The organism is Achromobacter aegrifaciens (genome assembly GCF_902859735.1).
GTDB classification, from domain to species: domain Bacteria; phylum Pseudomonadota; class Gammaproteobacteria; order Burkholderiales; family Burkholderiaceae_B; genus Achromobacter; species Achromobacter aegrifaciens.
Map to the genome: position 1 here is coordinate 1 of NZ_CADIJY010000017.1, position 56,489 is coordinate 56,489.

Annotated in this window: 52 protein-coding genes and 2 tRNA genes (1 of these 54 running past the window's edge); 23 read left to right on the forward strand and 31 right to left on the reverse strand. The window is 65.5% G+C overall.

The window, feature by feature from the left end; translation table 11 throughout:
- Both HV766_RS26925 and HV766_RS26930 read right to left on the reverse strand, forming a co-directional pair.
- Nucleotides 1–1,064, reverse strand: a 1,064-nt coding sequence (locus HV766_RS26925; protein WP_175182151.1) for a peptidylprolyl isomerase, incomplete at its 3' end; no start/stop codon positions are given.
- Complete coding sequence (locus tag HV766_RS26930; RefSeq protein WP_175182152.1) at nt 1,061–3,421, reverse strand: LPS-assembly protein LptD; 2,361 nt, start codon at nt 3,419–3,421, stop codon at nt 1,061–1,063. The genes HV766_RS26925 and HV766_RS26930, both read right to left, overlap by 4 nt.
- A 169-nt stretch (nt 3,422–3,590) precedes the next feature.
- Here HV766_RS26930 and HV766_RS26935 point away from each other — a divergent pair, with 169 nt between their 5' ends.
- The 6 genes from HV766_RS26935 (at nt 3,591) to HV766_RS26960 (ending at nt 8,620) form a co-directional block, all read left to right on the forward strand.
- Nucleotides 3,591–4,631 (forward strand): aminoglycoside phosphotransferase family protein, encoded by a 1,041-nt coding sequence (locus HV766_RS26935; RefSeq protein WP_175182153.1) that lies wholly within the window; start codon nt 3,591–3,593, stop codon nt 4,629–4,631.
- Entirely contained in the window at nt 4,631–5,317 is a 687-nt protein-coding gene (gene murU, locus HV766_RS26940) for an N-acetylmuramate alpha-1-phosphate uridylyltransferase MurU (protein WP_119451436.1), read from the forward strand. Before HV766_RS26935 ends, murU begins: the two co-directional genes overlap by 1 nt.
- Nucleotides 5,318–5,464: 147 nt before the next feature.
- Nucleotides 5,465–6,163: a DUF6776 family protein gene (locus tag HV766_RS26945; RefSeq protein WP_054457540.1), complete on the forward strand. Its 699-nt coding sequence runs from the start codon at nt 5,465–5,467 to the stop codon at nt 6,161–6,163.
- 122 nt (nt 6,164–6,285) lie between these two features.
- Entirely contained in the window at nt 6,286–7,911 is a 1,626-nt protein-coding gene (locus tag HV766_RS26950) for an FAD-dependent oxidoreductase (protein WP_175182154.1), read from the forward strand.
- A complete protein-coding gene (locus tag HV766_RS26955) occupies nt 7,908–8,135 on the forward strand; it encodes a hypothetical protein (RefSeq protein WP_054457542.1) in 228 nt (75 codons plus the stop codon). Before HV766_RS26950 ends, HV766_RS26955 begins: the two co-directional genes overlap by 4 nt.
- Nucleotides 8,132–8,620, forward strand: coding sequence for a MarR family winged helix-turn-helix transcriptional regulator (locus tag HV766_RS26960; protein WP_175182155.1), 489 nt, complete (start codon nt 8,132–8,134; stop codon nt 8,618–8,620). Before HV766_RS26955 ends, HV766_RS26960 begins: the two co-directional genes overlap by 4 nt.
- Here HV766_RS26960 and HV766_RS26965 read toward each other — a convergent pair.
- From HV766_RS26965 to HV766_RS26990, 6 genes are all read right to left on the reverse strand, one after another.
- On the reverse strand, nt 8,617–8,937 hold the full coding sequence (locus HV766_RS26965; protein WP_119451434.1) for a 4a-hydroxytetrahydrobiopterin dehydratase: 321 nt from the start codon (nt 8,935–8,937) through the stop codon (nt 8,617–8,619). The genes HV766_RS26960 and HV766_RS26965 overlap by 4 nt on opposite strands.
- Before the next feature lie 68 nt (nt 8,938–9,005).
- A complete protein-coding gene (locus HV766_RS26970) occupies nt 9,006–9,653 on the reverse strand; it encodes a YiaD family glycine zipper/OmpA-like lipoprotein (protein ID WP_054457545.1) in 648 nt (215 codons plus the stop codon).
- Between the two features lie 233 nt (nt 9,654–9,886).
- On the reverse strand, nt 9,887–11,203 hold the full coding sequence (locus HV766_RS26975; protein ID WP_254593367.1) for an MFS transporter: 1,317 nt from the start codon (nt 11,201–11,203) through the stop codon (nt 9,887–9,889).
- 41 nt (nt 11,204–11,244) lie between these two features.
- Nucleotides 11,245–12,429: an acetylornithine deacetylase gene (gene argE, locus HV766_RS26980; protein ID WP_175182156.1), complete on the reverse strand. Its 1,185-nt coding sequence runs from the start codon at nt 12,427–12,429 to the stop codon at nt 11,245–11,247.
- Nucleotides 12,430–12,459: 30 nt separating this feature from the next.
- Nucleotides 12,460–13,662, reverse strand: coding sequence for a pyridoxal phosphate-dependent aminotransferase (locus HV766_RS26985; protein WP_175182157.1), 1,203 nt, complete (start codon nt 13,660–13,662; stop codon nt 12,460–12,462).
- A 43-nt stretch (nt 13,663–13,705) separates the two neighbouring features.
- Nucleotides 13,706–14,500, reverse strand: coding sequence for an HpcH/HpaI aldolase family protein (locus tag HV766_RS26990; protein WP_175182158.1), 795 nt, complete (start codon nt 14,498–14,500; stop codon nt 13,706–13,708).
- Nucleotides 14,501–14,665: 165 nt separating this feature from the next.
- Between HV766_RS26990 and HV766_RS26995 the strand changes: the two genes are divergently transcribed.
- The gene (locus HV766_RS26995; protein WP_054457549.1) at nt 14,666–15,145 is read left to right on the forward strand and encodes an Lrp/AsnC family transcriptional regulator; all 480 of its coding nucleotides are present in this window, start codon (nt 14,666–14,668) and stop codon (nt 15,143–15,145) included.
- A gap of 26 nt (nt 15,146–15,171) precedes the next feature.
- Here the strand turns inward: HV766_RS26995 and HV766_RS27000 are convergent, their stop codons facing one another.
- The 4 genes from HV766_RS27000 to HV766_RS27015 all read right to left on the reverse strand — a co-directional run bounded on the left by HV766_RS27000 (nt 15,172) and on the right by HV766_RS27015 (nt 19,929).
- Nucleotides 15,172–15,828, reverse strand: a complete 657-nt coding sequence (locus HV766_RS27000; RefSeq protein WP_175163521.1) for an HAD family hydrolase — start codon at nt 15,826–15,828, stop codon at nt 15,172–15,174.
- A 100-nt stretch (nt 15,829–15,928) separates the two neighbouring features.
- Nucleotides 15,929–18,361 (reverse strand): TonB-dependent siderophore receptor, encoded by a 2,433-nt coding sequence (locus tag HV766_RS27005; RefSeq protein WP_175182159.1) that lies wholly within the window; start codon nt 18,359–18,361, stop codon nt 15,929–15,931.
- An 87-nt stretch (nt 18,362–18,448) separates the two neighbouring features.
- Nucleotides 18,449–19,417, reverse strand: coding sequence for a FecR family protein (locus tag HV766_RS27010; protein WP_175182160.1), 969 nt, complete (start codon nt 19,415–19,417; stop codon nt 18,449–18,451).
- Entirely contained in the window at nt 19,414–19,929 is a 516-nt protein-coding gene (locus HV766_RS27015; protein WP_054457552.1) for a sigma-70 family RNA polymerase sigma factor, read from the reverse strand. Before HV766_RS27015 ends, HV766_RS27010 begins: the two co-directional genes overlap by 4 nt.
- 29 nt (nt 19,930–19,958) lie before the next feature.
- Here HV766_RS27015 and HV766_RS27020 point away from each other — a divergent pair, with 29 nt between their 5' ends.
- Nucleotides 19,959–20,138 (forward strand): hypothetical protein, encoded by a 180-nt coding sequence (locus tag HV766_RS27020; protein WP_175182161.1) that lies wholly within the window; start codon nt 19,959–19,961, stop codon nt 20,136–20,138.
- On the opposite strand, the gene HV766_RS27025 is transcribed toward HV766_RS27020, so the two are convergent.
- Both HV766_RS27025 and HV766_RS27030 read right to left on the reverse strand, forming a co-directional pair.
- Nucleotides 20,126–20,201: transfer RNA gene (locus HV766_RS27025), tRNA-Lys, on the reverse strand. The genes HV766_RS27020 and HV766_RS27025 overlap by 13 nt on opposite strands.
- 151 nt (nt 20,202–20,352) lie before the next feature.
- Nucleotides 20,353–21,099 (reverse strand): SDR family oxidoreductase, encoded by a 747-nt coding sequence (locus HV766_RS27030; protein WP_175182162.1) that lies wholly within the window; start codon nt 21,097–21,099, stop codon nt 20,353–20,355.
- Between the two features lie 115 nt (nt 21,100–21,214).
- Here HV766_RS27030 and HV766_RS27035 point away from each other — a divergent pair, with 115 nt between their 5' ends.
- Together HV766_RS27035 and HV766_RS27040 are read left to right on the forward strand one after the other, a co-directional pair.
- Entirely contained in the window at nt 21,215–21,832 is a 618-nt protein-coding gene (locus HV766_RS27035) for a TetR/AcrR family transcriptional regulator (RefSeq protein WP_054457553.1), read from the forward strand.
- A gap of 4 nt (nt 21,833–21,836) precedes the next feature.
- A complete protein-coding gene (locus HV766_RS27040) occupies nt 21,837–23,426 on the forward strand; it encodes a sensor domain-containing diguanylate cyclase (RefSeq protein WP_175182163.1) in 1,590 nt (529 codons plus the stop codon).
- A gap of 3 nt (nt 23,427–23,429) precedes the next feature.
- Here HV766_RS27040 and HV766_RS27045 read toward each other — a convergent pair whose 3' ends face one another.
- Complete coding sequence (locus HV766_RS27045; protein WP_175182164.1) at nt 23,430–25,517, reverse strand: AsmA family protein; 2,088 nt, start codon at nt 25,515–25,517, stop codon at nt 23,430–23,432.
- A 346-nt stretch (nt 25,518–25,863) separates the two neighbouring features.
- Here HV766_RS27045 and HV766_RS27050 point away from each other — a divergent pair, with 346 nt between their 5' ends.
- Nucleotides 25,864–27,786: an LTA synthase family protein gene (locus tag HV766_RS27050; RefSeq protein WP_175182165.1), complete on the forward strand. Its 1,923-nt coding sequence runs from the start codon at nt 25,864–25,866 to the stop codon at nt 27,784–27,786.
- A gap of 19 nt (nt 27,787–27,805) precedes the next feature.
- Here the strand turns inward: HV766_RS27050 and HV766_RS27055 are convergent, their stop codons facing one another.
- Nucleotides 27,806–28,411, reverse strand: coding sequence for a DNA-3-methyladenine glycosylase I (locus tag HV766_RS27055; protein ID WP_119451423.1), 606 nt, complete (start codon nt 28,409–28,411; stop codon nt 27,806–27,808).
- A 239-nt stretch (nt 28,412–28,650) separates the two neighbouring features.
- Between HV766_RS27055 and HV766_RS27060 the strand changes: the two genes are divergently transcribed.
- Nucleotides 28,651–29,112 (forward strand): YkgJ family cysteine cluster protein, encoded by a 462-nt coding sequence (locus tag HV766_RS27060; RefSeq protein WP_059373686.1) that lies wholly within the window; start codon nt 28,651–28,653, stop codon nt 29,110–29,112.
- 8 nt (nt 29,113–29,120) lie between these two features.
- Here the strand turns inward: HV766_RS27060 and HV766_RS27065 are convergent, their stop codons facing one another.
- Both HV766_RS27065 and HV766_RS27070 read right to left on the reverse strand, forming a co-directional pair.
- A complete protein-coding gene (locus tag HV766_RS27065; protein ID WP_119451422.1) occupies nt 29,121–29,984 on the reverse strand; it encodes an alpha/beta hydrolase in 864 nt (287 codons plus the stop codon).
- Nucleotides 29,985–30,172: 188 nt separating this feature from the next.
- Nucleotides 30,173–30,955, reverse strand: coding sequence for a helix-turn-helix transcriptional regulator (locus HV766_RS27070; RefSeq protein ID WP_119451421.1), 783 nt, complete (start codon nt 30,953–30,955; stop codon nt 30,173–30,175).
- A gap of 104 nt (nt 30,956–31,059) precedes the next feature.
- On the opposite strand from HV766_RS27070, the gene HV766_RS27075 reads away from it, so the two are divergent.
- The 3 genes from HV766_RS27075 to HV766_RS27085 all read left to right on the forward strand — a co-directional run bounded on the left by HV766_RS27075 (nt 31,060) and on the right by HV766_RS27085 (nt 32,314).
- Nucleotides 31,060–31,500, forward strand: a complete 441-nt coding sequence (locus HV766_RS27075) for a Fur family transcriptional regulator (RefSeq protein ID WP_054457561.1) — start codon at nt 31,060–31,062, stop codon at nt 31,498–31,500.
- Nucleotides 31,497–31,916: a hypothetical protein gene (locus tag HV766_RS27080; RefSeq protein WP_054457562.1), complete on the forward strand. Its 420-nt coding sequence runs from the start codon at nt 31,497–31,499 to the stop codon at nt 31,914–31,916. The genes HV766_RS27075 and HV766_RS27080 overlap by 4 nt, the downstream gene beginning before the upstream one ends.
- Before the next feature lie 110 nt (nt 31,917–32,026).
- Nucleotides 32,027–32,314, forward strand: coding sequence for a hypothetical protein (locus HV766_RS27085; RefSeq protein WP_054457563.1), 288 nt, complete (start codon nt 32,027–32,029; stop codon nt 32,312–32,314).
- Nucleotides 32,315–32,325: 11 nt separating this feature from the next.
- On the opposite strand, the gene HV766_RS27090 is transcribed toward HV766_RS27085, so the two are convergent.
- Genes HV766_RS27090 through HV766_RS27110 form a run of 5 tightly spaced genes read right to left on the reverse strand, consistent with a single transcriptional unit; the run spans nt 32,326 to nt 36,744 of the window.
- On the reverse strand, nt 32,326–33,345 hold the full coding sequence (locus tag HV766_RS27090) for a fumarylacetoacetate hydrolase family protein (protein ID WP_175182166.1): 1,020 nt from the start codon (nt 33,343–33,345) through the stop codon (nt 32,326–32,328).
- The gene (locus HV766_RS27095; protein ID WP_054457565.1) at nt 33,342–33,884 is read right to left on the reverse strand and encodes a VOC family protein; all 543 of its coding nucleotides are present in this window, start codon (nt 33,882–33,884) and stop codon (nt 33,342–33,344) included. Before HV766_RS27095 ends, HV766_RS27090 begins: the two co-directional genes overlap by 4 nt.
- A gap of 8 nt (nt 33,885–33,892) precedes the next feature.
- Nucleotides 33,893–34,870 carry a Bug family tripartite tricarboxylate transporter substrate binding protein gene (locus HV766_RS27100; RefSeq protein ID WP_054457566.1) on the reverse strand — a complete coding sequence of 326 codons (978 nt, stop codon included), beginning with the start codon at nt 34,868–34,870 and terminating at the stop codon, nt 33,893–33,895.
- Between the two features lie 30 nt (nt 34,871–34,900).
- Complete coding sequence (locus HV766_RS27105) at nt 34,901–35,104, reverse strand: hypothetical protein (protein WP_054457567.1); 204 nt, start codon at nt 35,102–35,104, stop codon at nt 34,901–34,903.
- The gene (locus HV766_RS27110) at nt 35,101–36,744 is read right to left on the reverse strand and encodes an FAD-dependent monooxygenase (protein WP_175182167.1); all 1,644 of its coding nucleotides are present in this window, start codon (nt 36,742–36,744) and stop codon (nt 35,101–35,103) included. The genes HV766_RS27105 and HV766_RS27110 overlap by 4 nt, the downstream gene beginning before the upstream one ends.
- A 172-nt stretch (nt 36,745–36,916) precedes the next feature.
- On the opposite strand from HV766_RS27110, the gene HV766_RS27115 reads away from it, so the two are divergent.
- Nucleotides 36,917–37,657, forward strand: a complete 741-nt coding sequence (locus HV766_RS27115) for a helix-turn-helix transcriptional regulator (RefSeq protein WP_254593368.1) — start codon at nt 36,917–36,919, stop codon at nt 37,655–37,657.
- A 25-nt stretch (nt 37,658–37,682) separates the two neighbouring features.
- Here HV766_RS27115 and HV766_RS27120 read toward each other — a convergent pair whose 3' ends face one another.
- Complete coding sequence (locus tag HV766_RS27120; RefSeq protein ID WP_175182169.1) at nt 37,683–38,648, reverse strand: LysR substrate-binding domain-containing protein; 966 nt, start codon at nt 38,646–38,648, stop codon at nt 37,683–37,685.
- Between the two features lie 629 nt (nt 38,649–39,277).
- Here HV766_RS27120 and HV766_RS27125 point away from each other — a divergent pair.
- The 6 genes from HV766_RS27125 (at nt 39,278) to HV766_RS27150 (ending at nt 46,792) form a co-directional block, all read left to right on the forward strand.
- A complete protein-coding gene (locus HV766_RS27125) occupies nt 39,278–40,624 on the forward strand; it encodes an MFS transporter (protein ID WP_125472049.1) in 1,347 nt (448 codons plus the stop codon).
- Nucleotides 40,624–41,715, forward strand: coding sequence for a M14 family metallopeptidase (locus tag HV766_RS27130; protein ID WP_175182170.1), 1,092 nt, complete (start codon nt 40,624–40,626; stop codon nt 41,713–41,715). The genes HV766_RS27125 and HV766_RS27130 overlap by 1 nt, the downstream gene beginning before the upstream one ends.
- A complete protein-coding gene (locus HV766_RS27135; protein WP_125472047.1) occupies nt 41,715–42,806 on the forward strand; it encodes a M14 family metallopeptidase in 1,092 nt (363 codons plus the stop codon). Before HV766_RS27130 ends, HV766_RS27135 begins: the two co-directional genes overlap by 1 nt.
- Nucleotides 42,807–42,894: 88 nt before the next feature.
- A complete protein-coding gene (locus HV766_RS27140; RefSeq protein WP_175182171.1) occupies nt 42,895–43,161 on the forward strand; it encodes a transposase in 267 nt (88 codons plus the stop codon).
- A 71-nt stretch (nt 43,162–43,232) separates the two neighbouring features.
- Nucleotides 43,233–44,975 carry a GGDEF domain-containing protein gene (locus HV766_RS27145; protein WP_175182172.1) on the forward strand — a complete coding sequence of 581 codons (1,743 nt, stop codon included), beginning with the start codon at nt 43,233–43,235 and terminating at the stop codon, nt 44,973–44,975.
- Between the two features lie 182 nt (nt 44,976–45,157).
- Nucleotides 45,158–46,792: a methyl-accepting chemotaxis protein gene (locus HV766_RS27150; protein ID WP_175182173.1), complete on the forward strand. Its 1,635-nt coding sequence runs from the start codon at nt 45,158–45,160 to the stop codon at nt 46,790–46,792.
- Between the two features lie 192 nt (nt 46,793–46,984).
- Here the strand turns inward: HV766_RS27150 and HV766_RS27155 are convergent.
- From HV766_RS27155 to mnmC, 6 genes are all read right to left on the reverse strand, one after another.
- Nucleotides 46,985–47,060: transfer RNA gene (locus HV766_RS27155), tRNA-Lys, on the reverse strand.
- A 133-nt stretch (nt 47,061–47,193) separates the two neighbouring features.
- A complete protein-coding gene (locus HV766_RS27160; protein WP_175182174.1) occupies nt 47,194–47,991 on the reverse strand; it encodes a MetQ/NlpA family ABC transporter substrate-binding protein in 798 nt (265 codons plus the stop codon).
- 55 nt (nt 47,992–48,046) lie between these two features.
- Nucleotides 48,047–48,700: a methionine ABC transporter permease gene (locus HV766_RS27165; RefSeq protein ID WP_175182175.1), complete on the reverse strand. Its 654-nt coding sequence runs from the start codon at nt 48,698–48,700 to the stop codon at nt 48,047–48,049.
- On the reverse strand, nt 48,657–49,745 hold the full coding sequence (locus tag HV766_RS27170; RefSeq protein ID WP_054457578.1) for a methionine ABC transporter ATP-binding protein: 1,089 nt from the start codon (nt 49,743–49,745) through the stop codon (nt 48,657–48,659). Before HV766_RS27170 ends, HV766_RS27165 begins: the two co-directional genes overlap by 44 nt.
- A gap of 199 nt (nt 49,746–49,944) precedes the next feature.
- Nucleotides 49,945–52,170: a glycoside hydrolase family 31 protein gene (locus HV766_RS27175; protein ID WP_054457579.1), complete on the reverse strand. Its 2,226-nt coding sequence runs from the start codon at nt 52,168–52,170 to the stop codon at nt 49,945–49,947.
- Between the two features lie 272 nt (nt 52,171–52,442).
- Nucleotides 52,443–54,314 (reverse strand): bifunctional tRNA (5-methylaminomethyl-2-thiouridine)(34)-methyltransferase MnmC2/FAD-dependent 5-carboxymethylaminomethyl-2-thiouridine(34) oxidoreductase MnmC1, encoded by a 1,872-nt coding sequence (mnmC, locus tag HV766_RS27180; protein ID WP_119451415.1) that lies wholly within the window; start codon nt 54,312–54,314, stop codon nt 52,443–52,445.
- A 142-nt stretch (nt 54,315–54,456) separates the two neighbouring features.
- Here mnmC and HV766_RS27185 point away from each other — a divergent pair, with 142 nt between their 5' ends.
- Nucleotides 54,457–55,332 (forward strand): inositol monophosphatase family protein, encoded by an 876-nt coding sequence (locus HV766_RS27185; RefSeq protein ID WP_054457624.1) that lies wholly within the window; start codon nt 54,457–54,459, stop codon nt 55,330–55,332.
- 5 nt (nt 55,333–55,337) lie between these two features.
- Here HV766_RS27185 and HV766_RS27190 read toward each other — a convergent pair whose 3' ends face one another.
- On the reverse strand, nt 55,338–56,489 hold the 3' portion of the coding sequence (locus tag HV766_RS27190; RefSeq protein ID WP_054457581.1) for an AMP-binding protein. Its footprint extends 549 nt past the window's final position; the window shows 1,152 of its 1,701 coding nt (coding positions 550–1,701); the start codon falls outside the window, past its right edge — the gene reads right to left on this strand; it ends in the stop codon at nt 55,338–55,340.

Genomic DNA, 56,489 nt, shown 5'->3' on the forward strand with positions numbered 1-56,489 from the left:
GGCGCCTGGGCCGGCGCCGGAGCGCGGGCCGTGCGGGCGGGCGCCGGCTGGGCGGTGCCGCGGTCCATCACCTTGATGATGTGAAAACCGTTGCCGCTCTGGATCAGGCCGCTGACCTGGCCTTTTTGCAGATTGCCGACGGCCTGAACAAACAGGTCGGGCCAGCCGTCCAGCGGGCGCACACCCATGACGCCGCCTTGCAAGGCTTCGGGACCGTCCGAGGCCGCGGCGGCCAGGCTGGCGAAGTCATCGCCACGCTTGGCTTGCGCCAGCAGGCTTTCGGCCTTCTTGCGCAGCACCGCCAGCTGCTCGGGCGACGAACCTTCCGGCACGCGCACCAGAATCTGGGCCAGGGCGTAGAGCATCGGGCCCGACGGCGCAGCGGCCTGTTGGGGTTCGGGCTGCGGCTGGGCCTGCGGTTGCGGGGCTGCCTGCGGCGCGGCGCCGAACGCCGGATTGCGCCGCTGGTCCTTCAGGAACGCGTCGACTTCGGCGTCGGAAATCACGATCGTGGAATCCACCGCGCGCTGACGCAGGCGATCCGTGCGGATCTCGTCGCGCAGCGACTTGCGATAACCGTCCCAGCTCGTGCCGGTTCTTTCGATTTCCTGGCGTAGCTGGGCCACGGTGATCTTGTTGCGGGACGCAATGGTCTGGATGGCTTGGTCGATTTGCGCATCATCCACGCGTATGCCCAGGCGATCCGCCTCATGGCGCTGCACGCGCTCCATGATCAGGCGTTGCAATACCTGATGCTGCAAGGTCTGATCATCGGGCACCTGGATGCCCCGGGTCTTGAGCTCGCTCGAAATGCGCAACGACGCATCGCGCAATTCGCGCAGCGTGATCACGTCCTTGTCCACGACAGCAGCAATGCCATCGACGAACTGCTCGCGCTGCGGCGCGGGCGCAGCGTTCTTCTGCGCGGCGGAATTCGGCTTGGCGCCATTGTTCGCGGCCTTGCCGCCCTGCTCGGCCGCATGGGCCACGGGCAAGCCGGCGCACACGGCCAACAGCAGCGCATTGCCAGAGAGGCGGCGCAAAGAGTGCAACCTACGCATCATTCATACCTTTCAAATGTGGTCCCGGCAGGCACAGGCGGCGTAATGCGCGTGTAGCCGGGGATACTTCTGTTCAGCAGGTTCATCGGGTCGGTTCCCAGGGAGCCCAGACCGGTCAGTTCAAGCTGGAAGAACAGTGCCGAGTTGGCGTCCGTGGCGGATACCGCGTATCGCTGGTAGACCATGCGGCCCACCCAGCAGCAATCTCCCTTGTACTCCAGGCCGGCAATGGCCTGCGTGACGCGAGGCGAGTCCATCGTGCCGGCCAGCGTGCTGGACGGACCGCTGCGCAGCGAGTAGTCCACGCGCCCGACGCCGTACCAGCGCTTGGAGAACGGCCACTGCATGGCCAAGCTCACCTGGTTCTGACCCTGCGCCTGATATTGGACCCCGGGCTGGGGATCGCGTTGGTAGCGGTAGGACACTGCCACCGTCGTCAGGCGCTGCGGCGACCAGCGCGCGCTGATCAGGCCGCGCGACCAGTTGCTGTCGTAAGGGTTGTATTGCGCGGCGATCTCGGTGCTTAGCGTGTCGGTCAGCGCCGCGCTGGCGCCCAGGAGGAAGTCCGAACGAACATTCTCGCGAGGCACTTCACCCGGCAACGTGACCTTCTGGTCTGCAAAGTACAGACGCTGCGCAACGCCCAGCGACATGCGCTCAAATCCGGTGTTGGCATCCAGCCAGCGCGTCGTCAACGCCGCAGTCAGCTGATTGGCGTTCGCGATGCGGTCCCAGCCACCGGTATAGATGTTCTCTTCGAACGCCTGCGAGAAGCTGAAATCAGCCAAAGAGGTGTCGTAGACAGGCAGTTTGGACTGGTCGCGGTACGGCACGTACAGATAGTACAGGCGCGGCTCCAGGGTCTGCGTGGAGGCCTTGCCGAACAGCGAGGTGTCGCGTTCGAAGATCAGCCCCGAATCCAGGGACAAGATCGGCACCGAACGGGATTGAGAGCGCGGAGTACCCGGGCTCAGGTTGTACCAGTCGGTGTTGTACTGGGTGTAATTGACGCCCGCCTTGGGAACGATGAACCAGCCGGGCTTGACGACGGGGTAGGAAACCGTGGGATAGGTTTGGAAGCGATTGCCATCAGGCCCCATGCGCTGGCCTTGGAACAACGACTTACGGAAACGCACGGCCGTTGAAGTCCAGTCGACGTCAAAACCGCCCCAGTCATAGCGGGCGCCGCGGAAGGAGAGTTCCGGCTCCTTGTCATACGGTGGCGACAGCGGAGCATCGGGATCCTGCAGCGTCTGATACTTGTGGACCTGCACATAGCCGCTCCAATAGCCGGACGCAGACGTCCAGCCCAGCCGCGCGCGCTGCGGCAGATAGGTTGTCGAGGCCTGGTTCAAGCCCAGCTGTGAAATATCGCGGAAGTAGTTGTCGTCCGACACCTTCGCGATATCCCAGTCCGCATAAAACCCGTAGGGCAGCACCTGCTGGTGGCGCCACCAGTACATCCAACGATCGCTGTCGGTCAGCTTATCGCTGGGCAGGTAGGTGCCATCCAGAATTCCGCCGTAGCCATTGCCGAGATAGCGGAACTCACCCCCCAACTGCAGCCCGCGCTTGGAGAAGTAGCGCGGCTGCACGGTCATGTCATAGTTCGGCGCCAGATTCAGGTAGTACGGAATCGAAAAATCGAAACCGCCCTGGCTGGTCGTGCCATAGGTCGGCATCAGGAAGCCCGACTTGCGCTCCCGCTTGACCGGAAAGGTCATGTAAGGCGACGCCAGGATGGGCACGTCCTTGAAATACAGCACACCGCTGCGGGCCACACCTTCGTTCTCATCGAAGTCGATGTCGACGGTATTGGCCTTGATGTACCAGGACGGCGTTTCGCAGGCGCAGCCGCTGTACGTCACCGTGTGCAGCCGCATCTGCGAGCGGCTGAAGATGTCCGCATGCTCGGCGACGGCGAAGCCGCCGTTGGCGCCCATCCAGAAATTGGGTTTTTCGATCTCGCCCGAGGACTTGTCGACGTTGAACTTGGCATTCGGCCCGATCACCAGGGTGCCGTCGCGCATCATGCGCGCGCTGCCCTGCACGTCGACTTCGCCCGTGTCCTTGCGGTAGTTGATGCGGTCGCCCTTGATCACGCTGTCGATGCGGCGCACCTGGGCATTGCCCGTCAGGGTCAGGTCAGAGTCGGGATCGCCATCAATGCTGTCCGCCTCCATGAAGGCGGGAATGCTGTCGTCCGGCAGGCGGTGGATCCGCAGGCCCGGCGAGGTGCGCAACACGGGAGTCGCCGAGGTCGACGACGCGGCGGGAGCGCTGCCCTGGCTACCTTGGGCCTGGACGGCTCCGGCGGCGACACTGACAGCAGAGAGGATCAACCATCGAACCTTGCGCACGAGTGAAAACAGCCCTTTTTGACGATGGTGGGAACGCGACACCGGCACCCACGGAGGGCCAATGCTAACGGAAACGAGCCGGTATTATAGAGAAGCCGCGCCATAGGCCCAGACTTATGTGCTCGGGACACAATTCTCAGCAATATTGCCTTTCTGACACGGATCTTCCTTGAAAAACGATCACGACCCCCGCCTGGAGCAGATCCGCCACTGGCTGGGCGGCCTGCCCGCCAGCCTGAACCTGGCCATCGACACGCTGCGTCCGGCGTCGGCCGACGCCAGCTTCCGCCGCTATTTCAGGCTGGACGCCGGCGAGCGCACCTTGATAGTCATGGACGCCCCGCCCGCACACGAGGATTGCCGGCCCTTCCTGCACGTGGACCGTCTGCTGGCGGACGTCGGCCTGAACGTGCCTGCAGTGCTGGAGCAGAATCTGGACCAGGGCTTGCTGCTGTTGTCCGACCTGGGCGAGCAGACCTACTACCAGCGCATTCAGGCCGGACTGCCGGACAGCGAACTGCAGACGCTGTATCGAGAGGCCCTGGCCGCCCTGGTCCGCCTGCAACAGGCCTCCACTGCCGGCCTGGGCACTTATGACACCGCCCGCCTGGCTGACGAACTCAAGCTCTTCCCCGAGTGGTACGTGCAGAAGCATCACGGCGTGACGCTGGACGACAAGACCGCAAACGCGCTGGAAAAGATCTTCGCATTGCTGTCCGCGAGCAATGGCGGACAGGCCCAGGTGCTGGTGCATCGCGACTACCATTCGCCCAACCTGATGGTCTGCGACCAGCCGAAGTACGGACCGAACCCGGGCATCATCGACTTCCAGGATGCGCTGGCCGGCCCCATCACCTATGACCTGGCCTCCCTGGTGACGGATGCCCGCACGACCTGGGAAGAACCCCAGCAATTGGACTGGGCCATCCGCTATTGGGAAATGGCGCGGGCGGCCGGCCTGCCGGTGGACTCGGATTTCGCGGAGTTCCACCGCGCCTATGAATGGATGGGCCTGCAACGCAACCTGCGCATCCTGGGCGTGTTCGCCCGCCTGAATCACCGCGATGGCAAGGCGCATTACCTGGCCCACATTCCGCGCATGAACGGCTACGTGCGCCAGGTGGCCCAGCGCTACGGCGTCTTCACGCCGCTGCTGCGCCTGCTGGACAAGCTCGACGACCGCCAGGTCAGCGTCGGATACACCTTCTGATGCGGGCCATGATCCTCGCGGCGGGCCGCGGCGAACGGATGCGCCCCCTCACCGACCGCCTGCCCAAGCCCCTGTTGTCCGTGGGCGGCCAGCCGCTCATCGTCTGGCACCTGCGGCGGCTGGCGGCCGCCGGCATCCGAGACGTGGTCATCAACCATGCCTGGCTCGGCCACGAAATCGAGAGGGCGCTGGGCGACGGCAGCACATACGGCGTACAAATCCGCTATTCGGCCGAAACCTCCGCGCTGGAAACCGCCGGCGGCATCGTCCAGGCGCTGCCGTTGCTGGGCGACGAGCCCTTCCTCGTCGTCAACGGCGACGTCTGGTGCGACTGGGACCCCGCCGCGGCCGCAGGCTTGGCGCGCACATTGCCTGAAGGCGGCGCCTGGCTGCTGCTGGCGGACAACCCGCCCCAGCATCCGGCTGGCGATTTCCGCCTGGATGCCGACGGCAGCGTCCATGCCCAGGGCGAACCTCGTTTGACCTTTGCGGGCATCGGCGTCTACCATCCCTCGTTGTTCGCCGACGTCCCCCGGGGCGCGGCAGCGCCCCTGGCGCCTCTGCTCCGGCAAGCCATGGCCCGCGGCCTGGTGCGCGGCGCGCGCCACCAGGGCAAATGGACGGATGTCGGCACGCCGCAGCGGCTCGCCGACCTGGATGCCGAGCTCACCGGCCAAGCACGCTGATGTCCACATATTTCACAATATCAAGGTGCGCAACCAGGCTTGTCCGCGCACCCAACGGTCCCGGCTAACGGGGTATTCTCTAGCGCTTTGACCTGCGCGCGCAGCGCGCGGGCGAGCAAACACACAGGAAGTTTTCTAGGAATGGGGATGTTTGGAAGATCGCAACGGGCTGTATTCAAGCCTTCCGTATACCAGCCCGGCCAACGCACGCGCCGCATGCCGCGCTGGCTGGTCCTGCTGCTGGTGGGCATCGCCCTGGGCGCCGGCGGCGTGCTCTTCCTGCAGACCAACTACGGCCCGCAACGCCTGACCGTGGAGCAATCCGAGCAGCTGCACAGCGAACTGAGCACCGCCAACCTGGAGCGCCAGCGCCTGCAAAGCCAGCTTGAGGAAGCCACCCAACAACGCGACGCCAACAAGTCCGGCCATGAAAAGCTGACCGCCGACCTTTCTGAAGCCCGCAGCAAGATTGACACGCTGAACAAGGAACTGGTGCTGTTCCAGGACGCCATGCCCGCCGACCCGCGCGGCGGCAACCTGGGCATCCGCTCGGCCACCTTCAAGCGCGCGCCCGGTCTGCTGGACTACCAGGTGCTGGTCATGCGCGAGGATCGCCAGGGCGCGCCGTTCAAGGGCACCCTGACCTTCTCCATCGACGGCACCTACCCCAACGGCCGCGCCGCCACCGTCACGCCGGAAGGCCCCGCCCTGAACGTCGACCGTTACGACTACGCCCTGGGCCAACTGAAGCTGCCCGACGGTTTCACTGCCAAGGTCGTGGTGCTGCGCGTGCTGGACGGCGCCCAGAAGCAGCAGGCGATGCGCATCTATTACGTGCGCAACTGATAGATACGCCGCGCCCGAAGACCCGCCCTGATCCGGCGGGTTTTTTTTTGCCCCAAAAATATGGTTGCGCGCGCAACCTCTTAAGCATATAGTTGCGTAAACAACCAATTTCTGGAGACAGCATGCCGCTCCCCGCGCACGTTCCCGTCCTTATCGCCGGCGGCGGCCCCGTCGGCCTGACGCTGGCCGCCCTGCTTGCCGAATACGGCATCCCCTCGCTGACCCTGGAGGCCGACGACGACTATTGCAACGGCAGCCGCGCCATCTGCATCTCGCGGCGGTCGCAGGAAATCATGGGCTGGGTCGGCGCCGACCGGCCCCTGACCGCCACCGGCCTGGCCTGGACCGGCGGCCGCAGCTACTTCCGCAACAGCGAAGTCCTGCATTTCGAGATGCCGCACGATCCGCTGCAGCGCTACGCGCCCATGGTCAACATCCAGCAATACGCCGTCGAGGAGTACGCCCATCAGGCCATGCAGCGCCATCCGGCGCTGGCCGAGCTGCGCTGGTCGGCGCGGCTTGCCGGCCTGAGCGCCGACGCGGACGGCGTCACGGCTGAAGTGGACATCGAAGGCGGCCGCCAGACCGTGCGCGCCGATTGGCTGATCGCCTGCGACGGCGGCCGCAGCACCGTACGCGAGGCCATGGGCCTGAAGCTGGAAGGCATGCAGTACGAAGGACGCTACGTGATCGTGGACATCGAACAGGAGTCCAGCCGCCCCGTGGAGCGCCTGGCCTGGTTCGATCCGCCCTCCAATCCCGGCTCCACCCTGCTCATGCACCGCCAGCCCGGCAACGTGTGGCGGGTGGACTACCAGATCCGCGACGACGAGGACCCCGAAGAGGCCGTAAAGCCCGAGAACGTGCTGCCCCGCGTGCAAAGCCATCTGGACATGATCGGCGAAACCGCGCCTTGGAAGCCGCTGTGGATCTCCATCTACAACGCCAAGTGCCTGACCTTGGAAAACTACCGCCACGGACGCGTGCTGTTCGCCGGCGACGCCGCCCACCTGGTGCCGATCTTCGGCGTGCGGGGCCTGAACTCGGGACTGGACGATGCCGGCAACCTGGCCTGGAAGCTGGCCTGGGTGCTGCGAGGCCAGGCTCCCGACAGCCTGCTGGACAGCTACAGCGTGGAGCGCGTCCACGCCACCCGCCAGAACCTGACCTATGGCGCCAAGAGCACCGAATTCATGGCCCCGCCGGACTTCGGATTCCGCCTGATGCGCGAGGCCGCCCTGCGCCTGGCGCTGACGGATGAGCGGGTGCGCCAGCTGATCAACCCGCGGCAATCGGCGCCCATCTCCTACGATGCCTCGCCGCTGAACCTGGATGATGGCGCGCCGCAGGCCGGCGTAACCGCCGCGCCCGGCCAGCCCGCGCCCGAAGCGCTGCTGCATGATCGCGGCGCGCCGCTGCATCTCAGCGCGTGCTTTGGCGCCGGCTTCGTCGCGCTGGCGCTGGCTCCCGACACCGCTCTGGCGGCCGAACTGGACGCCCTGGCCGCCGCCACCCGCAACTCGCCCCAGCCGCTGCGCGTGCTGAAGACGGGCGATGATGCCTTGCAGGACCCGCACGGGCAGCTACGCCAGCGCTACGGCGCGCAAGCCGGCGCCGTCTACCTGCTGCGGCCCGACGGCTACGTCCTGGGACGCTGGATTGCCCCCTCGGCCGCCACCCTGCGCGCCGCGCTCAAGCCCTACTACCCCTCGATCGCACTGGACGCGCACAAGGAAGAGCTAGCATGAACAACGATGAACTGGACCAGGTCTATACCGCCATGGCGCAGACCCTGACGCGCGTCGGCGAAGAACAGGCGTCGCTCTTCCTGTCGATCCTGAGCCTGTCGCTGCTGGCCCGCGTGAGCGATGCGCGCGACGCCGCCGCGCTGCTGGCCCAGGCGGAAGCCGCCTGCCTGGCCAACGGCCCTGTGGCACACTATCCCGCCTCCGCCCCTGCCCGCCCGACGTGAAACAGCCCGCCCTGGAACGATTCCTGACCTACCGCCTGCACGTGCTCAACAAGATCACGGACAGGGACACGAATCGCGCCTATCTGGAAGAATGCGGGATTCCTCTGGGCGAGGCGCGCTGCCTGGCGGCCATCGGCCGCTACGCGCCCTTGTCAGTCAACGATCTGGCGCTGGCGGCCAATCTGAACAAAGGCCAGGCCAGCCGCTCGGCGCAGGCGCTGGTGGACCGCGGCCTGGTGGAAAAGACCATGTCCGCCTCGGATGGACGCGGCGTGGTGCTGGCGCCCACCCCGGACGGCCTGGTGCAATACCAGCGCGTCATCGACCTGATCGCCCGCCGCAATGAAGAGATCTTCGGCTGCCTCAGCGCCGACGAGCAGCGCCTGCTGGGCGACATGCTGGACCGCGTGAACAGCCATTTGCAGCCCGACGCGGACGGCTCGGAAGAGCCGCTCCCGCCCACGCCGCCAGGAAACGCGCCCTAAGCCTTGGGCGCGGTGGCGCCCAATTGCGCTGCCGCCTCGTCCATGAACTGCGCCATGCGCACATCCAGCTCGGTCACGCCGCCGGCGTCGTGGGTGGTCAAGGTCACGTCCACGCGGTTGTAGACGTTGGTCCATTCCGGATGATGATTCAGCTTCTCCGCAAACATGGCGACGCGCGTCATGAAGCCGAATGCCGCATTGAAATTGGGAAAGCGGAAACGCTTTTCGATGGCGTCGCGCATCGCCACTGCCTGCCAGCCAGACAGGGCGGCCACGGCGGTATCGGTGCCGATGCGGGCGGGAGGGAACATGCTCATGACGGACTCCAAAAAAACAGGCGGCGGCGCGTTGCGCCAGCCGCCTCGGACACTGGGCTGGCCCAGGCTTACTGCTGGACCGCGTACAGGTAGATCTCCACCCGGCGGTTCAGCGCGCGGCCTTCGGCGGTCGCATTGTCGCCGATCGGATCGTTCGGCCCGCGGCCCTCGACCGTCAGGCGGCCCGCTGCCACGCCCTGCTTGCTGAGGTAGTCGGTCACGCTCTTGGCGCGGTTGACCGACAAGGTCTGGTTATGCGCCAGGGCGCCCGTGCTGTCCGTGTGGCCGACCACCTTGGCCCGCAGTTCAGGATGCTGGTTGAGCGAGCGCGCCACGCTGTCCAGCACCGGCAACAGCGCGGGTTTGAGCTGCGTCTTGTCGGTATCGAACGACACGCCGCTGGGAATGTTGACCTTGAGACTGCCGTCGGGCATTTCGACCACGTCGATGCCCAGCGACGAAGCGCCCGACTTCTGCACGTCTTCCTTGACGACCTTCCAGTTGTAGCCAACCAGGCCGCCCGCCACCGCGCCGATGCCGGCGCCGATGGCCGCGCCCTTGCCGTGGCCGATCAAGGCGCCGATGCCGGCGCCGATTGCCGCCCCCGCGCCCGTGCCCACGGCGGTATTGGTCTGCTGCTGCGTGGCGCATCCCGCCAGCAATGCACCCGCCGCCGCAACGACTGCGATCCGGTTGAATATTGTTCTTGAGCTCATGGCAACCTCCACTTATTCCGTCGGTGTGCCGGATCATTCCGGCCAGACCATGCTAGCAAGCACACGAAGGGAGGCAGGCAACATTTTGTACTATCAGGAAGGTCCTGAAGATAGTGCAGCCGCGCTGTGGAACACGGCCGCAGCCTGGGCGGAAAGACGCTCAGGCCCGCAACAATGGGCTACATTCCATCCGCCGCCAGCCGGCCTCCGATGCGAAGGCCGGCGCCCGGCGCCTAACGCTGCTGGAACGTCCGGCGCGCCACGCTCAGCGACACCATCGCCATGAGCGCAATGGCCAGCAGGTAATAGCTGGGCGACAGCTTGGAGTCGGTGGTCGCGATCAGCCAGGTCAGGATGAATGGCGCGAAGCCGCCGAAGATCGTCACGGCAATGTTGTAGCCCAGGGACAAGCCGGTGGTACGCACCTGCACGGGGAAGATGGCGGACATCAGCGCCGGCATGGGCGCGAAGTACGCCGTCGCCAGGATGCCCAGGATGACCTGGACGATCATCAAAACGCCCACCGTCGGATACGACACCAGCAGATAGAACAAGGGATAGCACAGCAGCGCGGTCGAAAGGGCCGCGGCCATCATGATGCGCGCGGGTCCGATGCGGTCGGCCAGCGCGCCGACGAAGGGCGCGCCTACCGTCATGATGACGCCCGTGACCAGCGTCGCCAGAAAACCGATGGTAGGCGGCAGACCCAACTGGCGGATCGAGTACGTAGGCATGTACAGGGCCAGGTAGTTGCCCACCGAGCCCAGCGCCACGAAGCCAACGGTAACCAGCAGCCGCAGCTTCTGCCCCGCGAACATGTCGCTCAGCGGCGAAGCCGATGCCTCTGCCGCGCTGAACTCCGGCGTTTCATCCATGTGATGGCGGATGTAGTAGCCCACCGGCGCGATCAGCAGGCCGAACACGAACGGAATGCGCCAGCCCCAGCTTTCCAGCTGGGCCTGGGTCAGCGTCGCATTGAGCACCGCGCCGAACAAGGCGGCCAGCAGGATCGCCGCGCCCTGGCTGGCGACCTGCCAGCTGGCGTAATAGGCGCGCCGGTCCGGCGCATATTCAATGAGGAAGGCCGTGGCGCTGCCGAATTCCCCGCCCGCCGAAAAGCCCTGGATCAGCCGGGCGACCAGGATGATGATCGATGCGGCCACGCCGATCTGCGCATGCGTGGGGACCACCACGATGATCAGCGTGCCTATCATCATCAGGAAAATGGACGCCGTCAGCGCCGCCTTGCGGCCCGCCCGGTCGGCATAGCTGCCCAACACGATGGCGCCCAGCGGCCGCATCAGGAACGACACGCCGAAGGTGGCCAGCGCCAGCAACAGCGAGGAGCTCTCGCTGGCGGACGGAAAGTACAGCTTGGCGATGATCAGCGCGAAGGTGCCGTACGCGATCATGTCGAACCACTCCAGCGCATTGCCGATGGACGCGGCGATCACCGCGCGCCGCGCCTGGGCGCGCCGGTCGCCTGCCGGCGCCGCCTTGCTGCGGCCGGCGGCGGCCGCATTCCACGTTGTCTTCTCCGAATAAGCCATTTTTCCCTCTGTTATTTTCTAAAAATTAACGATCGATCAACTCATTGGCCGGTCATCGCAAGATGGCCCGCCAGCTTTTCCATGAACTGTTCGCACAGGCCGATCTGCGACAGCGCGACATACTCGTCCGGCCGGTGCGCCTGCTGCAGATTGCCGGGACCGCAAATGACCGCCGTCATGCCGGCCCGCTGGAACAGGCCGGCCTCCGTGCAATACGCCACCTTCTCGGTGCCGCGCGCGCCAGTCAGCGCCTGCGCCAACCGCGCAATCTCGGCGGTGGCGGCGGTATCGAAACCGGGCACCTCGGCCAGCGCTTCCAGCTCGATGTCGGCCTGCGGGTTCTCCGCCTTGATGCGGTCGCGCAGCTCGCCAGTGATGTAGCGGCGCAAACCGCCGATCACGTCCGGCGCCAGCACGCCCGGGATGGTGCGGAATTCGAACTCGAACTGGCAACGGTCCGGGATCGTGTTGACGGACAAGCCGCCCGAGATCGTGCCGGTGTTGGCCGTGGTGTACGGCACCTCGAAGTCCTGGTCGAAAGGGCCGTTCTGGCGATGGGCGTCGGCCATGTCGCGGATGTGGCAGATGGCGCGCGCCGCATATTCGATCGCGTTGACGCCGCGCGGCGTCAACGAAGAATGCGCGGCATGCCCATGCACGGTGCAGCGGTACAGATTGCTGCTCTTGTGGGCGGAAATGACGCGCATCTCGGTGGGCTCGCCCACGATGCAGCTATCGGGGCGGATATCCAGCTTGGCCAATTCACGCAGCATGATGTCCGCCCCCAGGCAGCCGACCTCCTCGTCATAGCTCAGCGCCAGATGCAGCGGCACGCGCAAACGCCGCGACGTGAACGACGGCAGCATGGCCAACGCGGTTCCGATGAAGCCCTTCATGTCGCAAGTGCCGCGGCCATATAGGCGGCCATCGCGCACCTCGGGCGCGAACGGATCGCTGCTCCAGGCCTGGCCGTCCACCGGCACGACGTCGGTATGGCCGGACAGCACCACCCCGCCCTGGGTGCCGCCGTCCGCGGCAGGCACGGTCACGAAAAGATTCGCCTTCTTGCCGTCGGCGTTGTAGATCAATCGGGGCGCCAGACCGGTCGCGGCCAGGTGGTCGCGCACCGTTTCGATCAAGCCCAGATTGGACAGGCGGCTGGTCGTGTCGAAACGCACCAGCCGTTCTATCCATTCCAGGGAACGGGGAAGCTCTGCAGTATTCATGGGTCGTACCCTAAGGTTGAGGCCTGGCGCTCAGGCAGCCTTGCTCCGCGCCGCGTCCAGAAAGCGCGCCAGTCTAGCCACGCCTTCATCCAGGCGCTCGTGCGCGCTGGCATAGCACCAGCGCAGATAGCCCTCGCCCTCGGGACCGAACGCCATGCCCGGCGCCAGGCCCAGCCCGCCGCGCACGACCAGATCCTTGCAGAACGCCAGGCTGTCCGACACGCCCCGAATGCGGAAGAAGGTGTACATCGCCCCCGGCGCCGCACCCGCGAGTTCAACCCCGGGCACCTGCGACAGCTTCGACGCCAGATGGTCGCGCGCCAGCCGCAGCCGCTGCACGGTACGCGCGATGACGGGCTCGCCCTGTTCAAGCGCGCAAAGCGCGGCGGTCTGCACGAAACCCGGCGTGCAGGTGTTGCTGTATTCGATCAGCTTGCCGATTTCCGGCAGCAGCCCGCGCGGCACCACGACCCAGCCCACGCGCCAGCCGGTCATCAGCCAGGCCTTGGAGAACGAATTGCAGCTGACCACCCGGTCGTCCGGCGCAGCAATGTCCAGGAAGGTGGGCGCCACCGCGCCTTCGTAGTAGTAGCGTTCATACACGTCGTCGGAAATGATCCAGATGCCGTGCTTGCGGCAGTGCTCCAGCACCGCGCGCTGCTGCTCGGCGGTCATCACCCAGCCCGTCGGGTTGTTCGGCGAATTCACCAGAAGCGCGCGCACGTCCGGCGTCAGGGCGCTGAGCAAGGCGTCCAGGTCCAGGCGCCAGCCGCTCTCGGAGAACGACAGCGCAACCGTCGTCACGCGCGCCCCCAGCACCTTGGGCATTTCCACCAGGTTGGGCCACAAGGGCGTCACGGCGACCACGTGATCGCCCGCGCCCACGATGGCCTGCACGGCCGTCATCAGCGCCGACGTGCCCGAGCTGGTGACTGCGATGTTGTCCACATCACGTTGACCGTGCAGCCCGCTCACATACCCGGCCAGGCGTTCGCGCAACGCAGGCACGCCCAGCGTCTGTACATAGAAGGTCTGCCCGGAAGCGATGTGGGCGATGGCCGCGTCGCGGAACGCGGGCGGCGTCTGCTCATCGGGTTCGCCGAACCAGAAGGGCAGCACGTCGGCGCGGCCCATGCCCGCATTGGCGACTTCGCGGATTTGCGACGAACGCAAGCTCTGCACGCTGGCGCGCGCGCTCGCCGTGGCGCCGCCGGTAGATACTGCTGTATTCATGCCTGTTCCTGTCTTGCCAGTAGATTGAGATCGCGCCGCCGCCTCAGCGGCATGCCTCGCCGAACTGCGCGCGCGCCTGGCGGGCGCCGCGGGCCAGCCAGGCCACATCGGAGTGCAGCGCAATGAATTGCACGCCCAGCTTGCGGTAGCGCGCGGCCTCTTCGGGATCGTTGGCGAAAATGCCGACCGCCTTGCCCGCCGTGCGGCCGGCGTCGATCACGCGGCCCACGGCCTCGCGCACCTCGGCATGGGCCATGTCTCCCAGCCGGCCCAGGCTAGCGGCCAGGTCGGCGGTGCCGACGAACAGGCAGTCCGCCCCAGGCAGCGCGGCAATGGCTGCCACGTTGCGTACCGCCTGCGCCGATTCGATCTGCAGGATCGCGCAGGCCTGCTCATTGGCCCGCCTGACGTAGGAAGGGTCCTGCCCGTACATGCCGGCCCGCACCAGCCCCGCCACGCCGCGCACGCCGCCATTGCCTTCGCACGGAAAGCGCATGGCCGCGATGGCGCGGCCCGCGTCCTCGGCCGTGTCGATGTTCGGGAAAATGATCGTCTGGGCGCCGCAATCCATCGCGCGCTTCACCAGCGCGGCGTCGTTCACCGTCACGCGCACGACCGGATACGCGGCGGCGCCATGCGCGCGTGCCGCGTCGATGGCCTGCAATTGCGCCGTCAGGCCCGCCATGTCGTTGGGCGCATGCTCCATGTCAACGACCAGCCAGTCGAAGCCGCAATGCGCAATCGCCTCGGCCACGGCCGGGCTCGCCAGGGTCAGCCAGCACCCCTCGGAAGGCTCCAGGGCCAACAGCTTCTTGCGTATCGGATTCGGATCTTTCATGTCTGCTCCATAGTGTTCAAACGGGGAGCATTCATGACGTCGACGCCCCCTCCAGCAATCGAACAAAGATACCGGAGCGGAATCGCGAATATTTCCGAATTTTCGACGCGAATGTGTAATATTTTGGATTGAAATTAGCGAAACCTTCAATTTCTTGGAAAAATCGTGCAAAGCAAGAATTTCGATCCCACGGACCTGCAGATCCTGGCCGCCTTGCAGGTCGACGGACGGCTTTCCAGCGCCGATCTGGCCGAGCGCGTTTCGCTCACCCCCTCCCCCTGCTGGCGACGCGTCAAGCGCCTGGAGGACGAGGGCGTGATCCGCGGCTACCGGGCCGAGGTCGACGTCAAGAAGCTTGGCTTCGGAGTAACCGCGTTCGTCTGGATTTCGCTGGACATGAAGGGCGCCGAGCACGTCAAGGCGTTCGAGGACGCCATCAAGGACGTGCCGGAGGTGCTGACCTGCCATTGCGTGTCGGGCCGCTACGACCATCAGCTGACGGTCATCGCCCGCGACCTGGACGCGTTCGGCGACCTGGCGCGCTACGTGCTTGGCGCCCTGCCCGGCGTGAAGGAGGTCTACACCTCTTTCGTGCTGAAGGAGGTCAAGGGGCTGGGGGATGCGATTTCATTGCCGGCCGACTGACGCGCGGCATCCACGGCGGCCGGCCATCAGGCCGCGTTGAACCGCTGCAGCCACGGCAGCGCCGCTTCCAGCCGCGCGGATTCCAGCTCCGGCTGCGCCGCGCCTTCAGGCAGCGTCAGTCCCACCCGGTTATGCCAATACGTGCGCAGGCCCACCTTGCTGGTGCCGAACATGTCGTAGCCCGAGCCCGCGACGAACGCGGCCTCGGACGGCTGCACCTGCAATCGGGCCAAGGCCAGCTCATAGGGGCGCGGGTCGGGCTTGTAGTAGCCCGCCTCCTCCGACGTCACCACCACGTCCCAGTCCACGCCCAGCAAACCGGCGGCGCGCTGCCCCAGACGGGCGGAACAGTTGGTGACCACGGCCAGGCGGCAATGCGGCCGCAAGGCCTGCAGCAATTCACGGGCGCCATCCCAGGCGGGCAGCTCGTCCCAGCCCGCCTCCAACGCGGCGGGTGCGGATGCCGGCAGGCCGACCGCGGACGCGGCTTCCTGCACCAGACGCTCATAGGGTTGATAGGCGCCGCAACCATAGGTGCGGCGCAGGTACTCCGCGCGCCAGGCGCGTCCGGCGGCCTCGGAGCCGGCGGCGCGGTTCCATACGGTCCAGGAATCAAGCAAGGCGGTAAGCAGGTCGAACAACACGGCCCGGGGATAGGCGGGTACTGCGGCGGGACTGGACATGCGCGGCTCTCTCGGGTGGGTACGGACCCACTATAAAGAGCAACGCAGCCGCTGTGATTCAACCTGCGTTTACCCAGAATTAAGCCTGAACTTAATCGCGCTACCAGCGATACGCCACCCGCGCCATGATGGTCCGCTCCAGACCGTAATAGCAGTTTGTCACGCTGTCGCACGCCGCCACATAGCGCTTGTCGAACAGGTTGCTGGCGTTCAGCGAGAACTGGTAGCTCCCCATGTCGTAGCGCAGCGCCGCGTCCACCAGCGTGTAGGCAGGCACATGCACCGCGTCCGGAATGTCATTGGTCGACCCCATGTAGCGCACGCCCGCGCCGAACCACAGGCCGGCCAGCGGCCCCGTCGCCGACAGGCGGTAATCGGCCCACAGCGACGCCATGTGATCGGGAATGTAGGGCGGACGCTTGCCCAGGTTGACCGCCGTCCGCGCCGCCTTGGTCACCTTGACGTCGTTGTAGGTGTAGGACGCCAGCACGTTCAACTGCGGCGTGACTTCCCAGGTGCCTTCCAGCTCGATGCCGCGCGAACGGATTTCGCCGGTCTGCACGCTGAAGCCGGGATGGGCCAGGTCCGCGGTCGACACATTGGTCTGCCGCAGGTCGAAGAGCGAGACCTGCGCGAAGCTGCGCGCGCCGTTCGGCTGATACTTCAGCCCGATCTCATACTGCTTGCCGCGCGTGGGCTCGAATGGCGTGCCGCCGTAGCCCGCGCCCGCCACCGGCTCGAACGATTCCGTGTACGACGCGTAGGGCGCCAGGCCGTTGTCGGCCAGGTAGACCAGCCCGACCTTGCCGCTGAATTGTTCGTCGTTGGTGCGTGTCGTGGTTTCCACGCCGGTGCGCAGGATCGTCTCGCCCGTGGTGGAACGCGCCCAATCATAGCGGCCGGCCAGTTGCAGCACCCATTTGTCGTAGAACTTGATCTGGTCCTGCGCATACAGGCCGAACTGCCGGCGCACCTGGTTGGTGTCGTTGGACGCCTGCGGCGTCGCGCCGGGGAACGGCCGGCCATACACCGGGTCCCACACATTGATGGGATCCACCGCGGCCGTACGCAGGCCGTACAGCCGGTCAAAACGCGACTCCTGATAATCCGCGCCCAGCAGCAGCGTATGCGCCACCGGCCCATGCGCGAGATTGAACTGGGCCTGGTTGTCCAGCGAGAACAGGTGGAAGCCCTCCTTGCTGACCAGCGAAATGCGGCGCAGGTCGGTGTAGGGTTCGCGCGTCTGCACCCAGCCGCCGTTCGCGCCCAGGCTGCGGTAATCGACATCCAGCGTGGAATAGCGCAGGTTCTGGCGCAGCGTCAGTTGGTCATTGACCCGGTGCTCGGCCAGATAGCCGATCTGCGCCTTGCGCCGATCGGTCTGGTCGAAGGTCGGGTCACCCGTGAAAAAGTCCACCGGAATATGGCCGTTGGCGACCGGCCAGAGCGTGCCCGCAGCGGGCAGGAAGTTGGCCGTATTGCCCGTGCGATCGTGCTGGTACTGCGCGAGCAGCGTGATCGAGGTCGCCGCGCTGGGTTTCCAGGTCAGCGACGGCGCCAGCAGGACGCGGTCGTCATCGACATGATTGGTCTGCGTGCCGCCCTCGCGCCCCACCGCCGTCAGGCGATAGAGCCAGTGGCCCGCATCGTCCAGGGGGCCGGTGAAGTCGCCGGAAAGCTGTTTGCGGTCGAAGCTGCCGTACTGCACCGCCAGCTCGCCGCTGCGCGTATCCAGCGGACGCTTGCTGACCTGGTTGACGAGGCCGCCGGGCACGGTCTGCCCGTACAGCACGGACGAGGGGCCGCGCAGGACTTCCAAGCGTTCCAGCGTGTAGGGATCGACCTCCCAGCCGCCGTAGCCGCCCGAGTAAGCCAGCTTCAGGCCGTCCAGATACTGGCCGTTGTTGGCGACGTTAAAGCCGCGCACGTAGTAGGTGCCGCGGCGCGTGTCGTAGATGGGTTCGGTGCGCACCCCTGCGCTATAGCGCAAGGCCTCGTCCACGCGGCTGACGCCCTGCGCCGCCATCTGCGCCTGGGTGATGACGCTGATCGACTGCGGTGTCTCGATCAGCGGCGTGTCGGTCTTGGTGGCGGTCGCGCTGTTACGCGCGACATAGCCGTCGACCGGTCCCCAGGCCTGCTCGCCGCTGCCGTGCACCGTGATCGGCTCCAGCGTGCTGGCGGCAGCGCCGGACGCGCGCCGAATCGTATAGCCTGCCTCGCCGCGCGCAATCGCCTCCAGCCCGGTGCCTGCCAACAAGCCGGCGAACGCCTCCCTGGGCGCCACCGTGCCTGACAGGCCCGGGCTTTGCAGCCCGGCAGTCAACGCCGGATCGAACGACAGGATCAGGCCGGCCTGCTCGGCGTAGCGATTCAGCGCGGGAGCCAGAGGACCGGGCGCCACGTTGACCGTGCGGGCAACTGCCGCAACGGACGCATTCGACGACTGCCCCCAGACGGGATGAACTGCGGCCAGCGCGGCCGCGGCGGACAGCGCGCGCAAGATACGCACTGTGAACTTGGAATGACTCATGAGCGGACGACCCTCTCCAGATTGATGGCTACTCATGAGTCATGACGAAGCAAACCGCGACAGGGACAGCGGAATGCAGATTTTTTTTCAACGACGCTGCACCAGCACCAGCCAGGACGTGTATCGGTTGACCGTGATGGGGAGGCTGGCCGCCAGCGATGCCAGGGCCTGATCGGGCGCTTCCAGCGGGAATACGCCCGACACGCGCAGGCCATCCAGAGAACCCGCGTCGTACTGCAGGCGCCACTTGCGGTAGCGGCTCAGCTCCGCCAGTACATCGGCCAGTGGCTGGTTATCCACCACCAGGCTGTGCCGTGTCCAGGCTAGCGCCTGTTCTGCGTCTACTGGTTCAACCTCGCCGACTTGGCCCGCGCCCATGCGCACGCGCTGCCCCGCCGCCAGATCGGCGCACACCGGCGCGGGAGCCTGAGCGCAGGCCCGCACACGGGATTCCTGCACGACCACATCCGTATGGCCGTCGCCGCGCCGCACCGCATAACGCGTGCCCAGCGCCTGCGCCGTGCCGTCCGGCGTCTGCACCACGAAGGGCCGTCCCGCGTCCTCGTGCGCCACGTCGACGAGGATCTCTCCTTGCCGCAAGGTGATCAGCCGTTGCCGGGCATCGAAGCGCACGTCGATCGCCGAATCGCTGTTCAAGGTAATGCGGCTGTGGTCGTCCAGTTCGATGACGCGCCACTCGCCGACTCCGCTGCGGTGATCGGCCAGCAGCCAGGCCGGCGGCGCCATGCGCCACAGGCCGGCCCCACACACCAGCAATGCCAGCGCGGCCGCTCCCAGTGCGCGGCGGCCGGTACGCGGCTTGCGGTCGGCCTGCTCCAGGATGCGGCGGGCTGCCGCAGGCGAATCGAAGGCCGCGGCCCGGTCGAAACTTCCCCAAAGATCCTCAAGCCGGCGATAGACCCGTTCGTGCTCGGGATCCGCGGCCCGCCACCGCAGACAGGCTTCGCGGTCGGCGTCGCTCGCGCACTCATCGCGCAAGGTGGCCATCCATTGGGCCGCGTCCGCCACGACGCAAGGAATAGCGTCTGCCTTCACGCCGCCTCCATCACCAAGTAGCAATGGGCAAGCGCGCGCGCGACATACTGCTTCACCATGCTGGAAGAGACGCCCAGTTCGACCGCGATCTCGCCGTAGTTCCATCCCTCCAGCCGATGCAGCAGAAAGGCGCTACGCGGCTTGGCGGGCAAGGCATCGAGCATGCGCGCCAGTTCCGCCAGGATCTCGACGGTTTCCAACAACTGTTCGGGAGCGGGCGATGTCTCGCCGCCATGCAGGATGGCCCAGCTTTCCAGGCAAACCGCCTCAAGCTTGCGCCGCCGTGCGTCGTCGATCACCAGCCGGGTGGCGGTCGTCGTGAGGTAGGCGCGCGGCGTCCTGATCGCCGCCAGATCGTCGCGGCCGATCAACCGCACAAAGGTGTCCTGCGCGAAATCAGCCGCGTCGCAGGACGAGCCCAGCTTGCGGCGCAGCCACCCGACCAGCCAGCCATGATGATCGCTGTACCAGGTCAACAAGGCCGCGTGGCGGGCGGTATCGGGAGCGGACATGGCGCGCGCGAAATGATTTGGAAATAAGAATGATTAGCAATCATATCAAAGTCCATGCCCCGCCATCCCGCTTTTTCCATCGCTGCGCGGATGCGTTTTTCCTACGCCCGGCGATTCACGCAGCCTGCCCTGACATCAGTTTGGCGCGGCAAAAACAAAAGGCCGTTGACGATGACGTCAACGGCCTTTGGAATTCTGGTGGGCTGTGAGTGGCTCGAACACTCGACCTACGGATTAAGAGTCCGCTGCTCTACCAACTGAGCTAACAGCCCTGCAACTTCACTCAGTCTCGTCCGCTTTGCTGCGCGTTGTTTAGTCCGCTGCCGCTGCGTTTCGTTATGTGTGTAGTGCGAAGAAGCAAGATTATATGCAGCTTTTTTGGTTTGTGCAAGTCAGGTGGAAAAAACTTTTTCCAGACCGGCCTCAAGCCGCAAATCCGCCGTCCACCGACAGGCTCGCGCCCGTGACGTAGCGCCCTTCCGGCCCGGCCAGGAACGCCACCATGCCGGCGATGTCACGCGCTTCACCGTAGTGCGGCAAGGACAGCACCGCCACCAGGTCCGCCGCATGCGCGCCGTCGGCGGGATTCATGTCGGTGTCGATCGGGCCGGGGTGCACTACGTTGGCGGTGATGCCACGTGCGCCCAGGTCGCGCGCCAGGCCCTGGGTCAGGCCGACCAGCGCGGACTTGCTGGCGGCATACAGCGCGACACCGGCGCGGCCCGCGCGGCCTGCCAGGCAGCTGCCGATGTTGATGATGCGTCCGCCGTCCGGCATGGACGCCTGTGCCGCCTGGATGGCGACGAAGGGCGCGCGCACGTTGATGTCCATGGTGCGTTCGTAGTCGTCGAGGCTGGTCTCGCCTATCGCGCCGGTCAGGAAGATGCCGGCGTTGTTGACCAGCACGTCGATGGGGCCCAGCTCGGCGATGGCCCGGTCGACCGCGCCGCGGACTGCGGACGCGTCTGCCGCATCTGCCTGGATGGCGAGCGCGCGGCGCCCGTCCACCGACAGTTCACGCGCCAGCGCCTGCGCACCGGCGGCCGAGGAGGCGCTCACGTAAGTGAACGCCACGTCGGCGCCATCGGCTGCAAGGCGGCGCACGATGGCGGCCCCGATACCCCGGCTGCCGCCGGTGACGAAGGCAATTTTTCCAGTCAGATTCGGCATTGCGATACCCATATTTGTAGTGATCAGTACAAATATATTCGCCGAGCCCTCCATCGCCCGTCAACTATTTTTTTATCAATCACCACAAAAATCCCTGCCGGGTAAAATCACGCCTATGGCAGAACGTGGGCGCCCCAGGAACTTCGACCGTGCCCAGGCCTTGCGCAAGGCCATGGACGTCTTCTGGTCGAAGGGATATGACGGAGCATCGCTGACCGACCTCACGGCGGCGATGGGCATCAATTCGCCCAGCCTCTATGGCGCATTCGGCTCAAAGGAAGGACTATTCCGCGAAGCGGTGGAGCTCTACCGCGAGACCGAGGGTGGCTCGGCCCGGCGTGCGCTGCAAGAAGCGCCCACGGCGCGCGAAGCCATCCAGTCCATGCTGCTGGCGTCCGCCGAACGCTTCACCGCTCCCGGCACGCCCTCGGGCTGCATGATCGTGCTGAGCGCGCCGGCAGGCTGCGTAAATCCGGCCGGCGTGGGCGACTTCCTGGGCGACAACCGCCGCGACATGCAAAGCCGCATCCTGGCCCGCCTCAATGCCGGCGCCTCGCATGGCGAACTGCCGGCCGGCGCCGACCTCAAGAGCCTGGCCGCCTTCTACACCACCGTGCTGCACGGCATGTCGATCCAGGCGCGCGACGGCGCCAGCCGCAAGACCTTGCAAGCCGTGGCCAGACAGGCAATGAGAGCCTGGGACGCGCTGACCGAAAGCATACCCAACGGATAACGTCATGTTCCGGATCAATCTGCGGCATCTCATCCTGTGGATCAGCTTGCTGTCGGTTGTGCTCGCGCTGATGGGCAGCCTGCATGCCAGCTACCTGGTGCAGCGCGACCTTCTGCTGCGCACCGCGCTGGAACTCAATCAGGCCTACGCGTCCAAGCTGGCTTCCGTGACCGACGTGTTCCTGACCGACCTCAGAAACTATCTGTCGTATAGCGCGGAAATGCTGGCCGACATGGAAGTGCACCCCGAACACATGGTGGCCGAGACGCAGCGGCAGGAACGGCAACTCGGCCAATTCAACTCCACGTTTGTCGTGTCGCCGCAAGGCAAGGTACTGGCGGCATCGACATCAGACCGCGCGTTACTGGGCCAGCAGCTGAACAGCGAGGCCGTCAGGCGCGCGCAGGCAACCTTGCTCCCCACGGTCAGCCCTCCGTTCCTGGACCTCAAGAACCGCTGGCTGATCCTGTACACCCACCCTATTTTCTCGGCCGACCACCGCTATCTGGGGTTTCTCGGCGGCACTCTCTACCTGCATGAGCACAACATGCTGGATCACCTGCTGAGCCAGCACTTCTACCGCGGCGACTCATCTCTTTACGTCATCGATCGCAACGGCACCCTGATCTATCACCCCGACCGCGGCCGGTTGGGACAAAGCGTCTCCAAATCCGACGCGTTCGCCCCCGCCTTGCGGGGCGAAACCGGTGAAATGCGCTTCACCGACGACGACGGCCACGCCTTGCTGACGGGCTATGCGCCAGTGCCCGGCATGGGCTGGAGCATCATCGCGCAACGCCACGTCGACGCCACGTTGCAGCCCCTGGGCGATCTGCTTCTGACCACGGCTCTCCATACCCTGCCCCTGCTGCTGCTTTCCGTGGCCTCCATCTGGCTGCTGTCGCGCTGGATCGCCCGGCCGCTAGGCGAACTGGCCGGCATCGCCAAGCACATGCAGAACGCGGATTCGGCGGATCGCATCCGCGACGTGCGCTCCTGGTACTTTGAAGCCGCGCAACTCAAGCGCGCGCTGCTGGCGGGCCTGTCCTCGATCCATCACAAGATCCGCGACCTGCGCCGTGAAACCACCACGGATACCTTGACGGGCCTCTTGAACCGGCGAGGAATGGACGAGGCGCTGGCGCTGCTGCAAGCCGAGAAGCAACCGGTGGCCGCCGTGGTCATCGACATTGACCACTTCAAGCACATCAATGACCGCTACGGCCACGCGGTGGGAGACCGCGCACTGCAGTCCCTGGCCAAGCTGATGGGCGAAGGTTCGCGCAGCGGCGACACCGTGGCGCGCGCCGGCGGCGAAGAGTTCGTCATGCTGCTGCCCGGCGCCCCCCTGGAAGCCGCCATCGCGCTGGTCGAGCGGCTGCGCCAGCGCATTGCCACGGAGCCGGGTGCCGTCGCCACGCCCCTCACCATTTCGGCAGGCGTGGCGGCCTACCCCGCACATGGCGCGACGCTCGACGCCGTACTACAGCGCGCCGACCAGGCGCTCTACTACGCCAAGAACCATGGCCGCAACGCCGTCTGCGTCGCGGACGACGATGCCCAGGCCGGAGCGCGCCGGGCCTCGCCGGCCTGAGCCCTATTTGCCTTTGGGCTGAGCGGGCGGCGGGGCCTTGGGCGGCACGCGCATCTCCTTCAGCAAGGGGCCGCAGGCATTGTCGTCGGTGGTGCTGGGCGCAACCAGCGCCAACAGCCCGGCGGCCGGCGTCAGCAGTACGCCCAGGGCCACCATGCCCGCACCACGCGCCGCCAGCGGCAACACATGCACGCCCACGTCCGGCGATCCGAACGTACCCCGCACATACAAGGGAGAGCGCAGCGAGAAGATGCGGAAGCCCTTGCTGTCCGGGGTGATGTCCAGGTCCATCTTCTCGTTCTTGAAGTCAGCCGTGCCGGTAATGCTGATCAGCGCGTTCTCGGTGTCGAACACGAACACGCGCGGCGTCATGACGCCGTTCTTCATTTCCAGATCGGCCGCGCCGCAATTGATCTTCACCTCGTCGTCGCCGAACAGCTTGGAGACGACGTAGTTGCCCACGTTGAGCCCCGCGATCTCCATCAGGCTGCGGCTGATGACGCCATCGTTGACCAGCATTTTCACATCGCCCGTCGCCGTGCCCAGCAAGGCGGCCACCGAATTCCCCGCGCCGCTCACCGCCATGTCGCCATTCAGCTCGCCCAGCGTTTTCTGCATGGCGGCTGTGGCGGGAAACAGCTGCTTGAGCCGCAGGCGGCGCGCGCTGATGTCCACGCGCCCGGTCAGGGTCGAGCCGGAGCCGTCCAGCCGTATGGTGGAATTGATGTTGCCGCCGGCCATGCCGAAGCGCAGGGGGTCGAGCGTCAGCTTGCCGTCCCGCAGCACCAGGTGCACGGACAGGTCCGACAGCGGCAGCTTGCTGTCGTGCACGATGCGGCCGGCGTCCAGCGCAACGTCCGCATCCATGTCACGCCAGCGGTCCGTGCGGAATGCCTGCGTGGGCAGCACCTTGCCGCCCTTGGGCTTGGCCGGCGCGTCCTTGGCCTTGTCCGTTGCGGCGCCCGCCACCTTGCCCGACGGCACGCCGATCAGCGGCCCCAGGTCCTCCATGCGCAATTGTTTGGAGGAAAGCTTGCCGGTCAGCTTGGGCCGGGGCATACCCAGTGCGAAGCTGATGTCGCCATGCAGATCGCTGTTGCCTACCTTGCCGTTGAAATCCTTGTAGTCGAACACCGCCCCGCCGGGATTGCGCAGCTTGGCCACCAGATGGCCGTCAGTGGAATACGGCGGCGTGTCCGGCAGGGTGACACCCGTCAGCGGGTACAGTTGCGCCATGGACGCGCCCGACAGCTTCAAACGCAGATCCAGCGAGCCAAGATTGACCGGATCGGTCAAGGTCCCCGCGACTGACGCCCGGGTACCGCCGATGGTCACGTCCGCCTGCACAGGAAAAGGCTGGCTGGCGTCCTGCAGGGCAAGCATGCCGCCAACCTTGCCTTCGCCCTTGGTGGCCAGGCCCTTGAACTTGCCGTCCAGCTTCCAGCCGAATACGTAGTCGCGCGGCGACGTCGCGGCGCCACCCTCCGGTGCCGCGAAGGCCGCCCCGGCTACGTCCGCGAACGGCACTGGCTTGCCCAGCGGATCCACCATCACGGTCAGGTCCGCCTTGAGGACTTCGTCCACCAGCGCCGCGCGGCCCTTGTCAAAGCCGATCTCGTTGATGTCCAGCACCCAGGGCGAAGGCTCGCCGGTTTCTGGCAACGTAAATTCCCAGTTGGCGCGGCCGTCAGCCAGGCGCTGCAAATCGGCGGCGGGTTCGGTCAGCTGGATGCGGCGGATGACCACGCGCTGGCGCAACAGCGGCAGGAGCGCCAGGCTGAACTCGCCGCGCTTGAGGGTTGCGAACTGGGGGGCCTTGGCCCAGGGCACATTGGCCACCGAGATATCGTTGGCAATCACATGCGGCCATGGCACCCAGGCCCGCCAGCTGCCTTCATCGGGCTCGCGAGTCCATTTGACGCTGAGATCGCCGTTGATGGCAAAGGGGCGTCCGATCGCGGCGCTGGCCCGTTCGTTGATGAAGGGCTTGGCGCGGTTCCAGTCGAAGGTGGCGATCACCGCCACCAAAATCGCCACGAGGAGCGCCGCTCCCCCTACAATCCCGATCGCTATTTTTCCTGAGCGCGTCATGGTTATTATCCTTGGCATTGCGGCCGGCGCACCGCTACCGGCCCTCGTTACCTTTAAGGGTATCGCGGCCCGCAGGGCCAGCCAGGCTTTCCGGCCCCATAATGTGTGCGGATTTTTCCTCGCCCGGCTCTCCAGGCGGTGGCGCCCGGCGCGTGCCAGCCGGGGTTTGCGCAGCATGGCGCGTGCCCAGCCCTGGGACGGTCGGTTACAAACCGAAATGGCTTCCTACGGCGAAATGTGACCCAGACGTCGGCGCCTACCGAATTTTCGACGCCGGTCACGCTCAAATGCCTGAACGACAGACCCCGGCCCCTCTGACCGGGCAGCAGAACAACCTGGAGGCCCGATGCGGCATTCGACCTTGATTTTCGTGGTAGCGGCATTTGCGCTGCTGACGCTCAGCCGCCTGGCGCTGGCCGCCTGGCAGTCCAAGCGCGTGCGCGATGCCGGGGGGCTCCTCCCCCTGCTGCTCGGCGGGCTGCGCATCGACGCGCACCAGATCGCCGTGCTGGCGGCGCTGCCGGCCGTGCTGTCGCCCTTGTTCGGACACATCCCGCTGGCCGCCACGCTGGCCGGCTACTGGTATTTGGTCGCCTTCATCCTGCTGGCCTTCCTGGAAGTGGCCACCCCGCCCTTCATCCTGGAATACGACTCCCGCCCCAACCGCCTGTTCGTCGAATACCTGAAGCATCCGCGCGAAGTCTCCGGCATGCTCTGGCGCGGCTACAAGGGCGCACTGGTGGGCGGTCTGGCCGTCGTGGGCCTCATTGGTTGGGGCGCCTACGGCCTGTTCGGCCACGCCCTGCCCGATGCGCAACTGAGCTGGTGGCAGATGCCGCTAGCCAGTCTGGCGATCCTGGCCATCGTCATCCTGGCCATCCGCGGCACGCTGGGCCACCGCCCGATCAACCCGTCCTCGGTCGCCTATAGCTCGGACGGCATGCTCAACACGCTGGCGTTGAACTCGCTCTATAACGTGTTCTATGCCGTCTACAGCATGAAAAACGAAAAGTCCGCCTCCGCCGTGTACGGCGGCATGGACGACGACAAGATGCACGCGAGGGTGCTGGCCCAGGCCGGCCTGCCCAACCCGCCCGCCAACCCCGACTACCCCAGCCTGCACCGCCAGGTGGCCACCCGCAAAACGGCGCGGCCGCTGAACCTCGTGATCATCCTGGAAGAAAGCCTGGGCGCGCAGTATTGCGCCGGCCTGGGCGGAGCCGACCTGACGCCGGAACTGGACGCCCTGGCGCGCGAAGCCTGGACCTTCACCCGCGCCTATGCCACCGGCACCCGCTCGGTGCGCGGGCTGGAAGCGGTGGTCACGGGCTTTCTGCCCACTCCGGCGCAGGCGGTGCTGAAGCTGCCGCGCTCGCAGCGCGGCTTCTTCTCGCTGGCCGACCTGCTCGGACGCCATGGCTACCATTCGCGCTTCATCTACGGCGGCGAATCGCACTTCGACAACATGAAGGGCTTCTTCCTGGGCAACGGTTTCAAGCAGATCGTGGACCGGCCCGATTTCGTGGACCCGGCCTTCGTCGGCACCTGGGGCGCGTCGGACGAAGACATGTTCAACCAGCTGGACCGGCTGCTGCGCGAAGACGGCGACCAGCCCACCTTCACGCTGGCCTTCAGCGTGTCCAACCATTCGCCCTGGGAGTACCCGGCAGGCCGCATCCAGACCGACGGCAACCCGGCCACCGTGGAAAACACCGTGCGCTACGCCGACTGGGCGCTGGGCCGCTTCTTTGAACGCGCCAAAGCCTCGCCGTACTGGGAAAACACCGTGTTCCTGATAGCGGCGGACCACGATTCCCGCGTCTTCGGCGCCAGCCTGGTGCCCGTGCGCCACTTCCATATTCCGGCCGTGATCCTGGGCGCCGGCATCGAGCCGCGCCGCGACGACCGCCTGATCAGCCAGATCGACCTGGCGCCGACCCTGCTGTCGCTGATAGGCGTGGACACCGAGCACCCGATGATCGGCCACGACCTTACCCGCAGCACGCCAGGCCGGGCGATCATGCAGTACGACAACACCTACGGCTATCTGAAGGAAGACGATCTGCTAGTGATGGCGCCCAACAAGACGCCGCTGCAATATCGCTACACGGCGCCCGAGGAATACGCACCCGTGCCGCTGGATCCCGAGTTGGCGGCCGAGGCGCTGGCGCATGCGCTGTGGCCCAGCTGGGCCTATCGCGAAGGCCGCTACAGCCTGCCGGAACAGGCTGGCGCAGCCTCCGCCTCCGGCGACAAGCCGGCCCTGTGAGTTCCCTGCCCCGCGGCTGCTACGCCGGCCGCTTGAACGCTTTGCGGGCTTTCTCGCTGGCGGCGTGGCAATGGCAATCGGGGCTGTGGTCATTCACCATGCCCACCGACTGCATGAAGGCGTAGACGGTGGTGGGCCCGACAAATTTCCAGCCCAGTTTCTTCAGCGCCTTGGACAAGGCCTCGGATTGCGCCGAGGTCGAGGCGCCGCGGGTCGACGGCGCCCCCTTCGGGGCTTCGAAGCGCCACAGGTAGGCGCCCAGCGAGCCTTCGCGCTCGATCATTTCCAGCGCACGGGCGGCATTGTTGATGACGGCTTCGATCTTGCCGCGATGGCGCACGATGCCGGCGTCGTCCAGCAGCCTCAACACCTCTTTTTCGCCGAAGCGCGCCACCTTGGCGGGCTCGAAGTTGGCGAAGCCGCGGCGGAAGGCGTCGCGCTTGGACAGGATGGTGCGCCAGCTCAACCCCGACTGGAATCCTTCCAGGCAAAGCTGCTCGAACAGCGCCCGGTCGTCGCCCTCGGGGTAGCCCCATTCAGTGTCGTGGTAGGCCATGTACTCGGCGGACGTGTCCACCCAGCCGCAACGGATCAGACCGTCGGGGGATTCGATGTTGGCGTTCAAGGCAGGCTCCTGGGCGCTATCGGGGCTACCGATGCTACCGCAGCAACGTCCCCGATAAAAGTCCGCCCATGCGCAAAAAAAGCATGGCGGCCGCCGATCATATCCCGCTACTATTTGCAGCCCTGATCCCGCGCCGGCCCTGTCCGCGCGCATCCCGGCGCTGCACGGGGGGTCTGCATCATGCAGCCCGTTTTGCGAGCCAGCCGGGGCCTGGACAGGTTTTCAGCCTTCCGCGCGCCATGTCCCTGCTAGAGTCCTCTCTTATTTCCTTCGTCTCTCCCGCCGTCCTGGCAGGCGACGACCCGGCCGCCAACCCCTGTCTGGACTGCGGGGCGTGCTGTGCGCATTTCAGGGTGTCGTTCTATTGCGGCGAACTGGCAGGCGAGAACGGCGGCCATGTGCCGGTGGAACTGGTCACCCAGATGAGCCCGCTGCGCGCGTGCATGAAGGGCACGGAAACCGGCGGCGGCCGCTGCATCTCGCTGCGCGGCGAACTCGGCCAGCCCGGCATCCATTGCGCCATCTACGAAAACCGCCCCACGCCGTGCCGGGAATTCGACATCTGGATGCCGGACGGCTCGCCCAATCCGGATTGCCAGCGCCTGCGCCTGGCGCTGGGATTGGCCCCGGTGCCGCCCCGGCCGGACGCCGAGAACGACCCGCAAGGCCCGCTGCACCCCAACCAGCCCGCCGCGGCCTGAGTCGGGTTTCAGCCGGCGCAGGAATGGCCGGCCTGCGCCAGCATCGCCTGCCTGGAGCAGACATCGGCCGCGGGGGCCCGAACCCGCTTGCGCATTCGGACGATGTCGGGGTCCTTGCCCAGGAAGCCCAGCACATTGCGCATCACGCGTTCGCGCTCCTGGTCCACGCAGATCATGTGATAGCTGTCCTCCAGCATCACCACCGTCGACTGGGATATGCGCCGCTCCAGGAAGCGGGCTGAGCGCGGACTGGTCAGCTCGTCCTCTTCCGCATGCATGATCAAAGTCGGGCAGCGCATGCGCTCCAGCCCGCGCCGCACCATGCCGCGCAACCGGTCCACCTGGCGCACGCAAGCCAGCGGCACCCACTGGTAATGGAAACCGTCGCCGCGCGCGAACCCCGCCTTGATGAAGGCGCGCACCAGTTCGCTCTTGACTCCATATGGATCTTCCTCGCGCACGCGAATCCGCCGCCGCAGGCCCGGCAGGCGATACACCAGGTAGCGCACGGCCCGGTACCAGGGCGTGCTCCATCCATCCAGGAACACCGGCGCGGACAGCGACACCAACGCGCCGCGCGTGTGCGATTCGCGCTTGCATAGCTCCACCGCCAGCAGCGCCCCCAGGCACATGCCGATGACATGCAGTACCTCGTATTGCGCACAAAGTTCGCGATAGCGCTGCGTGACCACCGCCATCCAGTCCTCGACCGTCACATCAAGCAGGTCTTCCGGACAACCGGCATGGCCGGGCAAGGTCACGCCGTGGGGTTCGACCCCGGCGCGCGCCAGCACCTTGTGCATGGCGCCCATGTCGAATTCGGTGCCGCCCAAGCCGTGGATAAGCAGCGCGCCGACGCGTTGCTGGCTCACGGCGCACTCCCGGCCGGCGGCAACGCCAATAAAAACAAGTCATTCATGAAACACCCCTGAAGCATGGCGGGCAGGACGAAAAGGCCTGTCCGACCCTGGCGTCATACTAGGCAGGGGGTGTCCGGGAAGATCGGCAAAACTGTCGGAGAACCGTGAAAATCCGTAAAGCCCACGGCCGGGGGGCTGAACTACTCGCGTTCGGCCAGGTAGCGCGTAGGCGTCACGCCGAAAGCGGCGCGGAAGCTGCCGATGAAGGCGCTGGTGCTCTCGTAACCCACCGAGAGGCCGGCCTCGGTGACCGAGCCGCCGCGGCAAAGCAGCTCCAGGGCGCGCAACAGGCGCGCCTGCTGGCGCCATTGCCCCAGCGTGACGCCCGTTTCCTGGCGGAAGCGGCGCATCAGCGTGCGCGAGGACATGCTCAGGCGCTGCGCCCACTCATCGATGCCGGCGGTGTCGTCTGGCCGGTCCAGCAGCGTATTGGCCAGATCCTGCAAACGCGGATCGACAGGCATGGGCAACAGCACGGGTTCATGCTCGCGCTGCTTGAGCTCTTCCAGCAGCACGTCGAACAACTGTTCCTGGTAGGCGGGAGACAAGGTCGTGTTCGGCTGGACCGACGTGAAGCGGTCCATCAGGGCTTCGATCAGCCTGGACGCGGGCCAGGAGCGGCAGCGGTCCGGCAGGCGCCCGCAGGCGTCGCGGCGCACGTACAGGAAGGACCCGCGTGCCTCGCCGAACCAGCGCGCGCCGTGCTGCACGCCGGGCGGAATCCAGCCCAAACTGCCCGGCATCACCGTCCAAACCTGGGCGCCCGCCTGCACCAGCACCAGCCCCTCGTGCACGAGCACCAGCATGCCCTCGTCATGGACATGAGAGGGTACGGCAATGCCTTTGGATTCACGCCGTCCCTGGACGCTGAACGGCGTCAGCAATACGTCCGGCAGGGGAGGCGCAACGGCCACGTGAAGCATGGTTGGCAGGTTTGAGCTACAGGTTGACGGTTTCCGGTGAGCGGATCCAGTTGGAAATGTACATCATTCTCACCTGGATATCAGCCACGCAAGGAAAACCTCCCATGGACCACTCAAGACTGCGCCATGCCGGCATCAAGGCCACCTTCCCGCGCATGAAGATCCTGGATCTCTTCTATCAGCACGCCGGCCTGCACATGAGCCCGGCCGACATCTACCGCAACCTGCTCTCGGACAGCAGCAACATCGGACTGGCCACCGTTTATCGCGTCATCACGCAACTTGAAGGCGCCGGCCTGCTCAAACGAACTCAGCTCGACGCTCACACCACCGTGTACGAGCTCAACGACAAAGGACACCACGACCATCTGGTCTGCACCGATTGCGGACGGATCCTTGAGTCCAGCGACCCGGCCATGGGCCAGCTGGTCAGGAAGATCGCCAAGCGCAGCGGCTTCCTGCTGGACTCCTACAGCCTGGTGCTTTACGGCCACTGCGGCTGCGGCAAGAACGCCGCCGCCCTTCCTCACGGAGAATTCGAATGAACCACGAACAGTTTTTCTTCCACGACCTGTCCCAGTTTCCCATCGTCACGTCCAGGCATGGCGGCGCGCCCGACGGCTATTCCGCCAGCTGGATACGCGAAATGGAAATGCTGGTAAACAACCCCCAGAGCTTCGTCATGGTCGTGCCCGACATGCGGCAGGAAGCCGGCCAGGCCGACCGCAAGGCCATGATCGAATGGCAGACCGCCAACATGCCGCGCCTGAAGGCCCGCTGCCGGGCATTCATCGCCGTGGAGGGCAATGCCGAAGCGTTGGACAAGATCCGCAAGCGCGGCGAAAAGATGACCCGCGCCTTCGGCGTGCCATTCCTGGCCGTGGCCACCGTCGGCCAGGCGGCGCAATGCGCCCGCGAACTGCTGGGCCAGTCGGGCCCGGGGGGCTTTATCGTCGACTAGAAGGGCCCGTCGATTTAAGAGTTGGCCGCCAGCGCCGTTGTCCATTGATGTCAGGGCGCTGGTACCCGCCGGGTTGCGCGCCCCTTCAACCCCAGGACCGGCCGCCCAGCATGAATCGCGCACTCGCCTGCATTTTTTGCCAATCGACGCTTGCGCAAGGCGCCCCGCTGCTCGAACAGAACGGTGCAGCCATCTGCAAGGCCTGTGCCGACAGCTTCTCGGCCCGGTTCTCCGAGCGCGCCTGGACCATGGCGGCCAGCCTGCAGGAACAGCTCGACGTGCTGCTGGACGAAAGCCGGCGCGCCCTGGCGCATAGCGAATTGATGGCGGAGCGCGCCCGCAGCTGCGGCCTGAACCTGCACGATCTGTCGGCCATGCCGGCGCGCACCCTGTCCTGAAATCCCCGCCGTCAGCGCCCTCCTCCTGCGATTTGCACACGTTGGTCGATGGCGCCGAACGGCGCATCGCCATCCGGTCCGCGCGCCAGGATGCGCACGCGATCGCCATGCCGCAGGTAGGGCGGCAGCCGCGCTTCCGGCACTCCGTCGAGCTGCGCGCGAACCCGCGCTTCGGTAATGCAGGCGCTGCCCGCGCCCGGATCCGCATTGCTGATGGTCCCCGCGCCGATGATGCTGCCTGCCGCCAGGGTGCGCGTCCTGGCAAGGTGCGCGATGATCTGTGCGAAGTTGAAGACGATCTCGCTATTGGCGTGAGGCTCGCCGAAGCGCTCGCCGTTGATCTCGATGCGCACGGGCAGGTCCAGCATGCAATCCTTCCAGGCTGCGCCCAGCGCGTCCGGCGTCACCGCGATGGGCGCAAAGCTGGTCGCCGGCTTGCTCTGGTAGAACCCAAAGCCCTTGGAGAGCTCACCCGGAATCAGCCCGCGCAGTGACACGTCGTTGAGCAGGACCACCAGCGCGATCAAATCGGCGGCCCGGGCGGCATCGGTGCCCATGGGCACATCCTTGGTGATCACGGCGACCTCGGCTTCCAGGTCGACCTGATGGGCCTCGTCGATCGCCACGATGGCGTCCTGCGGCCCGATCATCACGTCCGACCCGCCCTGGTACACCAGCGGCTCCTCTTCGTAGCGCGGCGGGATGGGCTCCCGGCGCCACTGGTAGATCAAGCGCGCATGATTGCGGTAGACGGAGGCATCCGCCCACTGATAGGCCCGTGGCAACGGGGCCATGCACTGGCTGGCGTCGAACGCGCCCGCGCCCGCCCACTCGGCGGCGTCGAGCTCCTGCGCGCGGCGGGCGAGCTGCGGCGCCAGCGCATCCCAATCATCCAGCAGGGTTTGCAGCGTAGCGGCGCAGCTCCCCGCGGATATCCATCGCAGGCCCGACGGGCTCACCAGCATCAGCTCGCCGTCACGCGCGCCGTTCCTGCGCGTCGCCACGCGCAATGGCAAGGCAGGCTTGGTCATGCCAGTCTCCCCGGCGCCGCCGCGGCGCCCCGCTTGTCCTCGGTCCAGCGGTCCAGCGCCGCGCGGGCCTCCCGCACGTAACCCTCGACGACTTCGGGCGCGGCCACTTCGACCGTCAGCTCCAGCCGCAGGCCGTTGGGATCGAAGAAATAGATCGATTCGATGTAGCTGTCGTGGTCCGTAACGCCGACCACTTCCACGCCATGGGCCTCCAGCCGCGCCTTCATGGCAAGCAGATCGTCGCGCTGCGGCACCCGCAGGGCTATGTGATTGACCCACCCGGGCGTGTTCGGCGATGGCAGCGCCGCGGTCTGGTCACCCAGGTCGAAAAACGCGATGCAGGAGCCGTCCCGCATGCGGAAAAAAATATGCACATAGGGGCAGAATTCACCGGTGCTGGGCACGGAGTCCTTCTTGATGACATGCACCAGCGGCAAGCCCAACAGGTCTTCGTAGAAGCGTCGGGTCTCCTCGGCATCCCGGCAGCGCCAGGCGAAGTGATGCAGTCCCTGCACGGGACGAGCGGCGGTATGGTCCATGCGATTCCTCAATCGAGCGAGATCTTGTTGGCGCGGATGACTTCGCCCCAGCGCGCCGATTCGGCGCGCGCCAGAGTCCTGAATTCATCAGGCGTTCCGGGCAGCGGCTCGAAGCCGAACTCGGCAAAGCGTTTCACCACGGCGGGATTGGCCAGCGCCGCATTCAGCTCCTGGTTCAGGCGCGCGACCGCTGGCGCCGGCATGCCCTTGGGGCCGAGCATGCCCTGGAACGCGAACACCTCGGCGTCCGGCACGCCCAGTTCGGCCAGCGTCGGCACATCCGGCAGCAGCGGCGAACGGGCCTGCGAGCCGATGGCCAGCGGCCGCACCTTGCCGGCCTTGATGATGGACGCGCCCGAAGCCAGGTCCAGGAACATTACCGGCACCTGCCCGCCCATCACGTCCTGCATGGCGGGCGCAGCGCCGCGGTAAGGCACGTGGGTCAGACGGGCGCCGGTCCGGCTCTGGAACAGCTCCATGGCCAGATGATGCGGCGAGCCGTTGCCGACCGAGGCGTAGTCCACCTTGCCCGGCTCGGCCTGCACGCGCGCCATGAACGTCTTGAAGTCCGCAGCCGGAAACGCCGGATTCACCACCAGCACAAGCGGAAACTTGCCGATGGCCCCGATATAGGTGAAGTCCTTTTCCGGACTGAAGGCCAGCTTGCGGAACAGGTGCTCGTTAAAGGCCAGCACGCCGTTGTCCGCCGACATGACGGTGTAGCCGTCGGGTTTAGCGTTGGCGACCTGCTCCGCGCCGATATTGGTCGCGGCCCCCGGCCGGTTGTCGATGATGATCTGCTGGCCCAGCGCGGCGCGCATGGACTCGGCCAGCGTGCGCGCGAGGTTGTCGGTGCCTCCGCCCGCGGGATAAGGCACCACCCACTTGATCAGTTGGTCGGGATACTTGCCCTGGGCGCGGGCCAGCGGCGTGGCGGCGGCCAGGGCCGAGGCCCCCAGCGCCGCGAGGAAATGGCGTCGGTTCAAGTCTGTCTCCTTTGGAATGGTCGTCGCCGGTCAGTCGGCTGAAAGCGAAGGATTGGGCAGGTCAAGCAAGGCGTGCTCGATGGCGTCCAGGCAACGCTGCTCGTCCTGGACCTGCTCGAACAACAGCAGGGCCAGGCGCGCCAGAAACAAGGACTCACGCCCGCGCCCGGCGGTCGCGATGGCGTTGCTGCAGCGGGCATAGATACGGTCCTGGACCGCGGCGTCGACAATCATTGAATGGCTCCTTGCGCCCCACAGGCGCGTTCGATGGCGGACAGCACGGTGTCCAGCGATGGCGAACGCCACCGGCCGCAGACATGGCCGTCGGGCCGCAACAGATAGGCCATGCCGGCCTGCGGCGACTCCGCGTGCGCCGCAGGCGCGGCACAACGGCAAGGCAGAAACCGCCACGCAGGCGAAGCCGTCAGCGCTTCCAGCGCCTCCTGTTCCGGCCAGCCGCCGAACGCCAACAAAGTGAAACTGCCAGGCGTCAGCAGATCGGTCAGGTGCCCGCCGCCCGCCGTCCCGCCGTCCGTCAGCGGCGCGCCTGGCGCCCAATCGCCCCCGCCCTCGTCATCCGTCGACAAGGGCGATCCCGCATAGGCGATGGCTCGCGTCTGCCGCGGATTGACCAGGCGCGCGATGCCCGGATGCCGGCCCGCCAGCGACAGGCAGGCCTCGCGCATCAGATCGAAGCCGCGATGCGGCGGCGACATGAACTCGGTACTGCGCATGGCGTTCTCGGCATTGATGTGGAACGCCTGCCGCCGTTCGCCGCAATAGCTGTCCAGCAGAGCATCCGCGCCCTTGCCTTGCAGCACGGCCGCCAGCTTCCAGACCAGGTTGTCGGCATCGTCAAAACCTGAATTCAAGCCGCGCACGCCGAAAATCGGCATGGCATGCGCGGCGTTGCCGGCGAACAGGATGCGGCCATGCCGATAGGCATCCAGCGTCATCGCGCCGGCGCGGTACACCGAAGTCCACACGGGCGTCCAGGGCAGATGTCCTTCGCCGATGGCGTCCAGATGCGTCTGCACGAATGCCTGCACCTGATCCGGCTGCAAGGCTTGCGCGGCATCCGCGCCGGCCGCCAGTTGATAGTCCACCCGCCAGATGTTGTCCGGCTGGCGATGCATCAGGATGGTGGTCCCGCGCGCCCAGGGCGGGTCGAACCAGGCGCGGCGCTCCGCAGGATGGTCGCTGGCGAGCTCGATATCGACGATCGCGTAGCGGCCTTGATAGCCCGTACCCTTCAGCTCCAGACCCAGGCTGGAGCGTATGAAGCTCTGGCCACCATCGCAGGCCAGCAGCCAGTCGGCGCGCGTCTCGTAGCTGCCCAGCGGATTTTCGACCCGCACGCTCACGCCCCCGGCGTCGGGACGGCATTCGGCCACCTTGCTGGCCCAGCGAATATCCACCCGCCCCGGGAAGCGGCCATTGATGTCGTCGATGGCGTCCAGGAGGAACTGCTCGATGTAGTACTGCTGCAGATTGATCATCGGCGGGTACTTGTCGCCCGGCGTCGACGGCATGTCGAACACCAGCACCTCCTCGGTGCCGTAAAAGCTGCGGCCCCGGGTCCAGGCCAGGCCTTTTTCCATGAAGGCCGGCGCCACGCCCAGGCGGTCCAGGATTTCCAGGCTGCGCCGCGAAATACAGGCCGCCCGGCTGCCCTCGCAGACCGAGTCGTCGGCCTCGATCACCACGCTGTCCAGGCCCAGTCGGGCCAGACCCAGCGCGGCCGCCAGCCCCACCGGACCGCCGCCCGCAATCAGCACGCGATGATGCCGGGCCTCACCGCCTTCCGCGTTGAGCCGGGGCAGCGACGGCGGGTAGCGCCGGTACTCGAAGGGTCCGATTCTTTCCAAGGGCATGCGCAAGTCCTGAACGTGTCATCAAAAAAAGGCCGTATTGGCTTGCGTCATATTCTGCGGGGCCGGACTGATTAATATGTCCTAATTAATCAGGACAGACTAACCCGCTATGAAATTGCTGCCGCTGCCGCCGCGGCCCCTTCCTCCCAGCCAGGCGCTGAGCATTGCACTGATGAATGCAATCGGCGCCGAAAACTTCGCCGCCGGGGTGCTGGACGCGCTGGGCACCACCTTGCCCGCCAGTCATTGCACGGTGTTTGCGCTGCGCAGCAGCGGGCGTGTGGAAGCCGTTTCGAGCGCCAGCGCCATCGGTGAAGTCGCAACGCTGACCGCCATCGAATACATGCGCCTGGGCTTCGACAAGCAGGACTCCAACATGATCTGGCTGTCCCGGCGCAAACCCGCCAAAGCGCGCCAACTCTGGATCGGGCATCAATTCGCCGAAGAGGTCGCCGATGCCCACTACCGCCGCGTCTGCTATGACGAGCCCGGCATACGCGAACGCATGTCGCTGCTGGCCGTGTTCCCTGACGGCTACCGGGTGGCGGTCAGTCTGCACCGGAACTTTTCGTATCCGGACTACGGTCCCAAGGACTTCGAGCGCATATCGCAACACGCGTCGCTGATCGCGGCGGCAGTCATGCGCCATGTCCAGGTGACCCGGCGCGCGCCCGCGGACCAGCCGCTGCAGGTACAACTCTTGACCAAGCTATCGGGCCGCGAACGGCAACTGATCACGCATGTGCTCGACGGACTGACCACCAAGGAAGCAGCCCTGGAAATGGGCGTGTCCGAGACCACTGCCCTGACCTATCGCTACCGGGCCTTCCAGCATCTGGGCGTGCGCAACCATCGGGAGCTCATGGCGCTGCTGGGCACAAGCCTTCCCAAGCGCGGCAGGCCGGCGCGCTGACCCAAATTCCGGGCGACAGCCGGCATCACGGCAGGGCCAGTCCCGCGGAGTCCATAAGACCGGATTTTTGCGCGCTGGACCGCCTTTCCTTGGACGCTGCGAACATGGAGTCCCGTGTGGCGATCAGGCAATCGATGAAGCACTCGGCGGCCGGCGTGGGCGGCGACTCCTTTTTTGCCAGGATCGAAATGCGGGCAGAAGGCAACTCATGCGCCAACGGCATCATGCGCATGTTCGCCGGCAGGAGGTCATGCTCGAACAAAGGGCGTACGAAAATGCCCAGCGCATCGCTTTTTGCCATGATGGCCAACGCCACTGCCACCGAATGGCAGGAAATGGTGTCGCGCGGCAAAGACAGGCCGTGCGCGGCGAAAGCCAGCCTCAGCAGGTTTGTGGGGGCTTCCGGGTTGCCCGGCACGAGCCAGGGCGCGTCATGCAACTCAGCCAGGCTGCGCGCCTTGCGCAGCGGATGCCCCAGACGCGCGCCGACCGCGAGCGGCAGCGTGAACAGCGGACGATGCGCGAAACCGTCGATGATCTCGCCGTCGTACTCGGTTTGCACCAGAAAATCGTAGCGTCCGGACTCCAGCTGCTCATGGCTGTAAGGCGGCGCCACTTCATTGAACGAAACCGCCACGCGCGGCATGCGCGCGCGGAATGCAACCAGCGCGTCCGGCACGACGACCAGCGCCGCCGAGCTCACGGCCAGGTTCAACGTACCGCCTTCACCATCGCGCATCTGACCGATTTCCTCACGCGCGCGGCGGGTCTCCTGCAGGATGACGATGGCCCGCTTGTACAGCGCCTCGCCGTAGGTAGTCAGCTCCACACCCTTGACGCTGCGGCGCACGAGATCGACCCCCACGGTCTGTTCGAGTTCGCGCAAGCTGCGGGTCGCGGCGGGCTGCGTCACGGAGAGCGCTCGCGCCGCGGCGCGGATGCTGCCGTGCTCGGCGATCAACGCGAAGGCGCGCAATTGGCGTAGGTTCATGCGTTCGGCTCCGGCGGACTTTTGCGGAATACAAAAGGACAGATCACTGCGCGCAACTTCGGTTTTTCATTCTATGGCAACCATATAGCAGCGGCGCACAGATGTGCTCGCGCGGAATTCACCGGCAGCCTGCGGCAGGAACGCCGCGACCGGCGCGGCCACCATTCATGCAAGCCACGATTCGCCCCCCCGGGGTATATGCGCAGGACTTTCCAGGTCACCCGCCCTATAAGGAAAAGTATTCATTAGAACGCAAATCCTGTCTTTTTCTTATTTCAAGGCGTCCTTATAGTGCCTCTCAAAGAAGGGGGGCCGAGACCCGGATGCACAGACCGCGCTCCCCCCCAGAGACACCAGGGAAAACCATGCCTGCCGATCGGCATGGCCGCCCCATGGCGACACTGACGCGCCTGTGGCGTGACTTCCCGAATCTGAATCGCCATTCCATGTTGGCGACCGGATCAAAACACTGGGGGAAAGGGAGGCTGCTCTATATAAAAAAGTGTTCACCAAATCGAATTTTCTTTCTTTTTCTTATCCAAGGGCATCCGTATAGTGCCCTTCGAGAGGCGAGCCCAAGGCCCGGGACCACGGATCGGCGCACCTCTCACCAGACACCAGGGGAAACCATGTCTATCGCAATCGCAGCGACCGCGTCCAACGCGCTCCACACGCCGTCCATGCGCCGGCGCGTCATCGCTGGCACCACCATCGGCAACGCACTTGAATTCTTCGATTTCACCGTTTTCACCTTTCTGATGCTGGTGCTCGGCCCGCTGTTCTTCCCGGCCGCCTCGGGCTACGGCCAATTGCTCTTGACCACCGCCACCTTCGGCGTCGGATTCCTGATGCGCCCCGTGGGCGGCATGCTCATCGGCTCCTATGCCGACCGCCACGGCCGCCGTGCGGCCATGACGCTGACGCTGTGGATGATGGGCCTGGGCTGTGCCTTGATCGCCGTGGCCCCCACGTATGCGCAAATGGGCATGGTCGGCCCGGTCATGATGGTGCTGGCCCGACTGATCCAGGGCTTCGCCGCGGGCGGCGAGGTCGGCGCCTCCACCACCCTGCTGGTTGAACATGCGCCACGAGGCAAGCGCGCCTTCTATTCCAGTTGGCAGTTCGGCAGCCAGTCGCTGGGCGTAATGCTTGGCGCACTGGTCGTGACGCTGCTGACCATGGGGCTGACAACGGAACAGATGCAGGCCTGGGGCTGGCGCGTGCCATTCGTGATCGGCATCCTGACCGTGCCCGTGGGCGCCTACATCCGCCGCAACCTCGAAGAAACGCTGACCAGCTCGCCTCAAAACACCGGCAAACCGCAACGCGCGACCGCGCACCGCGCCACCACTCACCAACCTTTGCGCCGCGTCTTCGCCGACTACAAGGTCACCATACTCAAGGGCATCCTGTTGCTCATCGGCGGCATGGTCAGCACGCAGATCCTCAGCTTCTACATGCCAGCCTATGCCAACCGGGAATTGGGTTTGCCGGCGACGTCCACGCTGTCGGCAAGCGTCGTGTTCGGCGCTGTCGGCTTCCTGATTGCGCCATTTGTCGGCATGCTTGCGGACCGCTATGGCCGCAAGCGCGTGATCTTCTGGTCGCGCCTGGCGACCCTGATCGTCCTGCTGCCCTGCTTCCAGTGGCTGATGACTGCACCCAGCACCGAACGGCTGATGTTGCTCGTCGCCCTGTTTGCGGTACTGGTGGCGCTGCAGTCGGCGCCGGCATTCACGATGCTTCCCGAACTCTTCCCCAAGGCCGTACGCACGACGGGCATGTCGGTCGTGTACGGACTGGGCATCTCCGTGTTCGGCGGCTTCGCGCAGTTCTTCGTGACCTGGCTGCTGCACGTGACCGGCAACTCCATGGCGCCGGCGTGGTTCCTGATGGTGGCCATAGCGCTTTCAACGGTCGTGCTGTTCTGGATCGACGACCGCACCCACGACGACATCGACGCTCAGGAGGCCTGATGCAGCTCGGTTCCAGCTACTTCTCGCGCAGCTACGAAGAGGCTCGCCACCGTTTCGTGCTCGCGGCCAAACCACTGGCCACGCACTTTCAATCCTACGTCATCGAACCCGCGGGCCGCGCAGGCGAAGCGTTGGCAACCGATGTCGCGTTGATCGGTCCGCCGGACGCGGAACGGCTGTTGATCATGACCTCCGCCACGCATGGCGTGGAAGGCTTTTGCGGCTCGGGCTGCCAACTGGCCCTGCTGGACGACGCCGCCATGCTGGAACGCGCCCGCAAGGCCGGCGTGGCTTTGCTGCTCGTGCACGCAATCAACCCTTACGGGTTTTCCTGGCTGGCGCGTACGAACGAAGACAATGTCGACCTGAACCGCAATGACCAGATCTTCGACGGACGTCCCCTGCCGCAGAACCCTGGATATGCCGAAGTACACGATCTGCTGCTGCCCAAGGAATGGCCGCCCGCCCCGTCGAACATCGCGCGAATCGAAGCCTACATCGCCGAGCACGGCCGGGCGGCTTTTGCCCAGGTCGTGACCCGCGGGCAGTACACCCACGCCGACGGACTGTTCTTCGGCGGCAACCACACCACTGCGTCGCTACTGAATCTTCGCCATATATTGCAGCAGCACGGCAGCCGCAGCAAACATATCGGCTGGATCGACGTGCATACAGGATTGGGGCCTCGTGGTCACGGCGAGAAAATCTACGCGGGCCGCCGCGACGCTGCCGCGGTCGCCAGGGCCCGCCAATGGTGGGGCAGCGATATCGCGGTTCCCTACGAAGGCAGTTCCGCATCGGTGGACATTACCGGCCAGTTGGCGGGCCTGATCTACCAGACTTGTCCGGACGCCTTGCACACGCCGATGGCGCTGGAGTTCGGCACCGTGCCCCTTGACGTCATGATCGAAGCGCTGCGCGGCCGCAACTGGTTGCTCGCTCATCCAGAGGCCGACGACGCCAAGCGCGACGCCATCCTGAGCGCCACGCTGGATGCGTTCTACTGCAACGCCGCCGATTGGCACGGCATGATCCTGGGCCAAAGCCGCGTGGCCGTTCTGCAAGCCCTGTCCGGCTTACAGGAGGCCTGATGCGAACCAGCGCGAGCTACTTTTCCCGCAGCTACGCCCAGGCGCGCGAGCGTTTTGCGCAGGCGGCCAGGCCGCTCGCCGATTCGTTCCACTCCTATGGCATCGACCAGACCGGCAGCGAAGGCGAGGCATTGAGCACCGATGTCGCCTACATCGGCGACCCCGACGCCGATCGGATTCTCATCATGACATCCGCCGTGCTGGGAGTGGAAGGATTCTGCGGCTCCGGGTGCCAGCTCGCGCTGCTCGACGATACCGTCATGCTGGCCCGTGCACGAGAGGCCGGCGTGGCCTTGCTGCTGGTGCATGCGGTCAATCCTTACGGCTATTCCTGGATCGCCCGGACGGACGAGTACAACATCGACCTGAACCGCAACGGACTGCCCTTCGACGGACGACCGCTACCGGCAAACCCCGAATACGCAAGGCTGCACGACCTGCTGCTGCCCGAGGAATGGCCCCCCACAGAATCCAACCAGCAACTGATCGCCCAGTACATCGCCGAGCACGGCCAGTCCACATTCGCGCAAGCGGTCTCGCGGGGCCAGTATTCGCACGCCAACGGCCTGTTCTATGGCGGTGACCGTCCGGCGGCATCGCTGCAAAACCTGCGCCGTATCCTGCACGAGCATGCGCGTACGCGTACCCATATCGGCTGGATCGACGTGCACACCGGCTGGGGACCGCGCGGCCACGGCGAAAAACTCTACGCCGGCCGCCACGACGACGCCGAAGTGGCGCGCGCACGCCAGTGGTGGGGAAGCGACATCACCGTTCCCTATCAAGGCAACTCGGTGTCGGTAGATATCTCCGGCCAGCTTGCCGATCTGATTTATCAGGCCTGTCCTTTGTCGCTGCCGACGTCCATGGCCATTGTTTTCGGGGCTGTCCGTTTCGACGCCATGGTGCATGCGTTGTGCGGCAGGAACTGGCTGCACGCGCACCCCGAAGCGCCGGACGAATTGCGGCGGACCATCCTGCAGACCACGCTGGACGCGTTCTATTGCAACGAGGCGAATTGGCACGGCATGGTGCTGGGACAAACCCGGGTTGCAGTGCTACAGGCGCTACGCGGCTTGCAGGTAGCTTGACGCAATGAGTCAAAGCGATTGCTCGGGGTGTACGCGCTCATGGTTTGAAAGGAATTGACTTCGTCTCAGGATACGGGGGGTGCATAACATGGATCGATTGGGCTTTACGGAAGAACAGATCAGGCATGCGTTGAGACAGGCGACGCTTGGCACGCCGATGTCTGACATCTGCAAGCGCATGGGCGTGAGCGTAGCGATTTTCCACGAGTGGAAGACGCATTACGACGGGCTTGCGTCCTCTGAACTGAAGTTGCTGAACAAGCTGGAAAGCGAGTGCAACCGGCTTGAACGCCTTATCGCCATCCTGACGCTCAACAAAGTGATACTGCAGGACACGCTCGGAGCCAAGGAGTGAATCGCGCGCGACGCGGCAAGTCTGCCGCTACCCCTCCCGCCTGTTGAAACCTCTTCGTCCGCACCGTTCTTTTGAAATCCCTGAACCGCTACACGGTGGCCTATGTCATCGGCGTGCTCATCCCGGTCAGCGCGCTGATAGGCATTCAACTTACGCATAGCTGGCGGGCCCACGCGGCGGCGCGCGATGCCATGTCGAGCCTGGGCGTCGTCCAGGGCACGCTGGAGGCGATGGCTACCGTCCTGATGGAACGCGGTTCGATGAATGCGGCGCTGATTGAAGGCCAGCCGGTATCCGAGGCCAGACAGCAAGAACTACAACTCGCGCGCAACGCCAGCGACAACAGAATTGCCGAGCTGCTGGAACTGCACCGAACCCGCAGCTGCGACAGTTGCAGGGATGTCCGAGCCACCGTCCAGCACATCGCGCGGACCCTGGTCCAACACCGCGCCGCCGCAGATCGGCTCATCGCCAGGCCGCGTGCGCTGATCAGCGCGCAAGAGCTGAATGACGTGGTGGTCATCATGGCCGGGCTCATTCCCGCTCTCGAGGAAACCGCGCTCGACAACTCGGCCGTCGTGATCCGACATGAAGTCGAAAGCCCCGGCCTCATGACCATTGCCATGCTTGCAGCAGGCCTGCGCGAACAAGCCGGCCTGCTGGGATCCTCCTTCATGCCCGCACAGGTTCAGCGTCGCCCCCTCAGTGACTTGGAAACGCAACGCATCGAACAGCAGCTTGGACGCGTTTCGCAATTGCGTGCGTTGCTTGAAGTACAGCTTTCCACCCATGCGGACCTCGAGACGCGCGCTTATCCCCGAGTTCAGTTTGAGTACTTTGGCGCAGGCCTGGAGTACATCGAAACCTTGCGCCACACGCCGCCTTCAAGCGCTGACTCGCCCAGTCCGCAGGCGGGCACGCAGGAGCGTTATGTTCCGCTGATGCAATCCATCGTCGACTTCCGCGATGAAGTGCTGAGCGTATTGGAAAAGCTCCTGGAACGGCAACGCGTCAACGCGGTGACGGAACTGGTCACGACCACAGCGGTCGCCATCGTGCTGTTGCTGGCCGCCACCTGGGGATTCACCAAGTTCCGCTGGCGTCTGATACGACCATTCGTCGTGGCCACCGAAATCATCAACTCCATCAATGACAACGCCCCCGCGCCAATCTCCGGCGCCGGCTATCGGAAGGAAGTCCGCGGCCTGTTCGACGCCATTCAGAGATTGAAGGAGGACGCCATCGCCAAGTCCCGGACAGAGCATGAACGCGAGCGGCTCATCGCCGATCTGGCGACCTTGGCGGAGACAGACTTCCTCACGGGGCTGCTCAACCGTCGCGCATTTCACGTCCGCGCCGTAGCCTTGTGCGCAAGCCTGCATGAGCCGGAACAGATGCTGACTTTGATCGTCTTCGACATCGATCATTTCAAGCGGATCAACGATTCCTACGGCCACGCCGGCGGCGACAACGTGCTGGTGGCGGTGGCCCAGGCATGCCATCAGACATGGCGGCGCACCGACATCGTTGCGCGCATCGGCGGCGAAGAATTCGCGGTGCTATGCACGGTTCCCAGCATGGCGCAAGCAAGCGCAATGGCGCAGAGCATGCGCCGCCGCATCGAACGCCTGACGGTCCCTGCCGACGGCAGGACCATAACGTCGATCACTAGCAGCTTTGGCGTGGTCTGCGCGCGGGCAGATGAAATCAGGGATATCGACGCGTTGCTGAAGCAAGCGGACGCACTGCTCTATCGCGCCAAGGCCTCTGGCCGCAACTGTGTCATCACGCAGTCCGACAACGCGGCGCGATAAATCGATGGATGGCTTTCACCTGCGCCGCGCGGGCTTGCGCGGCGTGATCTACGGTCGCCTACAAAATAGGAAAAAGTGCTTGGCGGAACAAAATTTCTGTCTTTTGTCGCGCGCAGCGCGTCCGTATAGTCCGGACAGCGTGAACCGAATACAGAGATTCCATTTTTGAAAGCGAAATTGAAATGAAGCCATCAAAGCTGAAGATGCGTACTCGCCTTGCCATGGGTTTTGCGATGATCATGGTGGCGCTGCTGGTGTCCGGCGTTCTCGGCGCGTTTGGCATCCGGGCGTTGGAGCAGGATGTCTATCAGATCACCTCGATCAACAACGAACAGCGGCGCCTGGCGATCGACATGCGCTACCAAGTCCAGGAACAGGCCATCGCGATCCGCAACATTCTGCTCCTCACGGATCCGTCGGTGCTGAAGGCCGAATTACTGCGGGCAAATGAAGCGGAGAAACTCTACAACGAATCTCGAGACAAGCTGGGCGGCATGTTCTCAAGCCGCTCTGGCACCACCAACGACGAAAGGCGTCTGTTCGCCGCCGCCGGCGTTGCACAACAAGACATGCGTTCGCAGTTCGTGCGTGTCATGGAAGAAGGATTGAACGGCGACCGCCAGAACGCGCAACATCTGCTGGAAGAGGAACTGCGGCCCAAGCAACGCGTGCTCCAGGAAACGCTTTCCACACTCGCGGCGCTCGAAACGCAGATCAACGACGCACGCGCGGCGGATACCCGAACGTTCGCGAACCAGTTGCAATGGGCTGTAGGAACGACCGTCATGATCGCGCTGCTACTTGGGGTGCTTGCTGGCTGTCTCACGGCGCGCAGCATCCTGCGCCAGCTGGGTGGCGATCCCGGCGATGCACAAGTCCTGGCGGTAAGCATCGCGGATGGCGATCTGACCAGCCGACTGCAGCTCGATTCCCGCTATGACCACAGCTTGATGCATGGTCTGGAATCCATGCGATCACGTCTATCCAGAATCGTCGATGCAATCAAATCGTCGGCTTCGTCGATTTCGACGGCTGCTGGTCAGATTGCCCAGGGCAATGCAGACCTGTCGCACCGTACCGAGGAGCAGGCCGCCTCTCTGGAAGAAACCGCCGCCAGCATCGAACAGCTGACGTCCACCGTGCGACTGAATCAAGACAACGCGGCAAGCGGAGACGAAGTAGCCATTGAAGGAGCCAAGGCAGCCGAGAAAGCTGGCAGCGTGGTGTCCGAGATGCTCGCAGCCATGACAGAGATTTCCGCCAACTCCGAAAAGGTCGCTCAGATCGTGTCGCTGATCGAGAGCATTGCATTTCAGACGAACATACTTGCGTTGAACGCTGCGGTGGAAGCCGCCAGGGCCGGGGATCAAGGCCGCGGCTTCGCCGTGGTCGCCGGCGAGGTCCGGGCGCTGGCTCAACGCAGCGCCACATCCGCAAGGGAAATCAAAGACCTGATCGAGACCTCCACTTCCGTGGTCCAGGCCGGACGGGATCTCGCCGCGCGTGCTGGCCGGGACATGGAGGACGTCGTGACCTCGGTGATGCACATGAAGACAATAACCGGAGAGATCGCCACCGCGTCGCGCGAACAAGCCATAGGTATCGAACAGGTCAACGTCGCCATCGCGCAACTGGACTCCGTGACGCAGCAGAACGCGGCATTGGTCGAGGAATCAGCTGCCGCGGCGCATTCCATGGCGGAACAGGCGCGCGACCTGCTGCATGCGGTCGAAGTGTTCAAGACGGCATCGTCCCAGTCCCCGCGGCATGTGCCGATGGCGGAGCCGACCCTCATCGCGTTTGCGGCCTCTACGTAAGAGAGCAACACGAATGGACCGGCTGCAACGCGCGCCGGTCCAGCAGCGGCTTCAACCCGGCCACAAGCCGAGTCCATAGCCAGGTCATGAACCACAATGATCAAGAAGCAAAAAAAACGCCGCTAGAAATAGCGGCGTTTTTCTTGAGTACAGCAATGCTTGGACAGCCATTGCTTTGTACGAGAATTGGGGTGGTGGGTTGTGCGAGACTCGAACTCGCGACCAACGGATTAAAAGTCCGCTGCTCTACCGACTGAGCTAACAACCCGACCGAAGCCAGAAATTATGGCCGATTTGGCGCCGTTTGTCAAAATTCGGTGCAAGGCCCCAACCCATAACTTCCACCGAGCAACAAAAACGGCCGCTCGCGGCGGCCGTTCCTGGAGCTGGCGGTGCTGGGCTTACCAGGCGGCCACCACCGCGCCCTTGTACTTGGTCTCGATGAACTGCTTCACGGCCGGGCTGTGATAGATGGCGATCAGCTTGGCGAACTCGGGACGGCCCTTGTCCTTTTCACGTACGACCAACACATTGGCGTACGGCGAGTCGGGCGATTCCTGGGCGATGGCGTCCTTGGCGGGATTCAGGCCGGCTTCCAGCGCAAAGTTGGTATTCACGGCCGACGCATCGGTGTCATCCAGCGAGCGCGGCAACTGAGCAGCGTCGAGTTCGATGAAGCGCAGTTTCTTGGGGTTCTCGACCACGTCGATCGGGGTCGCCTTCAGGCCGACATCGGGACGCAGCTTGATCAAGCCGTTGGCCTGCAGCAACAGCAGGGCGCGGCCGCCATTGGTCGGATCGTTCGGCAGCGCAATGCGGGCGCCTTCCTTCAGCTCGGACAGCGACTTGATCTTCTTGCTGTAGATGCCGATGGGGAAAATCACCGTCTTGGCGATGCTGACCAGCTTGTAGCCGCGGTCGGCGTTGGCGTTGTCCAGATAGGGCTGGTGCTGGTAGCTGTTGGCGTCCAGGTCGCCCGAGGACAGCGCGACGTTGGGCTGCACGTAGTCGGTGAATTCGATGACCTGGATGTTCAGGCCCTGCTTGGCGGCTTCCTGCTTCACCACATCAAAGATCTGGGCGTGCGGGCCGGCGGTCACGCCGATCTTCAGCGGCTTGTCCTGGGCCAGCGCGGGCTGGGCGAAAACGGCGGCGCCGAGTGCGAACGCGGCCAGCGACTTCAAAACCTTGATGCTCATGTTGCAGTATCCCGAATGTCGGAAGTGAGGAGAAATGGATGCGGCGCCGGCAGGATCAGCGATGCGAGATGCGGCGCACGTAACGGTCGCCCAGGCTCTGGATCACCTGGACCAGGACGATCAGCACGATGACGACTGCGGCCATCACGTCGGACTGGAAGCGCTGGTAGCCGTAGCGGATGGCCAGGTCGCCCAGGCCGCCTCCGCCGATGGCGCCGGCCATGGCCGAATAACCGATCAGGCTGACGACAGTGACGACCGTGGCTGCGATGAGGCCGGGCAAGGATTCGGGCAGCAGCACCTTCATGATGATCTGCATGGGCGACGCGCCCATGGCGCGCGCCGCGGTAATCAGCCCCGGGTCGACTTCGCGCATGGCGTTTTCGGCGATGCGGGCCATGAACGGAATCGCGGCAACCGACAAGGGCACGATGGCGGCGGTGGTGCCGATGGAGGTCTGGGCCACCAGGCGCGTGAACGGGATGATCGCAACCATCAGGATGACGAACGGCACCGAACGCGTGGCGTTGATCGCCGCGCCCAGCACATGGTTGACGGACTGGTTCTCGAGCATGTTGCCGCGGGCCGTCACCGTCAGGATCACGCCCAGCGGAATGCCGATCACCACCGCGATGGCGCTGGCCACGCCCACCATCAGCAGGGTGTCAAGCAGCGACGTAATAAGCAGGTCGATCAGTTGCGGACTCATGAGCTATTTCTTCAACGGTAATGTCACGGGCGGCCAGCGCGGCAATCGCGTCCTTGACCGATGCGGGCGCGCCTTGGGCCAGCACGAACATCGTGCCCACGGCCACGCCCTGGATGTCTTCCACGCGCGCCTGGATCAGGCCCACGTCCAGCGAATACTGCTTGTACAGGTCGGACAGGAAGGAGCCCGACGCGTCGGTGCCGGTCAGCGACAGGCGCAGCAGACGCACGGCCTGGCCCGGCTTGGCGGCGGCAAGCGCCTGGATGCGCTCCTTGACCGCGGCCAGCGTGGCGTCGGTCAGGTCGGACGCGGTGGCGGCCGACACCATGGCGCGGGTCACTTCGTGGCGCGGCTGCGCGAACACTTCGCGCGTGCTGCCCATTTCGACGACTTCGCCCTGCGACAGCACGGCGACGCGATCGCAGACCTCGCGCACGACTTCCATCTGGTGCGTGATCATGACCACGGTCACGCCGGTCTTGCGGTTGATGTCGCGCAGCAAGGCCAGGATGTTGTGGGTGGTTTCCGGATCCAGTGCGGACGTGGCTTCGTCGCTGAGCAGCACGTCCGGATTGTTGGCCAGGGCGCGGGCAATGCCGACGCGCTGCTTCTGGCCGCCACTGATCTGGCTGGGATAGCGGTCGCGCAGATGCTCCAGGCCCACCAGCGCCAGCAGGCGCTCGACGCGGGCCGGAATCTCGGCCTTGGCCACGCCGGCAATTTCCAGCGGCAGCGCAACATTGCCGTACACCGTGCGGCGCGACAGCAGGTTGAACCCCTGGAACACCATGCCGATGCGGCGGCGTTGCTCGCGCAACTGCGCCTCGTTCAAGCCGGTCAGGGACTGGCCGCCGATGGCGATCGATCCTTCATTGGGCCGCTCCAGCAAGTTGATGCACTGGACCAGCGTGCTTTTGCCGGCCCCGCTGGGGCCGATGATGCCGAAGACCTCGCCCTGCTTGATATGCAGGTTGATGCCGCGCAGCGCCTGGAATTGTCCGTGCGGCGTGGCGTAGGTCTTGGATAGGTTCTCGATCTGAATCATGGCAAGCGATTTTGTATCTTTTCTCTTCTACAGAGAACGACTGTTTCTTTCATTTTTTATAACTACAAGTAATATAAGAGCCCGTACCCGCGCCCGGTTGCGTCCCTAAGGAGCACACGCCATAACGCGGAAAGGGCAGTCAGGAAGGAAAGCCTTCCTGACTGCCCATTTTGTGCCGGACCGGCCGCAGCCGGCTTTTTCAGCGTGCGCGCGAGATGCGGACTTCCGCGCCGCGGCGCTTGACTTCCAGGCCCTCGGACGGAGAGATGCGCAGGCCTTCCAGCCCCTTGATGTAGCTGGAGCCTTGCATCTGCATCACGCGGATCTTGTTGCGCATGACGACCGGGTTATGCACCGGCATGCCGAACATCCAGACCTCGTCCAGGATGCGGGCCGAGTTGAACTCGCCGGTATGCTGCGCCGCCGGTCCAAGACAGAGCATGTGCCCTTCGCGGCCGAAAACCGGAAACTGGCCCAGTTCGCAATCGATGGTCCAGGTGGTGCCGCCTTCGTAGCGGTGCCCGGTGTTCAGGTCCCACCAGGCCTCGCCCTTGGGCAGGTACACGCGCACCTGCTTGCCGGGTTCGGTCACCGGCGCCACCAGCAGGGCCGGACCCAGCAGGTATTGCAGGTCCCAGTCATGCGCGTGCGGATCGTTCGGGAACGACATCGCCATGGAACGCTGCACCGGCAAGCCGGTGCGCGCCGAGTCCTCGATGGCGCCAAGCACGTAAGGCACCAGGCGGTAACGCCACTGCATCCAGGTCTTGGCATGCGCCAGGGTTTCTTCGCCGAAGTCCCATGGCATCAGGCCTTCCACGCCCTGGAAAGCGAAGTTCGACGAGAACACGCCGGCGGTCAGCCAGCGCAGGTACAGCTCGGGCGTCATGCCGGCGCGGTCGCGCGCGGCCGAGCCGATGCCATGCACCTGGACGGGCAAGCCGCTGGCGCCGATCGACAACGCGGTGCGCAGGGTGTGACGCAGCCCTTCCCAGGTGTTTTCAACCTGCGGCCCCACTTGCCACGGCAGACGCTGGGCGGCGGGGAACAGATCGGAGCTGGGCACCACGCCTTCCGGCGGCACCTTCAGGCCGGCGACCGCATCGAACAGCGCGCGGCGCACCAGCAGCGGATACATGCTGCGCAGCGCAGGACCGGTTTCGCCGTTGCGGGCCGTGACGCCGTCGGGGATGGCGATCTGGGCGTCGCACGCGGGCGCGTCCAGGCCGTCTTCGACTAATTGGCGATGGCGCTCCACCCACAGGTTGTAGATGTCGCGGTAGGTCAGGTCCAGCAGGCCGTAGGGCTGTCCCGAGGTGGCGGCGGTGCCGTCGAACACCTGGGCCGAACCGTCGTCCTTGGCCAACAGCCAGCCGCGGTCTTCAAGTTCCTCGAACAGCGGGCTGGTCTTCAGCACGCCCGGGAAGCCGGAAGCGGCGACATGCACATGGTGCTTATGGAACAGCGCCAGCATCTGCTTGGCGTCCGGGAAACGCTGGGCGTCCCATTCGAAAACCGTCTTGTCCGACTGGAAGCCCCAGGCCGCAGGCTGCGCCAGCGTCACGGCATCCACCGGAATCTGGTTTTCGCGCATGCGAGCGACCAAGGCCACGGTGTCCGTGGGCATTTCGCCCGGAGCCTGCTGCAGCCACGCGCCCATCGCCCACAGCGAAGGCTGGCCCGCGCGGCCGGTCAAGGCGGTGTACTGATTGAGGATCTCGCCCGGTTCGCCAGCGAACAGGAACATGTCCAGCACGACGTCGTCCACGGTCAGCACATAGGCGGAGTCCGCAGGCGCCACGCCCACCGAGTGTTCGACGCGGCGCATGGTGTTGACGTAGACCCCCCAGCCGCGCGGGCTCCATGCCAAAGGCAGGGCGCGGTGCTCGGGGTCGTCGGACACCACGGATTCTTCGCGGCGGTTCAGATCGCCCGGGGTTTCGCCCAGGCCATAGATGCGCTCGTCGGACTGCAGCGTGAAACCCGCCGTCCAGACGGCGTCGTCGGCCTGGTCCAGCGCGTTGTGCCCGAATGCGGGCGTATGCGCGGATACCTCGGACTCGAACACCCGTTCGTCGTTGCGGTAGATCGCGACGCGCACGGGGTTGGACAGGATTTCCAGGGAGACGTCACCCTGGGTGATCCGCCAGCCCTCCCCGTCGTCGCGCGGAGCGATAACGGCTTCGCCCACGGCCTCCTGGCGCGCGAGCAGCATTTCCGCCACGGCGCGAGCACGCGCGCCGGGCTTGTCATCGGTAAGGTGATTAGCCTCGCCGCAGCGCAGGCGAAAGACGCCAGGCGCATGCGCCTCGACTACCAGATGCAACCCATCGCCCGCGTCGAAATCGATGCGACTGGGGCGGGACGTCAGCAGCTCGACGTTTTCGAGCTGGGTAGTATGGGCAAAGTCGAACTTGGGCGGCACAGAGCATCCCCCGGCTTAAGCCAAAAACCATCAAAAGACGCTATTTTGACGGATTTGGGCTTTGAAATAAACTCGGTCCCTCATTTGGACTGCGATCTCATCCATAAAAGGGGTCTAAAGCCTTCGGCCAGCGCCCCCCAAGAGGAGCGGCCGTCGAGCCGCCAAAATGCCAGGTTCGCGGCCAACTCAGGCCAATTTGGCGCCAAATCCCGGCAATTCCTGCCATTCTACGCCACCCGGGACAAGCTCCCGGCGCCCCTTTCGGCTTTTTTTCATCGTGGCGAAATAAGTTGGGCCAGATCGGTTTCCAAAGGCGACGGCTCCCCAGCCAGACGCGCGGCGATCAGGTCTCCCATGAGCGCCGACCAAGACAGCCCCCGCGATGCATAGCCGATGGCCAACCACAGGCCCGGCGCGTGGGGTAGTTCTCCAACGGCGGGCAAGCGCCCGGGCAGCACGGCCCGCCATCCGGCCCAGCCCGGCAGGCTGCCGGGCTCCAGGGATTCGAATTCGGGGAAGCCTCCGCCCAGCAAGCCCGCAGCCTTGTCCAGGGTGACACGCTGGCCCTCGGCGCCGATCCGCGCTTCGGCCGCGCCATGCACATAGGTGCTGCCGGCCACGCAGCCAGAGCCCACGTCGGGCAGCAGATAGCCCTCGCCGCCCACGATGCAGCGAGGACCGCCACGCAGCGTCTGCGCAGGCAGCAGCGTCACTTCTCCCGCAAGCGCGTGCATCTGGCCCACGCGCGGCAAGGGATCCAGCAAGCCGCTGTCTGCCAGCACGGCGCGCGCGCCGAACGCGTTGGCCAGAACGACGGTATCGGCTCGCGCCAGTTCAGCGCCCTCCGCATCGCGCACGCGCCAGCCGGCGCCAGCGCGTTCGACCCTGGCCGCCGCGCCGGGCTGCACCGTGACGCCCTCGGTCGCCAGCAGGGCCTCTATCAGCAAGTCTGGCCGCAGCAGCATGCCCTGTCCGAAATACACGCCGCCGCGCGCCAGCGGCAGGCCGGCCAAGGCGCTGGCTTCGTCGCGGCTGACCTGGCGCACCCAGTGTTCGGGAAAGGCCAGGGTCTCCAGGGTGCCGGCCAAGGCCGCGGACCGGCCTTCGTCGCGCTCAAGCTGGACCGTGCCGCAGACCAGGGGCGCCGCGCCTGCCGGCAAACCCTGCCAGCGCGCCAGCGCGCGCAGGCTGCCGGCGCGCGACAGGCGCGCCCGCGCGTTGTCGTCTCGCGCCACCACCGGCGTCAAGGCCGCCGCGACATGCCCTGCGTGCGCCGCCGCGCCCTGCGCCCGGCCCGCGTCGATCACGGTCACACGCCATCCGCGCGCGGCCAGCGCCTGGGCGATGCCGGCTCCCGCCAGCCCCGCTCCCACCACCACGGCGTAGCGGGACTCCGCGTGCGGGACGTCCGCGGCCGCACCTCCAGGGGCAATCGCAGTGGCCACGGTCATATGCCATTTGCCGCCGTAGCCGGGCGCGCGCCGCGCCTCGAAACCCGCCGTCCGCAAGGCCTGGCGCAATTCGCCGGTGCAGGCCCAGGTGGCCAGCGTGGCGCCGGGCGCCGCAAGCTTGGCAAGGTCGCGCAGCAAGGGCAATTCCCACATCCGCGGATTGCGTTCAGGCGCGAAGCCGTCCAGGAAGAACGCGTCCACGCCGACGCGCAGACGGGACGCCAGGACCTGCGCATCGCCAAAGCCCAGCGTCAGCGTGACGGCGCCGCCCTCGAATTCGAGGCGATGCAGTCCGGGCAACAAGACCGGCCATGCTGCCGCCAGTTGTCGCCCCAGACCGGCCAAGGGCTCGGGCGCATAACGCGTCAAGAGAGCCGCCAAGTCCTCGCGTTCAAAGGGATGCCCTTCCAGCGACACCACGTGCAGCGCGGCGCTGCGCTGCGGATCGTCGCGCCATGCCTTCCAGAGAGCCAGGAAGTTCAGTCCCAGTCCGAAACCCGTTTCGCAGACGGTGAATGCGCGGCGTCCGCGCCAACGCTCAGGCAGGCCATTGCCCCGCAGGAACACGTGTTCCGCCTGTCCCAGCGCGCCCGACGGCGAATGGTAGACATCGCCATAAGCGGGGCTGTAGAGCCGGCCATCGGCGTCGAATTCAGCCTTGGCGGGGATCAGGGGGGCATAGGAGAAGGACATGGAAACGGCGGCGGCAGACGAAATAGAGAATGAAAATCAGCGCGGATTATCGGATGCGGCCGCGTTGGGCGGAAGCCACGCGGCATGGCGGTTTCGGGGCTTCACCACGGATTTGACGCATACATGGGCTTACACTGGTTTCATGGATACCTATGATCAGCCCCGCTCGCAGACCTCGCCCATCGACCTGTGCGCCGCGATCGACGCGGCAGTCACGGCAGCCCATGCCGGCGCGGCCATCCTGCAATCCTACGCGCATCACCGCGCCGATCTCGTGATCGACCGCAAGGCGCGCAACGATCTCGTATCCCAGGCGGACCGCGAGGCGGAGGCCGCCATTATCCAGGAGCTGCAAACGCGCACGCCCAAGTTCGGCATCGTCGCCGAAGAAACGGGCGGCAAGCCCCAAGGCAGCGCCACCTGGTATATCGACCCGCTGGACGGCACCACCAACTTCCTGCACGACATCCCGCATTACGCCGTGTCGATCGCGCTGATCGCACACGCAGGCACCGCCATATCGGCGTCCGACACGCTGGCCGAGGACACGCCCGTGGTCGGCGTGGTCTACGACCCCAGCCGCGAGGAACTCTTTACCGCGGTCCACGGCCTGGGCGCCTGGCTCAACGGACGGCGCATCAAGTGCTCGCGCACGGCGACCATCGAAGATGCGGTGCTGGCCACTGGCTTCCCGTTCCGCGACTTTTCATTCGCTGCGCAGTACATGCCCATGCTGCATGACGCCATCAACCGCGCGCGCGGCGTGCGCCGTATGGGTGCGGCGGCACTGGACCTGGCGTGGACCGCTTGCGGCCGCTACGACGGCTATTGGGAAATGGGCCTGGCGCCCTGGGACGTGGCCGCCGGCACGCTGATCCTGCGCGAAGCGGGCGGCGCATGTTCCGACATGCACCGCCAGGATCCCTGGCCCATCGGCGGGCGCGTCGTGGCCGGCAACAAGGCCATCGAACGCGCCCTGCACGAGATGATCGCGCCGCACCTCGACAAGAAGGACTGACGGCCCTACGCCGCCTTGCCTGCGGGTACGCCCGCCACTGCGTCGGGACGCAGTTCCCGGCGCAATATCTTGCCCACGTTGCTCTTGGGCAGCTCATCGCGGAACTCCACATAGCGCGGACGCTTGTAGCCCGTGAGCTTTTCCCGGCACCAATCCTGGATCTGCGCCTCGGTCAGCGTCGGATCCCGCCGCACCACGAACACCTTGACGGCTTCGCCCGAATGCTCGTCCGGCACCCCGATCGCCGCGCACTCCAGCACGCCGGGATGCTGGGCCACGGCCGCCTCGACTTCGTTCGGATAGACCTTGAAGCCCGACACCGCAATCATGTCCTTCTTGCGGTCGACGATGCGTGTATAGCCCTGCTCGTCCATGATGCCGATATCGCCCGTGCGGAAATAGCCGTCGGCGGTCATGGAGTGGCGGGTTTCCTCGGGCTTCTGCCAGTATCCCAGCATGACCTGCGGTCCGCGGATGCCCACCTCGCCGCGTTCGCCCAGCGGCACTTCGCGGCCTTCGTCATCGAGGATGGCCACGTCGGTGGATGGCAGCGGCAGGCCGATGGAACCCGAATACGCGGTGGCGTTGGTGGGATTCACGGTCGCCACCGGCGAGGTCTCCGACAGGCCATAGCCTTCGATCAGCGGCCTGCCGGTGATCTTCAGCCAGCGTTCGGCAACCTGCTGCTGGACCGCCATGCCCCCGCCCAAGGTCAGCCGCAAGCCGGAGAAATCCAGGCGCGCGAAGTCTTCGTTGTGGGCCAGCGCGTTAAACAGCGTATTGACGCCGGGGAACACATTGATCGGCACCTTGCGCCATGCGTTGATGAGCGAAGGCTGGTCGCGCGGATTGATGATGAGCACATTGCGCATGCCCGCATGCAAGCCGTACAGCCCGCAAACGGTCATCGCGAACACGTGGTAGAGCGGCAGCGCGCTGATGATGGTGAGCTGCTGGTCCGCGAGGTCGTGCACCACCGGCTGCGCCACCGCTTCCGTCTGCAGCACGTTGGCCACCAGGTTGCGATGGGACAGCATCGCGCCCTTGGGCACGCCGGTGGTGCCGCCGGTGTATTGCAGCACCGCCACGTCGTCCATCGACAGCGCGGGCGGCGCAAAGCGCTGGCGCGCGCCGTCGCGCAGCACATCCGGCAGCAT

Excerpts from the sequence above, each read along its gene's own strand:
- HV766_RS27000 (WP_175163521.1), bottom strand. The coding sequence starts at position 15,828 with ATGTCCAGTCCCGCCGCAGTACCCGCCTATCCCCGGGCCGTGTTGTTC.
- HV766_RS26970 (WP_054457545.1), bottom strand. The coding sequence starts at position 9,653 with ATGAGCTCAAGAACAATATTCAACCGGATCGCAGTCGTTGCGGCGGCG.
- HV766_RS26950 (WP_175182154.1), top strand. The coding sequence starts at position 6,286 with ATGCCGCTCCCCGCGCACGTTCCCGTCCTTATCGCCGGCGGCGGCCCC.
- HV766_RS27085 (WP_054457563.1), top strand. The coding sequence starts at position 32,027 with ATGAATCGCGCACTCGCCTGCATTTTTTGCCAATCGACGCTTGCGCAA.
- HV766_RS27050 (WP_175182165.1), top strand. The coding sequence starts at position 25,864 with ATGCGGCATTCGACCTTGATTTTCGTGGTAGCGGCATTTGCGCTGCTG.
- HV766_RS27110 (WP_175182167.1), bottom strand. The coding sequence starts at position 36,744 with ATGCCCTTGGAAAGAATCGGACCCTTCGAGTACCGGCGCTACCCGCCG.
- HV766_RS27045 (WP_175182164.1), bottom strand. The coding sequence starts at position 25,517 with ATGACGCGCTCAGGAAAAATAGCGATCGGGATTGTAGGGGGAGCGGCG.
- HV766_RS27060 (WP_059373686.1), top strand. The coding sequence starts at position 28,651 with ATGTCCCTGCTAGAGTCCTCTCTTATTTCCTTCGTCTCTCCCGCCGTC.
- HV766_RS27125 (WP_125472049.1), top strand. The coding sequence starts at position 39,278 with ATGTCTATCGCAATCGCAGCGACCGCGTCCAACGCGCTCCACACGCCG.
- HV766_RS27030 (WP_175182162.1), bottom strand. The coding sequence starts at position 21,099 with ATGCCGAATCTGACTGGAAAAATTGCCTTCGTCACCGGCGGCAGCCGG.
- HV766_RS27130 (WP_175182170.1), top strand. The coding sequence starts at position 40,624 with ATGCAGCTCGGTTCCAGCTACTTCTCGCGCAGCTACGAAGAGGCTCGC.
- argE (WP_175182156.1), bottom strand. The coding sequence starts at position 12,429 with ATGAATACTGCAGAGCTTCCCCGTTCCCTGGAATGGATAGAACGGCTG.
- HV766_RS27160 (WP_175182174.1), bottom strand. The coding sequence starts at position 47,991 with ATGAGCATCAAGGTTTTGAAGTCGCTGGCCGCGTTCGCACTCGGCGCC.
- HV766_RS27115 (WP_254593368.1), top strand. The coding sequence starts at position 36,917 with ATGAATGCAATCGGCGCCGAAAACTTCGCCGCCGGGGTGCTGGACGCG.
- HV766_RS27140 (WP_175182171.1), top strand. The coding sequence starts at position 42,895 with ATGGATCGATTGGGCTTTACGGAAGAACAGATCAGGCATGCGTTGAGA.
- HV766_RS27135 (WP_125472047.1), top strand. The coding sequence starts at position 41,715 with ATGCGAACCAGCGCGAGCTACTTTTCCCGCAGCTACGCCCAGGCGCGC.
- HV766_RS26975 (WP_254593367.1), bottom strand. The coding sequence starts at position 11,203 with ATGGCTTATTCGGAGAAGACAACGTGGAATGCGGCCGCCGCCGGCCGC.
- HV766_RS27040 (WP_175182163.1), top strand. The coding sequence starts at position 21,837 with ATGTTCCGGATCAATCTGCGGCATCTCATCCTGTGGATCAGCTTGCTG.
- HV766_RS27105 (WP_054457567.1), bottom strand. The coding sequence starts at position 35,104 with ATGATTGTCGACGCCGCGGTCCAGGACCGTATCTATGCCCGCTGCAGC.
- HV766_RS27185 (WP_054457624.1), top strand. The coding sequence starts at position 54,457 with ATGGATACCTATGATCAGCCCCGCTCGCAGACCTCGCCCATCGACCTG.
- HV766_RS26945 (WP_054457540.1), top strand. The coding sequence starts at position 5,465 with ATGTTTGGAAGATCGCAACGGGCTGTATTCAAGCCTTCCGTATACCAG.
- HV766_RS27095 (WP_054457565.1), bottom strand. The coding sequence starts at position 33,884 with ATGGACCATACCGCCGCTCGTCCCGTGCAGGGACTGCATCACTTCGCC.
- HV766_RS27080 (WP_054457562.1), top strand. The coding sequence starts at position 31,497 with ATGAACCACGAACAGTTTTTCTTCCACGACCTGTCCCAGTTTCCCATC.
- HV766_RS26985 (WP_175182157.1), bottom strand. The coding sequence starts at position 13,662 with ATGAATACAGCAGTATCTACCGGCGGCGCCACGGCGAGCGCGCGCGCC.
- HV766_RS27150 (WP_175182173.1), top strand. The coding sequence starts at position 45,158 with ATGAAGCCATCAAAGCTGAAGATGCGTACTCGCCTTGCCATGGGTTTT.
- mnmC (WP_119451415.1), bottom strand. The coding sequence starts at position 54,314 with ATGTCCTTCTCCTATGCCCCCCTGATCCCCGCCAAGGCTGAATTCGAC.
- HV766_RS27070 (WP_119451421.1), bottom strand. The coding sequence starts at position 30,955 with ATGCTTCACGTGGCCGTTGCGCCTCCCCTGCCGGACGTATTGCTGACG.
- HV766_RS26965 (WP_119451434.1), bottom strand. The coding sequence starts at position 8,937 with ATGAGCATGTTCCCTCCCGCCCGCATCGGCACCGATACCGCCGTGGCC.
- HV766_RS26955 (WP_054457542.1), top strand. The coding sequence starts at position 7,908 with ATGAACAACGATGAACTGGACCAGGTCTATACCGCCATGGCGCAGACC.
- murU (WP_119451436.1), top strand. The coding sequence starts at position 4,631 with ATGCGGGCCATGATCCTCGCGGCGGGCCGCGGCGAACGGATGCGCCCC.
- HV766_RS27090 (WP_175182166.1), bottom strand. The coding sequence starts at position 33,345 with ATGACCAAGCCTGCCTTGCCATTGCGCGTGGCGACGCGCAGGAACGGC.
- HV766_RS27015 (WP_054457552.1), bottom strand. The coding sequence starts at position 19,929 with ATGTCCGCTCCCGATACCGCCCGCCACGCGGCCTTGTTGACCTGGTAC.
- HV766_RS26990 (WP_175182158.1), bottom strand. The coding sequence starts at position 14,500 with ATGAAAGATCCGAATCCGATACGCAAGAAGCTGTTGGCCCTGGAGCCT.
- HV766_RS27020 (WP_175182161.1), top strand. The coding sequence starts at position 19,959 with ATGATTAGCAATCATATCAAAGTCCATGCCCCGCCATCCCGCTTTTTC.
- HV766_RS27005 (WP_175182159.1), bottom strand. The coding sequence starts at position 18,361 with ATGAGTCATTCCAAGTTCACAGTGCGTATCTTGCGCGCGCTGTCCGCC.
- HV766_RS27170 (WP_054457578.1), bottom strand. The coding sequence starts at position 49,745 with ATGATTCAGATCGAGAACCTATCCAAGACCTACGCCACGCCGCACGGA.
- HV766_RS27165 (WP_175182175.1), bottom strand. The coding sequence starts at position 48,700 with ATGAGTCCGCAACTGATCGACCTGCTTATTACGTCGCTGCTTGACACC.
- HV766_RS27035 (WP_054457553.1), top strand. The coding sequence starts at position 21,215 with ATGGCAGAACGTGGGCGCCCCAGGAACTTCGACCGTGCCCAGGCCTTG.
- HV766_RS27120 (WP_175182169.1), bottom strand. The coding sequence starts at position 38,648 with ATGAACCTACGCCAATTGCGCGCCTTCGCGTTGATCGCCGAGCACGGC.
- HV766_RS27075 (WP_054457561.1), top strand. The coding sequence starts at position 31,060 with ATGGACCACTCAAGACTGCGCCATGCCGGCATCAAGGCCACCTTCCCG.